Here is a 51,324-nt window from a genome sequence, read left to right as displayed (position 1 = left end):
GCGGGGGTGGGGGGGCCGGCGGGGGGGGCCGCGCTCGTTACCCCGCGGGGCGCGGGGGGGGGGGGCGGGCGGCCCCCCCCCCCCCCCCCCGTGGGGGGGCCCCCGACGGCGCCTTCGAAGTCGTCACCAGCGAGGTTCAGCCGGGCGTCGAGATCGTCGTTGCCCGCACCGCCGACCAGGAGGTCGTCGCCGAGCCCGCCGACGAGGTCGTCGTTGCCGGTGCCGCCGAAGATCAGGTCGTTGAGGCCGCCGCCAGTGATCTCGTCGTCGACGCCCTGCTCGCCCACCACGAAGTTGGCCTGAGTGTTGGTCACCGCATTCAGCGACATGTCGACGTCGCCGCCTGCCCGGTCGGCCGGATCGGAGCGGCTGATGAAGTAATCCTCCGCGCCGAGCGCATAGCCGGCGAAAGTCGCGCCGTTGAAGTTGATGCGTTCGACGCCGGTCTGCGCGTTGTTGCCGGTGAAGTGGCCTGCCACCGTGATGGACTGGGCGACGGAGCCCGTAGGCCCGGTCGGTAGGCTGTAATTGATGACCAGGTCGCCGGTCTGGGTCGCGGTGCTGCTGTCGAAGGCGTCCAACGCGGTGATCGTCGGTACCGGAAGCAGGGTCACCGGGTCGATGATGGGCTGACCGGACGCATCGACCGCGTTCGGAGCCTGGATCGAGATGCGGTCGGCGGTGCCGCCGCTGGCGGCATTGACAGCTTCGTTGATGAGGTCGTTGCCGTCGCCGAGCCCGAACGCGTAGGTGTCGTTGCCGAGACCGCCGTTGAGGGTGTCAACGCCGCCGTTGATGCCGGCTCTGACGATCGTGATCGTCAGGTTATCGACGTAGAAATTGTCACCGTTGTCCCAGTTGTTGCCGTCGCCGGTTGTCCGGAAGCGGATTCCCGAGTTCGCGCCGATCTGGGCAGCGGTCAGCGTCGCGCTGAAATTGCCGTTGCCTGTCGCGGTGGTGCTGCCGAGCGTGCCGAGAACTTCCCAGGTGCCGCTGCCGCTGTTGCGGGCCTCGACGATGACACTCTGGCCCACGCCGAGATTGTCATCCTCGTAGCTGAAGGACAGCGTTGCGGCCGTAGCCCCCGCCAGGTTCATCGAGCGTTCGATGGTTTCGCCGCCATCGACGGTCTCGTTGAAACGAAGGCGATTGCCATCGATTTCGATGTCGCCGCTCGTGGCGCTGTTGTTGTCGTTTTCCGTCCAGTTTCCGGCGAAGTTTGCAGCATTACCATCGTTGCCGGAATAGCCGCCCGAATTGAAGTTGTCGGCAATCGTTCCCGTCGCAGAACCCGGACCGCCGACCAGGATGTCGTTGCCGCCGAGACCGTTGAGCACGTCGGCTCCGGCAAGGCCGACGATGATGTCGTCGGTCGCCGAACCGTTCAGCACGGGACGGTTGTCGGACGGCGGGCCCTGCGGGGCGAGGCCATTGTCGCTGAACGGGGTGCCTACGACGATACCGAGAGTGCCGTCGGAAAACTGCAACCTCTCCATGTTGCGCAGCAGGTCGGTGCCATCGAGCGGATCGAGGCCGCCGGTGTTGGAGACCACGAGGGTGCCGTCGGCGCGCGCCGAGAACGAATAGTTGGCGCGGACGTCGGAGTAGACTGCGGTGTCGATGTCCGATGCCGCCGCGCCGTCGGAGACGATGTCGCGGACGATCTTGAGCTGGCCAGGATTGATCTGACCCGAGAACACTTTCTGGACCAGAGTCGTCATGCTGTCGTGGAACTCGAGCACGGTGTTGCCGACCGGGCCGTTCTCGTCGAAGTCGGACATCACCGCGATGCGCACCCGCAGCCATCGGTCGCCGTCGAGGATATCGTCGCCGCCGCGGCCTTCGATGAGGTCGCTGCCGGCACCGCCGAGCAGGATGTTGCCGCCGACGAAGCTGCCGTTGGCATCGAACGAGGCCGGTCCCGCGCCGGCGAGAAGCGCCTGCAGGCCCGTGATGAGGGCGATGCCCTCGGCATCCAGGGCACTGCCGCGGAAGCCTTCGGTCGGCACGAGGTCGGCGGTGACGTCGGAACCGCGGATGACGTCATTGTGGGCCGATCCGGACGCGCCTTCGACCTGGGTGAAACTGTCGAGCGCCGCGTTGCCCGGAAGCACCGGCAGACCGGGCAGGATCACCCGGTTGAGGTCGACGTCGACCGCCAGATTCATGTTGGCGTAGGTCGTCCAGTCGTAGCCGGACATGCCGTCGAACTTGCCGCGACCAAGGCTGCCGAACCAGATATCGTCGCCGCCTTCGCCAATGAATTCGTCGAAGCCGCCGTCCCCGTGGAACACGTCGTGGCCCTTGACGGCATCGAGCTGGAACTGGTCGTCGAAATTGTCGCCGACCGCGCCGGTCCAGGCGCCGATCTCGATCCAGTCGTCACCTTCGCCGCCAAGCGTCTGCTCGGTGGTCTTGCTGCCGAGAACGAAGTCGTTGCCGACCCCGCCGAAGGCCTCATCGAGACTGTCGGCGCCGAGCACGATGAAGTCATTGCCCTCGTCGGCGACGATCAGGTCGACGCCCTGGCCGGCGTTGACCGCGTCGTGGCCGCGGCCGGTGCGCATGATGTCGTCGCCGAACTGGTCGGTGATGATGTCGTCACCGTCGCCGCCGATGTACTGGTCGTTGCCGGCGCCGCCCTCCATGCGGTCGTTGCCGGCGTCGCCATAGAGGGTATCGTCACCCTCGCTGGCGATCAGCGTGTCGGCCTGGTCGGTACCGCCCAACAGGACGTGGTCGGCGCCGGTATAGCGCAGGTAGTTCGCTTCGGCTCCATCGGTCGCCGGGTTGTCGCGCAGGACCAGCGGGGTCAGGATCGTGCCACCGGTCGGATCGGCCGAATTGAGCCCCGGATTCCACTGCCGGGTCTGGTCGACTTCGAGGATGAGGCCGGGCGTGGAGAACACGTCCGAAGGCAGATGGCCGGCGTCGGCATTGAGGCCGATTACCTTGGCGAAGGTGTTGTTCTCCATCTCTGACAACAGATGCAGCCCGTCGAGCCGCTGCAGGTAGTAGAAGCGGTCGCCGTCCTGCAGCTTTTCGAGCTGAACCTCGAACACGAAGTTGAAGGTAGAGCCCAGCATGCCGCCGAACGGCATGACCTTCTCGGCGAGACCGCCGATCCAGAGATCGACGTTCTCGAGGCCGCCCAGCGAGCCGCCGGCGTAGATGCCGGTCGCGTTGAGGAAGGCTATGCGGTCGGCATTGAATGCCGCGAGCTCGGCCGGGTCGGTCGGAACGACGACGTCGCCGAAGCTGGTGCCGAAGATCAGCGCCATGGCCGCGTCGCGCTTGCCTTCGACCGTCGTCTCGCCGGTGATCAGCGTGTGCGTTCCGTAGGCGGCGACGAAGTTGATAATCGAAGCCTCGTTCTTGAGGTGGCTCGCGAAGTCGACCCAGCTCGCGTAGGGCCGCAGCTCTTCGGCGTGGCTGCTTGCCTCAAAGAAGTCGCGGCGCGCAGCGTTCAATGACGGCACGCCGGCATCGCGGCCGCGGGCCAGGTTGATGGTAGCCAGATCGAGCGGCAACCCGAGCAGATTGTTGCGCAGCGCGCTGGTGACGAACTCGTCGATCTCGTTGCCGACCTGCCGCGTCATGCCGCGGATGATGTTGCCGGCGGCGACGCTGTCCGCGACGGTGTGGCCCGAGTCGAATTCGATCGGGTTGAGGAAGGCCTCGATGAGCCCGATCTGGTCGTTAGTGAAGGTCGGGTCGAGCCGGTCGATCGTCTCGGTCAGCATTGAGTGGCCGAAGCGGTAGACCACGTGCGCGAATTCGGCGACAATGCTCGGATTGATGTCGGCGTGGTATCCGTCCGGCACGACGAAGAAGTCGATGTTGGGCTGCACCTTGCGGGCGAAGTCCTCGAAGACGAGATGTTGGTATTGCATCTCGGTGCCGAACTTGGCGGCCTGGAACAGGCGTTCGCCATCCCAGACGAGGGCGGCGATCTGAGCGGGCGTCGTCGGCAGTGCGGCGAGGTCGACGGCCAGCCATTCGTTGAGGAAGGCCAGGTCGTTCGAGGCCAGGACGATCTCTTTGGTGTGCTCGACCAGCCGGTTGTGCTCGGAGTGGAAGATGTGGTGGACCGCGGTCAGGCCGATGTTCTCGTTGGCGCGGCCGTCGCCGGCGATGAAGTGGGCGTCCAGCAGTTCGTTGTCGTAGACCGCCGGGTTGTTGCCGGGGTTGAGCAGCCCGATTTCAATGTCGCCGTCGGCGATGCCGTTCGGCACGGCGTCGTGCGCGATGTCGGCAAGGAAGGCGGCGTTGATACGGATCGCGGTGGCGACGCTGACCGGCGCCGTCGAGGTGCCGGAGATGACGATGTCGTCCGCAGTGTTCGGAATGCCGTCGGCGCCGACGCCGGTGATCACCTGGGCGAAGCCCGCGGCATTCGGAATGAAGTTGCCGTACGGGTCGGTGCGAAGCAGCGGCACCGCGCCGACGTCCTGGTCGGTCAGGAGGATGCCAAGCATCTTGGCCTGTTCCTTGACCTCGCCCCAGGTGGCCATGCCGCCCGGCTGGTCTCCGCCGCCCTCGATCAGCTGGCCGGTAGCGTGCGGGACGCCGTTGGCGTCGAGCGCGTACTGGCGCAGGAAAACCTGGTGGGAGGCATGCGACGTATAGGTCTGGTTCTGGTCGACAAACGGCGTCGTGGTGTTGACGGGACGCACGTCGTCGGCCGTCCCCATGACGCCGTCGGCGCCCGGGCTGACGGTGGCGCGGGTCAGGACCATGAAGTTGGTCGGGCTACCCGGCACGTACAGCGGATCGTCCGGCTGGAGCGGAACGAACACGGTGCCGCTGCCGCCCTTGTTGACGAGATCCAGACCGTGATCGAAGAACTGGCCGAACAGAGTGAACCAGGAGTTGAACGGGGCCGACAGGCCGACGTCCGGAGAGACGTTGACGACCTGGACGTTGTCGCCGTCCATTGTGATCCCGAACGGCTCGAGGCCCGCATCGCGGACCGCGCGCGCCACCGCCAGATCGTTGAGCATGTCGTTGTGCACCGCCGTGGCCGCCGCGAAGGCGTCGATCGCCGCCTGTTCGGCCGCGCCGGGAACGGTGGACTCGTCGCCGTCGCTCAGCTGGTTCGCCGCCGCCTTGGCGTTCTGCATCACCACGCGGGCCTGATACTCGGCGTCGAGCGCGGGTTTGAAGGCGTTGTAGATATCTTGCACGAGAGCGACGTTAGCCAGCGTGGCCTCGACGATCCCGCCGGACTGCAGGCCCTTCATGATCGCCGCCGGGTTCGCGAGCGTCTGATCGACGATCAGGTTAGAGATGGTGCGCAGGCTCGAATCGAACACCATCGAACCCGGGTTGTTGGACGGCGCGTAAGACGTCGGCACGGCGGGCGCGCCCGGCGGCAGGAAATTGCCCGGTACGTTTTCCGCGGGCCTGAAGGTCGGATCCAGCAGTTCGGGGAACGGCATGTCCGCGGCGCCCCACTTCTCCTGGCCGGGCAGCAGGTTGTTGTTCTGTCCGTCGACGGTACGAAGACCGATGCTGAGGTTGTAGGATGGGACCGAGCCGACCTGGCCGGCCAGACCGGCTCCGTAGAGCGGCGCGGCGTTCGGGTCGAGCGGATTGACGATATAGGCGGCGTGCTTCTCCGCGACCTTGATCTGCGCGAGAATGAAATCCAGATCGCTCCTGATGTACGCAACCATGGCGGCCTCACCTGTTGTGGCGCACGGTCCGCCGCGGCGGCCGAGCCGTTGAAATTTTTGCGAGCCGTCCGCGTCGGATGGCTCCTATGGGCTCAGGTTAGATTTTTCTGTGAACAACGGGACAGGGTACAAGGTCCAACGAACTCGTGGGACCGAGGTCTGGCGCTTCGGCCGACCATGGTCGTAGGACCTTGGTCCGATCGGCGGACGACCATCCTCGCTTCGCCAGCGCCTCGGCGCGGCGGGTGAAGCGGTGTTTTCCGGATGTTTTCGGGAGACTTGGCCGCGCCCGATCGGAGAAGCCGTCACATCGATCGGGCATCATGGCGTGCGGAACATGCAATGCTGGGCCGAGGACTGCCGGAGCACCGCATCGCAAGCGTCAAGAGCGCTCCAGGCCGGCGACGTCTTCGCGTCGTGTCAATCGTGAGGACCCGGAAGTTCGCTGATCCTAACATCGGCCCTTCTAACCCGCAGATCGGTGCTGATCCGCCAACAGGGCATCGATGTATATGGGAGTTTCCGGCTCCTGAAGGCGATGACTCTGTCCCAGCCCGACGCGTACGGGCATGACGGAAGACATGATGGATGACAAGAAGCTGCTGGCGAAGTTCGCCGAGCGGATCCCGTTAGGCCGCGTGTGCGAACCCGAGGAAGTCGCCGCGGTAATCGCGTTCTCTGGCGACGTCGTTCACCTTTCGGTGAAGCGGTACTGTCGCCCATCGTGTTGCGCGCATGCTGACCTCAATGCCGTTTGCCGAGCACGAGGACGAAAGGGACGACGAAGAGCCCAACGCCCTGGTCGTCGCTGACATGCAGCACCCAGTGACGCCAATCCTCGAGGCTGCGCTCGTTGGTGAAGGATCGCACGAGCGGGGTCGCATGAACGCGCACCTCAGCGAGATCGTTCACCACGGCGCCGTGGTGATCGAGGAACACTTTCTTCGCGTTGGAGCGGGACGCGTGAAAGAAACGTGGTGCGAGCTCGAACTGCATGATCAGGCCAGAACCAGCACGGACTCCGCCTACCACTTTAATAGGCCGGCGAATCCGAGATCGGTCAGCTCAATCGTTGCGCGACGCCGTGTCGGACCGAACGCGCGTCACGTCCTTTGCGTCGATCGGGGCAGTCGCCGCCCCCCAACTGTTTCTGATATAGCTGAGGACCGCCGCGATCTCGCGGTCATCGAGCTGCCATCCGTAGGAGGGCATCCCGGGCGCCGTCGGCTCGGCCATCGTACCTACACTTCGCGCACCGCGGAGCACGATTCGGATTGCCGTTGTGGGATCATTCGAGCGCACCATCGTGGACTCTGCGAGGGCGGGAAATAGGTGGGGAACGCCCTTGCCTTCGATCCCGTGGCAGGCGGAGCATTGGTCCCGGTAGATCGCGCCTCCGGCCGCCATCACGTTCGCACCCACCGGGGCAAGCCTCGCCTCATCCTTGTTGCCCGGCAATGATTTCAGATACGTCGCAATAGCCTTCGTATCCTCATCCTTCATCCTGGACGTCGACAGCTCGACGGCCTCCGCCATCGGCCCTGTCGCAGCGGTAGCGCGATTGTGCCCCGTCTTGAGGTAGAGCGCGACATCGTCTGCCGTCCAACTGCCCAGTCCTGTCCGCCGGTTGTTGGTGATGTCAGGCGCCGACCAGCCCTGGAGATTTGCTCCCTGCAGATATTGATCGGTTCGATCGCCTCCGAGCAGCGTCTTCGGCGTGTGACAGGCTCCGCAATGCGCCGGCCCGTCGACGATGAACTTGCCGCGATTCCATTCGGCGGATTTGGTCGGTTCCGGCTTGTATTCACCTGCCGTGAAGTAGAGCGCGTTCCACACGATCATCGTTGAGCGGATATTGAATGGAAACGGAAGCGTATCCGCGTTGCGCGAATTTCGGACCGGCTCCAGCGAAGTCAGATAGGCCCGGATTGCCATCACATCGTCACGCGACATCCGGGTGTACGCATTGTAAGGCATGGCCGGATAGAGATGCGCGCCGGTTCGTCCGATACCCTTTCTCACCGCGGCATCGAATTGATCGTCGCTCCAGGCTCCAATGCCCGTTTCCAGATCGGGCGTGACATTGGGCGATATGATCTTGCCGAACGGCGTTTCGATCGGCCGCCCACCCGAAAACGGCTTGCCGCCGGGAACGGTATGGCAGCCGGCACAGTCCGACAGGATCGACAGATAGCGCCCGCGTTCGATCTGGGTGAACTCTTGCATGTTTGCGGAGCCGGCATGCGCGCGGCCAGCCAGCGACGCCGAAACGAGCACCGCGCAAACGAGCGTGCATACGCGAGGAATCCTACGCATCGACCAGCCTTCCGGGATTCTTGAGGTACTGGTTCCGGATCGCGGCCGCCGACCAATAAGCGAGCGCGCCGACCGTGAGCGTCGGGTTGTAGCCGGCGTTCTGCGGAAAGGCGCTTGCCCCCATCACGAACAGATTCGGGACATCCCAGCTCTGCAGATATTTGTTGAGGACGCTTGTCTTGGGATCGGCCCCCATGATCGCACCGCCGTTGAGATGCGTCGTCTGGTAGGTCGTTATGTCGTATGGCGCGGTTCGATACTGCACGGCGAGCTTTTCAGCGCCCATCGCCTTGATGATCTCGGCGAACTTGTCGGTGAGAAACTTGTTTTGCTTGATCTCGTTCTCCTTGAGATCCATCGTGATCCGCATCAGCGGACGCCCGAACCGGTCCTTATAGGTGGGGTCGAGATCCAGGTAGATGTCGCGGTAGGCGTAGAAGCTGCCATGCACACCGGTGCCGGGCTTGACCGTGCTGAGATAATTGTCCTTCACCGCCTTCTTCCAGTCGGCGCCCCATGCCGGCGTTCCCGGCGGCACCAGGGTGCTTTCGATCGGACGAGCACCTGTCTGCACCTGGCCGACATAGCCGCCGCCGACGAAACCATGCGGCCCGTGATCGAAATTGTCGCCGTTGAACTCGTCGATACACATCCCGATCGAACCCGATGCGATGAACGGGTTGAAGTTGAACTTCTTGTTGTCGAAGAAGCCATTGACCGACGAGATCGTCTGGTGGGTGTAGTTTCGGCCGACGACCCCAGTGTTGGTGACGGGGTCGTAGGGCTGCCCGATTTGCGAATGCAGAAGAAGCTGCACGTTGAACATCGTGTAAGCCGACAGGATCACGAGGTCGGCCTGCTGCTCCCATTCTTCGCCGCTCGAGTCCACGAATGTCACGCCGGTAGCGCGCTTGCCTGAACGATCGACATTGATCCTAACAACCTCTGAATTGTCGCGGAGGCTGAAGTTCGATTTTCGAATGAGATGCGGCAGGATGGTTGTTTGCGGGCTGGCCTTGGAATAATTGCCGCAGCCAAACCACTCGCAGAAGCCACAATAGGTGCAGGGGCCAAGGCGCATGCCCAGCGGGTTCGTATAGGCTTGCGAGAGATTGCCCGAAGGCTGCGGGAACGGCTTGTAGCCGAGCTCGCGCGCGGCTTTCCCGAACAGCGTATGGCTGAACGGCTGGGCCTGCGCCGGGGTCGGATAAGGACGGGACCGCGGCCCTTCGAACGGATTGCCGCCGTCCATGATCTTGCCGCTCAGATTTCCGGCCGTCCCCGACGTGCCGCACAGATATTCAAAGCGATCGTAATGCGGCTCGAGCTCGTCATAGGTCACGCCCCAATCCTGGATCGTCATATCCGGGGGCAGGAACGCCGCGCCATAGCGTTCGGTCAGATGTGTCTTCAGCACGAAATCCGACGGGAGAAACCGCCACATTTCGGCATTCCAGTGCACGCCCCCGCCGCCGACGCCGTTCGGCGGCATGAACGCGCCCCAGCTCCGGATCGGCAGCGCCGTCTGGTCCATCTTATTGCGGAACGTGAACGTCAGCTGGTCCGGACGCAGGAACAGCTCGTGCCGGATGCGATAACGAAGTTCGTCCTGCATGTAGCCCGGCGGAAAATCCGTCGGCGCGTCGCGCCATGGACCGCGCTCGAAAGCGATGACCTCGAGCCCCTCGTCGGTCAGCTCATTAGCCATGATCGCGCCGGTCCAGCCGAAACCGACGATGACGACGTCTTTCCTGGGAAGCCTTCGGGACATGCTACGACCTCGTCCATTGCGCGTTGCCGGTCATGCCAACCGGCGGCAGCGGAAAGCGCTCGTTGTGGCGGTTCACCCAATCGAGATAGTTGTAGCGCGCGCCCGGATAGCCGATCATCTTCCACGCGACCATGTCGCGGTTCCCGCCATAGATCGGGTCCGCGAAAAATCCCATCTGCGCGTCCTTGACGAGTTGCGTGAAGAACGCCTTGCCGTCGACGCCGTCGAGCTTGAGCTCGCCCTTCTCGACCGCCTTCAGAAGCGCGATCCTGTCGTCGCCGGAGAGCTCGGCGAAGGGCTTTCCACCACTGTGCTGCTTGCACGCACGATCGAATGCAGCGAGACCGTCCCGATAATCCTGTGCCGGACCGTTCGCCGACTGATGGCCCTGATTCTTCAGGCCGGGCTGAAACGGTGGGCGCACATACAATCCCTCCTGCCGGCCGTAAGGCCCAGCCAGCTGCCGGTCGATGAACACGGCGGAGCCGGCATCCTTGCCGCCCGGCGTCTCCGGATCCGGCGGGATGATGCAATCAACGAGTGCCTCCATGGCTCTGCCTTCTTCGCCGTTGAAGAACTCCCACGGCCCAAGCTTGATTGGCGGCGGCGGATTTCCTGCATTGGGAACCCAGGGCAACCTCCCCGCGATCGTGGCCGCTTTGACGGTCGTCGCGCTGAACAGCAGCATGGCCGTTCCGGCAAGGAACTCCCTGCGCCGCAGGGCGATTGTTGCGGGCTTCGCCTGTCTCATTTGTTCTTCCTTATCGGTCGACTACGCTGTCAATGACAGTTCGGAGACGGCCAATCGCCCGCGAACACCATTTTGCGCGAGCAACGCAACCGTCATTCGGCCAAAACCCGAACGGAAGTGAAACGCCGTATGTCGCTTATGACCCGCATCCATCGCTCATGATCGACAGCAATTATCCGTGAATACCCGCGATCTCACGAGCGGTGCTCCCGAATTCTACAGTGGTCCATCGATCGCGTATTCCACGAAGCGCATGATATTCCGAAAAGACACGATGCCCGACCGCAGAGGGTACAGAGGTTACCGCAAACCAATCCCGAAAATGACTGCCCTGCCCGGCTCGCTTGCGCGTCGGCCACACCAATGCATGAAGGCGTGTCGCTGGAAGTTGTCGCCTCCGGTATGCGCACAGAAAACGACGTTGAAGTCGGATGGTTCGATGTCCGTCTTGGGCCACTAGCGAAGGGCGCAAGCGCTTCGAATTTGCACGAACTGATAGATCGCAAATCGCTGATTGACCCACATCTCGGTGATGGTGCGCTCAATGCGCGCGTTATAGGCGGCGGAGGTTCATGATAGACCACGCTCATACGCCCTCGTAGACCAACTTGGTGAAGTAGCCTCCATCGACGACGAAGTTGCCGAATCTGTCATCAAAGGCCGCGGTCGGCCTCGCGGCAACGGTCTCGTCGCGAGATAATCCTCGCTCTTTTAGAGTTGCAACGCTATCTCTAACAACTACGAGCATCTCGCGGAACTCCTTCAACTCGGATCGATTGCCGATAGGCTTTCCGTGGCCGGGGACGATGATCGTTGCGTCTGTGGTTGCTGTCAGGTTGGCATCAGATGCAGCAATCATTCCGTCGATGCTGCCTCCCGTCGAGTAGTCGATGAACGGATAGACTCCGTTCCAGAACGTGTCGCCGACATGAACAATATCCGCCTCGGCAAACGTAACGGCGATATCACTGTCAGTGTGTGCGGAAGCGTACCGCCATAAGTGGAGATTTGATGCGTTGAATTGAAGATCGTACTCTTCCGTGAAGACTTCGCTGGGCATTCCATCCAGAGATGGGGGCAGAAAATTGTAGTCCCAGTCTTCCACTCGCTGCACCTTTGAGAGATATTCTCGGGTCTTTTCATGCGCGATGATCTTCGCACCGGTCGAATGCAACCAGGTATTTCCATCGGAATGATCAAAATGCCAATGCGTGTTTATGACATGTGTGACGGCTCCGGGACCCAACTCTTCAAGAGCCCTGGCAAGGCGCGGTCGCGAGATTCCAATACCAGCGTCAACGAGCACCTTGCCGTCTGCCCCCGCGAGAACCGCAATGTTCCCTCCCGAACCTTCAAGCACGCTGATATTGTTACGCAACTTGTGGGTAACGATCGGTGAGACCGCGGCGGCATCTTTGATAGCGCTTACGAGTCCGCGTGCTTCGGCAAATGCCTCACTCGGCGAAAGCCAACGACTAGCGGTCGAAAGCGCCGCGCCCGCGACACAGCAGGAGCAAAAACGTCGCCTGGAGAACACTTGCGATGGAGTGATTGTCATGATTTGCCTCCAATGCTCCACATGGAGCCCATAAACGGCCGAACCGTCCGTGCGGCTCAACGGATTGGAGCGACCCTAATCCCTCACTGACACCAGATCATTTGAGCTCACGTCGGTGTCTGAAGTAGGCACACCGTCTCAAGCGGAAGATCAAGGATAGCTTCAGCACCAGCCTCGCCAAGATTGAAGGCAAATGTCGCACCGAGGGCCTCCGCAAGTCCGCTAATAATTCGCATGCCGCCTCCATTCCTTGGCTGCGCCATCGAACCAGATCCATTGTCCAACACTCGACACACCACGGACTCTTGTGACACCAGACAATCAACCCGAATCACGCCACCTCGCTGATCAAACGCGTGGCGAGCGGAGTTCGTAATGAGCTCTGAAATTATCAATCCCATCAACCACGCGCGTTCGGCAGACAATCGGAATGGCTGATCGACAAGAATTAGCTCAATGCCCGCATTTACGAGCTTGGAGCAAGTTATCGAGAGGCACAGCTCGCGCAGATATTTCGAGGCATCGACAAGATCGCTTTGCGTTGGCATCTGCAGCGCGTGATGAACCCGCGCGTAGGCGTGCAATTGTTCCAGTACATTTGCCAGTGCAGTCTTCACATCGTCGTTTGACGATCTAGCCGCGGTCGAGGATACGACCTGAATCGCCGACGCAAACTCGTTGTTAATTCTATGAGTAAACTCGTGCAGAAGCAGTTGCTCTGAGAATTGGATCTTGGGCCGCGCTATGGTGTTCAAGAGATGCTCCGCCGTCTTGTATGAGCCATATGACAAGGATTGAGACCTCGCTCCGTATTCTGCGACGCTTTCGCGGTATCATCTTTCGAATTCGGACTGTGTTTTGAGATCGAACGCAAAGTGGCATGCTCCGCGGACGGCATAGAGCCACCCGGCCACACCTTAGAGTTGCTTGGCTCGACGCTAAAGAGTTGCTTGGATCGACGCTGACCGCCCGGTCGTTACAACCGTATCGAAATGTCCTTGCACGGCTTTTCGGGCAGAGGCCTTGCCTGCGGCAATAAACTAACTTGATTTCGGACCAGCATAAATCGAGGATTGTTTCCAGCAGCCGGCTCCCCCTACAAAAAGCCTTAGGCTCTACAATGCCCGGCCTACCCATTGATCGCGGTCAACACGAAGGTCGACATGAATCGAGCGAGACGCACGATCAAGTCGTTTCGTTTGGACCGTTCCGGCTGTTCGCCGCGAGACGGTTCCTCGAACGTGACGGCACACCGGTTCGTCTGAGTAGTCGAGCCCTCGACATCCTTGTCGTTCTGGTCGCAGAAGCTGGCAAGGTAGTCAGCAAGAGTGACCTGATCGCGCGAGCCTGGCCTGGGATCACCGTCGACGAGGCCAATATTCGCGTCCAGGTCGCCGCGCTTCGGAAGGCACTCGGCGACGGAGCCACGAGTGCGAGCTATATCAGTACAATTCCCGGGACGGGTTATTGCTTCGTCGCGCCGATTTTTCGCGCGGGGGTCCCAGCATCGACCAATCAGGCGTTTGATCCGGACTACAATCTTCCGCCTAAGGTTACGCGGATTTTCGGACGTGATCAAACGGTCGGGGAAATCGTTATCCGGTTGAAGACCGAGCGCTTTCTCACGATCGTGGGACCGGGCGGCATTGGGAAGACCACGGTGGCTGTCTCAGTCGGTCACGAGCTGAACAACGAGTTTGGCGGCGCCGTATATCTTTTCGATCTTGGACTGCTGAGTGATCCGCTTCTCATACCTGGCACTATTGCCGTGACGCTTGGTATTCCGCTTCAGTCCGCGGATCTCACTACTGCCTTGATTAACCATCTCCGGGACAAACGAACGCTTTTGATCTTTGACAGCTGTGAGCACGTAATAGAAACCGTGGCGACGCTAGCTGAGCGAATATTCGCGAACGCACCGCAAGTGCACATATTGGCGACCAGCAGGGAATCCTTGCGGGTCGAAGGCGAACATATTCATCGGCTACCGCCGCTCGCCAGTCCACCCGATAACGTACGCCTCACCGCTACGCAGGTACTCGATTTCCCCGCCGTGCAGCTATTTATGGAACGCGCTATCGCTGGCGGACGACGACAACTCACGCTGACCGATACTGATGTTCCCATAATCGGGGAAATTTGCCGTCGGCTAGACGGAATCGCCCTCGCCATTCAACTCGCCGCTGCCCGTGCCAACGCCTATGGGATGGAGGGCACCTTGTCACTCTTGAAGGATCGGTTCGAGCTAACATGGGAGGGACGGCGTACGGCGCGCCCACGTCATCACACACTGAGAGCAACGCTCGACTGGAGTTATGATTTACTGCCGCAGGAAGAACGCTTGGTTCTTCGCAGGCTTTCCGTTTTTGTCGGCACCTTCACACTTGAGGCAGCGTGCGCAGTTGCAGCAGATGAAGATCTTGATGACATACGTGTCGCGGCGGCCACCGCCGCTCTGGTTGGAAAATCCCTTGTTGAGGTCGACAAAGGGGGGACAAAACGGCGGTACCGACTACTTGATACCACCCGCACCTATGCTGCAATCAAATTGGGAGAAAGCGGGGAGCTCGACCCGACGAAGCAGCGTCACGCGATCCATTATCGAGAAGTCCTTGAACGCCACGATTCCAGCTCGCTCACAATGTCTCGAGACTTGAGCCTGCGATCAGAAGTGCTCGGTAACGCGCGCGGCGCACTCGATTGGAGCCTATCGTCCGCGAACCACACCGAAGTCGGAGTTTCTCTGGCGGCCTTAGTCGCACCTTTCCTGTCTGAGCTTTCGTTATTGGCCGAATGTCATCGCCTAACGAGGCGAGCGCTGGGAGTAATCGGCGAACCTGATCGCGCCACGCGACGAGAGATGGAATTGCAGGCGTCGCTGGGATCATCGTTGATGCTTACGGAAGGCTACCGCGAGGATGCGCGGATCGCTCTGATGAGAGCACTGGATTTGGCCGAGGTCCTTGGCGATCCGTACTTCCAAATGCGGATGCTTCGCTCCCTTCACAACTTCCACATTGCAATTGGGGATTTCCGCAAGTCATTTGAACTTGCGCAACGCAATGAGGAGGTCGCCCGAAAAACGAACGATCCAGCCCCCATTGCTGTAGCGAATTGGATGCTCGGGCTTTCGAACTATTTCGCCGGCAACCAGCTTTCTGCCGAGAGAAGTTGCGAGAGCCTTCTCGCCGATCCCAGCGTTCCTCGCAACCAGTCGAGTAATTTTGGCTTCGATAGTCATACGGAGACGCGCGTTCGGTGTGCGTTGGCCGCAATTCGGTGGTTTAGGGGATTCCCCGACCAGGCCGTCAAGATGGCGCTGGAGACAATCCACGATCGCACGGATATAGAGCATCCCGTCACATTGAGCACCGGCCTGGTCTTTTCTGGTTTCATGTTCGTTCGCATCGGAAATGTCCCCGTGGCGCGCGGCGTGATCGAGCGACTTATCGCTCATTGCGAAAGGCATTCACTCGGTCCCCACCGTGCAGTTGGTATCGGCTTGAAAGGTGTGTTGGATATTCACCATGGCGACGCAGAGGAAGGCGTCGAGATGTTGGGTGGCGCAATCAGCGCACTGCAAGCTGACCGGTACGAACTGCATCATCCGGCATTACTTGGCAGCTTGGCCGAAGGCCTCGCTAAGCTCGGGCGGAGTGACGACGCATCAGCGACCATCGACGATGCAATCGCCCGAGTTGAAGACAACGGCCAAGCATTCATATTGCCAGAGCTGCTGCGTATCAAAGGCGTCATTTTAGCGTCGGCAGATCAAGAGGATTTAGCGGGCGCGGAACGGCTATTTCAGAGATCGTTGAAATTGGCCGACGTGCAACATGCTCTTTCTTGGGAATTGCGAACCGCGATGAGCTTTGCCGAACTGTGGATACACCAAGGTCGTCAATCAGACGGCTGCAGTCTATTGGCTGCTGTGTTCAACCGATTCACGGAAGGATTCGATAGCTCCGATCTCAAGGCCGCAAAGGCGTTGCTCGGCAAGTTAAGGGCGACTCCGGGCCTTTGATCGACAAAGGTGAATTCAATCGAACGTACCTGAAAGGCGCCCGATGGCATTGGCCGTGGGGCGGGTCTGGGGAGGAAATGCCCACCGGCGGGCCTCGGGACGGCGCGAGCGCCGAATATCAGTCATAAACGCAAGCCGATGGTTGAGAGGTTGATCTTTCAAGGCCTCCCGAAACGACTAAGAGTTTGAAAGGATACGTAGCCATTCGAGCGAACCAGCCACAGCGTGGCAATTTGCAAACGTGAGACACTTGATTCATCCACCGGTGCCCCGGGCGCGGGAAGTCACCTACCCGCTGGCCGAAAAATTTCGCCCGCGGCTCTCGAGGCAATGCCTCTCCATAAGATCGCCGCATCGTTCCTGATGACGCTTGAACGTCCGGGTGGGCCTCGCCGCTGATCAGAGTTCGACCGCTCAGTTCGGTGCCACTCTGGCTGTGGTGGCTGTGGAAGCCACTGCGTCAAGCGCGATCAACATAGCGTGGATGGCCGCCTTCGATTTGGTCTCTGCCTTGTGTCGCTTGGCGAGCCAAATCAGATCATTGTATGAGATCCAGGTCGCCCCCGCTTCGTCCTGCCAGATAAGAGCCTTGAGCGGCAAGTCTATGCCGATAGTCTGCACCGTTTGCATTAGGGGCGTCCCCCCCTTGGCGCTGCCAAAGATCAAAAGGTTTGTCGGGCGCAACTTCATGCCGGCAGCGGCAGCCGCAGCCGCATGGTCAATTCGGGCAAACACCGTCATGCCCGTGGCTTTGATCGCGGCCTCGAGCCGCTCCATCGTTTCCTCTGGGCCGTAGTTGCTCTTGATCGAAATCAATCCCTCTATAGACATCGCCTTTACTCCTTCAAATCCGAACAAGCAGATGGCAACGACCACACCAATAATCGAACCTCGGCTCGACGCATGCGCATCGGAGGCAGTCGTTGTCGCTTCCTTCATGACGTCCAGCTCAGTTATGGTGGCTCTGCGGGTAGTCGAATTCCGGTACCGGAACAAATCCGTTGCGATTCGGCATTTGAACTTTAGGCAGGCTCTGCTTGTCCAACTTCCCATCCATGGGTAATATCCCGTTCAGGCTAAGCAGGTAGGCAGCGACGGCATAGGTGTCGTCGACACCTAGCGAACCGGGTGCCTGGTAAGGCATGGCCCGGTGAATGTAATCAAACAACGTTGTGGCATAGGGCCAGAAGCTGCCGACGGTCTTGATGGGATTTTCGGAAGCGAGCGTGCCCTGACCACCAACCAAGCGATCCTTGATGCCATCTTGGCCGCGCGTGCCGTGACAGCCTGAGCAGTTGTCTTCGAATATCGCTTTACCCTGCGCCACCGTGCCACTGCCTTCTGGCAGGCCCTTGCCGTCCGGCCTCACGTCGATGTCCCATAGTTCGATCTCATCAGGCCTAGCAGGACGCCCGAATTCTTCGGCCAGCACCGGTGTCACCAAGCAGCTGGCAAGGGCAATTCGCAAGAAGAGCTTATGCAAGAACATTGCGGACTCTCCCTGCTGCGTCGATGCTCCAGGTCTGCTGCGCATTGTAGTGAAAGAGCGCGTTTGTTCCCATGAGTGCGATAAGTGCAGCGCGATCTGGTTGAACGTTGCCCTTATCGTCGGTAGAACGACTTACGATCTTTGTGCTTCGGCCATCCCAGATCCAGCTCATCTGAAATCGGGTCTGGGTTTTTGGAAGTACTGGATGACTCAACTCGGCTTGCTTCCAGCTCTTCGCGCCGTCGGTGCTGATCTCGACCTTCTCGACCTTGCCATGACCGCTCCAGGCCAAGCCTGTGATGCGATTGTATCCAGGCTCTATCACCATCGTTCCGGATGGCGAGGTGATAACAGAGTTGGTCTCCATCCTGAGCTGGAACTGGGCCGCCTTTCCGTCTGCCAGAAGCTGCGTATAGCGAGCGGTTTCCCAGCGGGTCATCCAGGGTTGATCGCCGAACTTCAGACGCCGAAGCCATTTGATGTTTAGATTTCCCTCGAACCCGGGCATGATAAGTCTGATCGGGAAACCGTGAGCAGGCCTGAGCGGCTCGCCATTCTGACCGTAGGCAACGAAAGCCTCGTCCATGATCTCGTCCGTGAGTGGAATGCTACGCGCAACGCCCGCGGCATCGCCACCCTCGGCAAGCATCCACGTGGCCCCGGAGTTCTTGCCGACCAATTGGATCAGGAACTTTAATGGCACTCCGGTCCATTCATTCGTACTGACGAGGCCATGGGTATTCTGCACGGTGAGGTTCTCGTCCGCGTTTTTCCAGTTCTCCCACCCGTTACCGGTGCATTCGATAAAGGCCATCCGCGAAATCGACGGCATCGCCTTGAGATCGTTCAATGTTAAAACCAGTTGCTTCTGCGTCATGCCATGCAGCAGAAGACGGTGTTTGGCGGGGTCGAGTTCGGGTACACCCGCATGGCTGCGCTCGTAGTGAAGGTCCGACGGCGTGATCGCGCCGACCAGTTTGTCCAGGGGCGTTTTCGAATTGATCGCGTCGCCGGGGTCGACGTGGCGTCGTCCTGGCCCCGCCTCGGGAATCCGCTCGATATGAACGTACTTTGATCGCTCGCTGTGGCCGCTGAGATCGGAGCCAACTTCCCGCGGCGGCACATCGGCCAACGAGTCAGCCATTGCTCTCCCTGCGACGACACTCCCCGCGATCCCAGCGGAAGCGCCTGTCAAGAATCTTCGACGCGACACTGCGTCTTCGGCGGCCTCACTTGGGAAGTTCTCAAATGCCGGCCTCATGCCGATTTCTCCTATCTGCAAAAACTGACTGATTGAGATTTCGACTGCTTTATCCACGCGGCGAATTCGACGATGCTTCTCCAAGTTCGGCCAATCTCGATTCGGAGTTGGTGGATGGCAGCGTCTGCACGGTTGGCGGAGATTGTCGGGGCAGCACGCCTGACCCGGCCAAGCAAAGCAAGATCAGGCCGGCAAGAACCACCTCTGAACGAAATAGCCCAAAGGACATCAGGGCGATTAGCAATTCGATCATCGCGAATGCAGCAAATGCGACCGTAAAGCCGTACTGCATGAGTGCGCCGAAGATCAGGCTCCCGAGCCCGAAGCCGACAAAAAGCATAAATACGCTTAGGCCCATGGCCTGGCCGGCTCGGCCTTCCCCGAGAGACGTGACGATTCCACCAAAAAGTGGTTGGGTCATATCGTACCCCAAGGACAGTATGATTGCGACGATCGGGATGAACATCACCGGTGTGCCAAGCGCCAACGCCATCGCCGCCAACGAGCTCAAGATTAGACCAATTGGAATCAGCCTCGCACGGCCCCAGCGATCTGCCGCTCTGCCGATCAACGGCCCTAGAAGAAATCCCGGTATGCCGTAGCCGAGCAGCGCGAGGCCGATCGTTGCGGGACCAAGATGATAGCGACGCTCGAGATAGACACCTAACCAGGTGAACACGCCCGAGTGAAACATTGAGTTGAGAAAGACGTAGCCATAGGTCCGCTGGCCACGCGGCGTTCCCAAGAGACGCCTATAGCCATCGAAAACCTGGTAAACTGTGCCCTTCAACGGAGGCACCGTAGTTTCGATAACGGTGAGATAGCGCAAGAGAAGGAGCAGCAGCGACAGGCCGAACCAGCCGACAACGATAAACAACCCGCTCCAGTTCGCGACGGGAATGATCAGCGCTCCCAACGGAGATCCGAACGCCATCCCGCCGGCCATAGCGCCGAAAAGCCAGCCAAGGGGGCGACCGCGCTGCCCATAGGGGTACAGCCGCCCCACAAGCGCTAACCCAAGGGGAACGATCCCGCTCGCGCCAACTCCCGTAATGGCGCGCCACAGGAGCAGTTGCTCGTATGTTCGTGCGGTCGCAGTCAGCATCGTAAGTGCCGAGAAGGCCAGCAGCGACGTGAACATGACACGGGCAATACCAATACGGTCAGCCAACGCTCCGTATACCAATGTCGAAACGCCATATGGGATCAAGTAAGCCGGTACGACGAGGCCAATCTTCTCGTCCGATACCCCAAAGGCATTGGAGAGAACGGGAATAATCGGAGCCACCATGTACGCTTGAAAGAAGACGACGAATGTTGCCAGCGCGATAACTCTGACCAAACGTTCGCGCCGGCGATGGAGGATCGGATCAATGTATTGTCGCATGTTGCTGAATCGCCTTTCACGCGCCAAGGAGACCCCAGCTCAGACCGAAAGCGGCTCCTGATCAGGATTCAGTCCGGCCATTCATTGTTCATGACCACCTCGACGAAGTCTTTTCGCCTGAAGCCGGGAGAAAAATGCTCGAGGACGTCGGCTGTAATGGTGCCGAAAGCTGTGTCTGGTCGATCTCTAGAACCTTCGGTGAAGGCCTTGAATGCCTGACGCTTGAAGTCGATGCGTGGATGCTCCGCAAGGATCTCTTTGACCGTGGCAGCATCGAGCAGTTTCAAATCTCTTCCATCGATATCGGTCTCCACTCCGGCAGCTACGAGAGCTATCTCTGGCTCCATAAATTCCGGAATACCGTGCGTGGTGTGGAGGGCGATCGACGACCAGACCCGGCGGATGGCATCCTCAGGGACGTCATGAGACCTGAGAAACTCGCGAGCCGCATCGGCGCCGTCGACTTCAAATCGCCGATCCATGTGTCGGTGTCCCTCGACTAGACCTAGATCATGAAACATCGTCGCTACGTAGAGCAGCTCCGGATCCGCCTTCAGACCGCGTCGCTCACCGTGAAGCATGCCGAACAGGAACGTCCGCCTGGAGTGATGGTAAAGCAGCGGCGATTCTGAATCGCGGATGAATTCCGTGGTATGATGCGCCAGCTTGGAGTCCGGAATCTTGATTCCAGCGATGATGGATGCACTCACGCTCTTTCTCCTTGATTGTCCGAGATTGGCCTGCATTACCCCCGTCGGCATCACCAGCGTACGTGAGGAGCTCCCACTCTTCTTTCGAGCTCTGGCTGCTTTTGGGAATTGCACGTGATCAATAATCGGCTCTCGACCCACATTCGGATACGCCTGGCGAGAGGTGATCCAACGATATGCAGCCAATCGCGGCCGGCACGGAGACAGGCCATCCGAAGCCGATGACACCCACGGGGATCGGCCTCCTAGCGCAACGCTAGCGTTCGTGAGATTGCCGGGATCTAACACTCCCCGCGTGTCGCAATCAGGCTTGCAACGCACCCTGTGCTGGCGGAGACACGTCGTCTCATACAAACCGGCCGACACTAGCCGTTAATCGCCAGTACTCCGGCTAATTATTGAGACTCATGGTGGCCTGTCACCTGCTCCGTACTCTCCGTTGGCAGGTTCGCGCTCTCCGCGCGCTCGCTCTCGTCCATTAACACCGGCGGCTCATCGTAGCCTTTACGACTGCTATAAAACAGCAACGCCATCAGGCCAAAGCCGACGCCAAGCGAGAACACGATTCCGAGCGCCATCGCGATATACGTCGACAGCGGCAAGCCCGCGCCATTCCCAAGCCTCGAGCTATGGTAGATGGGGACCGCCGCCGCCAACAAGAATAGCAGAAGCACGATTATAACCACCCAAGAGCCAACTCCCATCCGGCTGGCTTTGGCTTGTGCGCTTCTGTTCGTAACTGCCTTCACGGAACACGTCTCCACCGCATCCTCGTTGATACTCTCAAATGCTGAGAGCGCCAGGCGCGCCGGGCGTTCTCCCAATCAGCCGCGCAAAAGGCTTCGATCGAGGAACCCGCGGATCAGCGGCACCATCTCACTAAACTTGTCCTCCAGCGGAAAATGTCCACTGTCTATGAGATAAAACTCAGCCTGGGGGAGATCGCGCTTGAAGGGATACGCACCGGATGCGGGGAAAATCTTGTCGTTCTTGCCCCAAACAATCAGCGTAGGCGGCTTATGTTTGCGGAAGTACGATTGCACGGCGGGATATAGCGGCGGATTCGTCCGGTAATCGTAGAACAGATCCATCTGTATATCACTGTTTCCAGGCCGATCGAGAAGTGCCTGATCACACACCCAATTATCGGGGGCAATTCGGCTAAGGTCCGACACTCCATCGGTATACTGAAACCTTGTCGTCTCCACCGTCACAAGCTTCATGAGTGCTTGTCGGTGCGCGTCAGAACCATCGACCCAGTATGCCTTGATCGGATCCCAAAATTCCTGCAGCCCCTCTTCATAGGCGTTGCCGTTTTGAACAATCAGAGCTGCCACCTGCTCGGGATGTTTCAATGCCAGGCGCCAGCCAACTGGAGCGCCATAGTCCATGACGTACATCGCATAGCGGTCGACGCCAAGTTGAACGAGCAGATTATCTACTAGCTCACTAAAATGATCGAACGTGTAAGCGAAGTTGGCGCGGTTCGGCATATCGCTCTGGCCGTAACCGGGATAGTCCGGCGCTATCACGTGATAGCGGTCTGCAAGCGCAGGAATGAGGTTGCGAAACATGTGCGACGAGGTCGGGAATCCATGGAGTAACAACACCACTGGCGCATTCTTGGGGCCGGCCTCACGGTAGAATACATTAACGCGATCGATTGTCTTTTTTCGATAGTGCGTCACTGGATAAGCCGGGAGAGCACCCGGCGAAGCGCGTTTCGCTTTTGCTCTTGCATGACTTGGCAACGCTGCAGCAACGATCGCTCCGAACATACCCAAGACCGCACGACGACGATTGACGGCTGACATACGGCGCATGAACTGGGTGACTCTCATTTCAACCTCCATGGAATTGGTTCGACACGACAGTACTTGTGACGGGTAGCGCTCGACTTACGAACCCGACTGGCCGATAAGGACGGCCTCCATGACTGGAGCATTCGCAATCGCGCCAGAGTAATCTCTTGGCCGCGACATCCCCGGTCTCAGGCATTTCATGATTGCAGACGTCCCAAGGCGACACCTCTAGGAATGCCTTTCTCGCTAGCATCAGCTATCACTATCGTCGTTTGCATAACTCTTCTTTCGGACGAAAGTGACTTTGTGGAAATGCACGCCGTCCTCGCCACGACCACTCTTCCTGCCGATAGGACGATCGCACTCAGCCACCACTGTCTCGCTGAGGGCCCGTTCGGCTGACATGCGCGACCGCCAATTGACGCGCGAGCGAACCCATCTCGTCTGATTTTCAAACTTTTATTCGCGTTTAACATCGGCCTGGAGCAAGGTTCATGATGGACGACACAGGACGCCGGAAGGCCGATAAATGGACGTTCAGCGGCCCCGCGTCCCCCACAACTTCTTTTCAGCAATTGCGGACGACATGCGGCACCGAAGCACCAAAGCAGCATCTACCTCGGGAGGCGTGCCTGGATTTGCGCAACAGGCGCCCTGCGAACAATGTTCCAGACGCTCTGGCTCGATTTATGAAGAGCGAGATTGGCATCGCCCTATCGACGATTCCGGGGATCAACTCATCAAAGGGGACATTCTGATCTCACGCTGGACCGATCTCGAAAATGGGTTTCGCCGGGAAGCCGCGGCGTCTCCATACGATCGACATATCATTCGGATCGCATTAAGGGACTCGCGGTTGAAGCTCGTTCGAGGGCAGCGCCTGATCTTCGATGGCGCAATGTCTGAAGGAACTTTGCATATTACATCTCCCGACCAGCGTATGACCGCTGAGTTTCGCGACCCGTTCGACTTTTTGCACCTATATGTGTCGGACGGCTACTTTCGAGCGCTCCAAGGAGCCCCACTCCGTGGAAAACGCCCCTTAGTGCCGGATCTCGGCGATGTCGTCGTCTCCGATCCGCTGGCAAGGCTCCTTGGGCGTGAATTAATTAGTTGCCACGCAGACGACCCGCGGTACGCCGAGAGCGTCGGCCGCAGTCTAGTCACGCATATCGCAACTTTGGAGCGACCATGTCCACCAGATGTACCTCTTCTGCCCTCGCGCTTGGAACGCGTACAAGAGTACGTCGACGCGCACCTCGACGATCCGCCAACGCTAGCCACATTGGCCGGTGTGGCGGGATTGTCGCAAAGCCATTTCGCTGCGCAGTTTCGAAGAGCGACGGGCAACGGGCTACACGACTACCTTCTCCACAGGCGCATCGAACGCGCGAAGGTGATTCTATCGAGCACCGATATGCCAATCGTGGAGCTCGCTCTCTTCGTCGGCTTCCAGGGGCAGGCGCACTTCTCGACTGTCTTCAAAGCACGCGTGGGTGACACTCCGGCACGCTGGCGACGCAATGCTGCGAACAAGCGATATGAGCCTTCGAAGGTAAGCCACGCGTGAAGTTGGTCGTGAGCACCTGGCCCACTCGAATGCTTGATTTAGGCGATAGGCAGTACGCACAGCCAACCTGCCTCCTCGCTTTCCTGCGAGCGCGACCGGCGCCCCGTTGAGGCCCTGCGGTCCTGTATCGTCGCTGCTCAAAGTCCCCAAACCGGGCGGCTCAGCACCTCAACACCTGGTCCACTTTCGGCGCCGGCTGGTCAACCCGCGTCGCCAACGTCAAGCAGATCGGCCAGGTCTGGCGACCGGCGTGGTCGGGCCGAAGCCGATCGATGCGTACCTCCACCAGGACGAAGCCAAGGCTTACGCTAGCGACGTCGCGCAGCCCGCAGTGGACCCCGGCAATGCCGTCAAGGGCGGCTTCGGCTCGGGCACCGTCGGCACCATGCAGCAATGCGTGAAGCATCAGGTCGAGCCGATACCAGCTTGATTCCAAAACTAGCCTGCTGACGTAGCAGGAGCACCTGACGAAGATTGCAGAAGGAATCGCCCTCGGATTTTTGCTGGCAACGTCGTCGCTAATTGCCTGACAGTTCGGACGGCCGCGAATTATACGAGCGCCCCTTCTTGATGACGCGGGCTGACCAGGGGCCTTTGACGGCTCCGGTCAGATATCGCAGCCATGGCAGTTCTCCTCCAGCGCGCTGGAGTTTCATCCGTGAAACGCTTGAAAACAGTTGAGAAATGCGATTGCTCTTGAAAGCCCACGGCTAGGGCCACTTCAACGAGCGGCAGATTGGTGCCCGAGAGAAGCTCTTTGGCATGGTCAATTCGCCGGTGAAGCACATAATGATGCGGTGGGTAGCCGGTAGCCACCCGAAACTGTGCCGCGAAATACATCCGCGATAGGCCAGCCGCCTCGGCGAGATCGGCGAGGCCGATGGATTCCGCGAGATGCTCATCGACGTATTCGCGGACACGCTTGAGGCGCCAGTTAGGTAGAGCATTTTCAGCTTTTCGCGCGTTCCCTAACCGCGCAATGTGCATTGTCAATGTCTGGCAAAAACAATCCGCATAAGCGCCATCACTTGCCGCGGCATTCGCGATCAGCGTTTGGCCAAGCAATTCCGCTAGTGGATCGCGAATGACGAGGTCGTTCAATACCCCCAATGTCCGACCGAGACCAGCCTGCTCCCGGCATTTACGAAGATAACCGGACGATACATGCAAATGCAGAAAATCGCAGGGATCTCGAAATTCAGCAACCAAGGCCTTGCCCGGTCCTGCGATGTGTATCGTCCCCGCTAGCATTGGTCCGTCGAACACTGTCAACGAATCTCTCGTAATTTTGACATGTGTTGGCTTGAGGGCGACCGAGATCACATGCCGGAGAGATAACGGCGCCCGCACCTGTCGGCATACCGCGCGAATATCGGTCCAGCGCGAGACGACAATATCGGCATCGATCCGGGGGTCGCTTTCAACGTCAGGAAGACAACGCCAACTTCTCTCAGCGCGGAGGCGAAAGCGGTCTTTCCGGTAGAGCAATAGTTCCGTGGCGGACGGAACTGCAGTCGGCAGGCTGTAGCTGTCTTTGAATGCGCACGCGTGCATTGATGTCTCCCATCAGACAAGGTCGCTTTTGGCAGTTGCCATAGCACGCAGCATAGGATTTGCTTCGCAAAGAGGCCCGTAATTGCTCGTTAACCTCCGAAAAAACTTGTTGCTTGCATCTTCCGGCTCGGCGGCAAGCCGTGTCCTCCTTCCCACGCCCACACAATATTTGGTTCGGCGACGAAGCGGCCATACGCTCGACCCGATCGGTCACGTCCGAGCGTATTGCTACAGTTCCAACTCGTGCCGCCGAAGTGCCGTGGCCGAGCGCAGACTCGATCGCACTGAAACGCGCACAACGCGGCCCATTCTTGCCAGTAGCTTGATTTTATGAACGTTCAGCGGCAGCTGGTCCCAGACTGGGATATGCCGGCAGATTGGTCGGTGGATCGACGCGATCGAGACGCGCTTACCGATCGTCTAGTGTGTCACCGAAGCCAATCCAGCTCTTTCCGTTGAAGCGACGCAGCTGCGATTGTTGGAACGGCAAGTAATCCTCATGGCTGGTCGTTACCGTTATTCCGGGTAACAGTAGCGGCAGCGCAATCTCACGAAGTGATGCGGCCTGGCGCATGATGTTTTCACGACTGAGATCCTTCCCGCACGCTTGCAGAACTCTCGTCAAAAGTCCCGCATAATGATAGCCCGCGGAATAGTTGGAATTGTTTAGGTCTGCCCCGGGCAGGTATTTCTTCATGAATTCCAGGAAGTCCTTCACACCGGCGTCACCGGCCCATTGAGGATCGATCGTGTCCTTCTGATTGCTCGACGAAATCAACCCAATCGCATTTTCGAGACCCGCTGGCTCGAGAAACGAGATCGAGGAGGCCGACGCCGGAACAAAGAAGGCGTCCGGCTTCCAGCCGAGTTCGGCCACTCCTTTGATGAGCTGCGACGTGAATTTTCCGATCGTGACGCCGAACAACACATTAGCGCCAGATGCCTTCAACGTCGCCAATTGAGAGCTAATCGTTGGCGCGCTCGTCTCGTATTTTTCTTCGGCGACGATTGCGGCTTTTGCTTCGTTTCCCAGGCCCCGTTTGAAACCCGTCACATAGTCGCGGCCAAAATCGTCGTTCTGTGACAGTATTGCGATCTTGGCGTGAGGTATGTTCTGCAGGATGTGCTTGGCGTATATGGCCCCCTCGGTTTCGTAGGCGAGCATTCCTGGCATGGTCCATGGAGAATTTCTTGGGTCAGCCCATTTCGTGGCCCCACTGAGCACGAACAGCTGCGGAATGCCCTTCGCATTGAGGTAACGATGAACTGCACTGTTGGTCGCAGTTCCTAGCGAGCCGAACATCAACAACACCCCCTCCTGCTCCACCAATCTACGCGTCTGCTCGACGGTTTTGGGAGGAGAGTAGGCATCGTCCACGCTGATGAATTTTACCCTTCGGCCGTTGATGCCGCCCTCCGCGTTGATTTTGGCGAAGTAGGCTTCTTGGACCCGACCAATGATACCAAAGCTGGATAGCGGCCCACTATACGGTAGCGTTTGGCCGATGCGGATCTCGCCCATGACGCTGTCTGCTAGCCCGAGGGAGCTGCCGTAGACCAAAAATACAAAGGCCAATGCCGCTCGAAATAATGTCATTGCTGCCTCTTACTTTCCATGTGTGGCGACCTGCCCCCGGCACGCACAATTCGTTGCAGTCCACCCACGCAACTCGCCAGATCCGCTCAGACTAATCTAACCTGTCCAATACTGCCTTGCAGTCTTTCAGATCGGTCGTTTCAAAACCTTCGGTAAACCTACTATAGATCGGGGCAAGTATAGCTCGAGCATCGTCGATACGACGTTGAATAGCTCGCAATCTGGCCGCGTTTGTCGCCGCCCGCAGTTCCCAAGCCAAAGCAGACTGCCCGCCCGCAACCGCGAGTGCGCGCAGATAAAGGGCCTCGGCTTGGGACAAATCTGTTTGCCGAGCGGCCATGACGATAGTCCCCTTGATCCTCAGGAACTCCGGTAGAAAGAGCAGTTGCCCGTTTCTTTCAATGCGGGCGATGGCTTCGTCGATTTGTCTGAGCGCCTCCTCATATTGGCCCAGTATCCGCAACCCTTCTGCGGAAGCGGCGAGGAACGCAGGGTTGTGCAACTCATACCTGCCAACATGCAGGGTTTCGATAGCATCACGCACCATGCCGACCCCTTCTTTGGCCTGACCACGATTAATCAGCAGAGTCCCCCTAAGACCAATGCCGATCGCTTCGTAAGGCCCAAGAGAATGCTTTCTGGCGTGAGCGAGGAGACGGCCAATCATATCCGCCGCGTCCGCCTGATTGCCAAGTCTAAGAGATGTGAAACTCGTAAAAATCAGGCAAATGCAGAATGTTGACGGGTCCCTCAGAGTTGCGCCCTCCTTGATTATATCCCTGCCGATCCTCATGGCCTGATCCGGAAAGCCACGCACCCAGAGAACGGATCCCAAACCACATCGCGTACGCGCTTGGATGTCACGATCAAAAGCAACATTGGTCCCGTACGATCGAGAACTATCGCGTTTTGGCATTGGCGCCCCCCAATTCGTCTGTGCGCTTTTGCAGTCTCCCGCGAAGTAGTGGGAAAACCCCAGCGTCCAATTCGCTATCGCGACACTCGAGCTATCGCCAAGACTTGCGGCGACGTCCTCGCTCTGCTGCGCAAGGGCGAAGGCTTCGTGGCAGTCTCCTATCCTCTGATGGAATACATGCAGCTTTTCGAGAAGCCGCAGCTGATTCCGCAAATCTCCGAGCTCTTCGGCGAGTTTCAACCCTCTTAAAAGAGCGCCTCGTGCTTCGTCGCTGTTTCCCGTGGCAAACATTAGTGAAAGTCCAAGTGCTGATCGCAACTCCATCTCGCGAGCGCTCCCGCGATCCGATTCATCGAACGCGGTGATCGAGCGCTCGGCCCAACGACGACATTCAGTTAATAGTGACATCTCCAAGAACAACCGCACTGTCGCAGCCGCGAGTGCAATGCCAACCCGAATGTCACCGGGGTCAGAGAAACACCATTCGAGCCCTGCCCGCACATTATCGAGATGCTCGGCGTACGCTGAAAGGCCTTCGACCCCGGACGATGTGTGGTCGATTCGCTCAAAAATCCGTTTGTAATAGCTCGCGTGACGCCGTTTGATGTAGTCTAGTTCTCCGCTCCCAGCGAGCTTTCCCAAGCCATAAGCTCGGGTGGTGTCGAGCAATCGGTAGCGCGCCGCTTTGTTGTCGCCATCCGTCGCGAGGAGCGATTTTCCGATTAAGCTGGCAATTCCGGTGACGACTTGCGCGTCATCCAGGTCAATTCCAACAGCGATCGAGCGAGCCGCTTCGAGAGTAAAATTGCCCGCGAAGACCGAGAGCCTGCGAAGAATCAAGCGCTCAGATTCTGAAAGCAGGTCGTAGCTCCAGTCCAGGGTTGCGCTTAGGGTCTGATGCCTCGCGAGCGCGGTGCGCTTACCTTCGCCAAGGAGGTTAAGGCGGTCGTTCAACAGTGCCGCCGTTTCCCGAATGCCATAAGCATCGACGCGGCCGGCGGCGAGCTCAATGGCGAGGGCAATTCCGTCTAGTCGACGGCAAATATCACCAACTATCGAGGCATCGGCATCGTGCAGTTGGAAATACTGCCGCCCAACGGCGGCTCGTTCCACAAAAAGCTGCACCGCCGGAAAGGCGAGTGCCCGCGCCGCTGTGAGGTCGGCATCTCCTGGCGGGCTACCCAGAGCTGCCAGCGAATAGACATACTCGCCCTCAACCCTTAGCGATTCCCGACTTGTTGCGAGGATATGCACCTGCGGCGCGCTCGCGAAGATCTCTTCGGCTATTGCTGCGGCGGTCCCGATCACGTGCTCGCAGCTATCGAAGATCAATAGGCCCCGTTTGTCTCGAAGGAAATTCACAAGTCCCTTGCTGGGATCAGTGAAGCGAACCCCGAGTCTTAATGCCGAAGCTATCGCACTGGCCACCAGAGACGGCTCATTCAGAGGACCGAGGTCGGCAAAGCATACGGCACCTGCAAACTCTTCGAACAATCCGTGAGCCACCGAGACAGCAACAGTTGTTTTTCCTATGCCGCCCGGGCCGACCATCGTCACAAAGCGTCGCTCCGACAACTGACCTGATATCTCGTGGACCACTTCATCGCGACCAATCATTCGGGTCAAACGAGGCGGCAACTTTCGAGCGATGAATGAGGCTGGGTTGTGCGGAGCGTCGGCTTGCAGCGGCCCCAAGCGAGAGATTGGCGCCACGAAGCAATAGCCCTGGCCCGGAATTGTTGCCACATAGCGCGCTCCGGCGTCTCCTTCGCCGAGCGCCTTACGGAGCATGGCAACTTGAACACGAAGGTTTACTTCATCGATCGTGACGCCGGGCCATACTTGAGCGATCAAATCCTTCTTGCCGACCACTTTCCCAGCGTGCTCGACCAGAACGGCCAGAATTTCGAAGGCTCGGACCCCAACCTCAATCGGAACGCCCTCCTTTTCCAGAATTCTCCGCGAACCGGACAAACGGAAAGGACCAAACAAAATCTCTTGATCTGCCTTTGGATTTTTGCGGTCGATCATCTCAACACATTGCCGATCCGAACAGGTCGATCAACGTACGATCGTCAGCCTCCCAACGACACCCTGCCGCGTTCAAAACCATTACGGAGTTGATACTTCTGGGCCAACCGGCACTTTACGGCTGTTTGAGCACCCTCGTCGAGGGGCGCCGATTTCCTATTTAAAACCTCTGCCTTCGCACTTTCCGGAGATCGAATAAGGTTCTCTTGTGCGATGCACAAGATACAGCGTGGACGGAGTAAATGGCCCGTCATCGGAATGGTATGATTGCGACACGCACTCGCTCTGCGCCGAATAAAGGCGCCGCCTGCGATCCGATTGATCCAACTAGGGTGTCGGACTCGTTCAGCAACGTCAGCAAAGAGCGAGGTCCGAAAAATAACCGACTGCTTTGCGTGGGGTGATCCGATGAGTTCCAGTGCAGATCTTTCGACAATTCTAAACCGCATTCTTGATACGGCGGCGGATAATCTCAGGATCGCCAAGATTCTCGTTCAAATGGGGCTTGATCCCAACAATATCACTTACGACGCACTGTTTGATCGGCTGCTAGAAATTGTGTTGGCCAATATCACGCTCGCCAACATGTTTGCCTTGGTCGGCGCAATCTTCTTTGTCGCTACTTTGTTGATGCAGAGAATGGTGCCGCTGCGGGTCGCGAATATGGTCGGGTGTGCATTCTTCGCAACCTCTGGCGCGCTTTCCGGAAGCGTCGCCACCTTTCTGCTTTATCTGCTGTTGCTGCCGGTCAATGCCGTTCGTCTCCGCCAACTGCTCAGGCTCGTTAAGAAGGCACGTAACGCGACGCAAGGTGACATGTCGATGGAGTGGATCAAGCCGTTCATGACCGAACGCAAATATCGCCGCGGCGATACCCTATTCAAGATTCATGACACCGCCAACGAAATGTTCTTGACCGTGACGGGCAATTTTCTGGTCAAAGAGATCAACGTCGAGATCCCGCCCGGACGCCTCATGGGAGAACTTGGCTTCCTTACGCCCAATAACTGGCGAACCGGAACGGTCGAGTGCATAGAAGACGGACAAGTCCTGACTATAACTTATGAAAGGCTGCTTGAAATCTACTTTCAAAGTAATCAGCAATTCGGCTACTACATCCTCCTCCTCACCAGTCAGCGTCTGCTGGAAAACAACCAGCGCCTCCAGGAAAACATCGCGCGGCTGGAAGCAACTCTCGCACAGGAGAAGGCGGCGCGAGAGACGGCGGCCGCGCGTGGCATAGCTTAAAACCTTGGCCTTACTGCTCCACCATTGGTGGCACGACTGTCACGCAGTGCGGGTCTCGCGAGGCAGAGATGTCCGCTATGGGGTCATTAGCGGAAGTGGCGGCTTCCCTTTGCTATATCTGGTCTGCCCCCGAAAGCAGACATCCAGCGATCGGTTGAACTCGCCGTCAAAAGCGGCGGTCACCCCGCCTAAGCCGACTTCCGCCGCTGGCCCGACACGGGTTTCTTCGCCGCTACTTCCTTCACCGGCTTCTTGCCTTGGATCGTCATCAGCATCTCTTTTTGGCCCGCCGCCGCCTTGCGCGGCTTCTCGGCGGGCTTTGCTGCCTTCGCCGGCGCAGCCTCCCGACCGACGCTCTGCCGCAGCGCCTCCATCAGATCGACCACGTTTTCGCCTTTGGGCCGTTCCTTCGGGCGAATGGTCTTGCCTGCGCGCTTCTGGTTGATCAGGTCGACCAGCGCGGTCTCGTAATGATCCTCGAATTTCTCGGGGTCGAACGTGCCCGTCTTCTGGTTGACGATGTGCCTTGCGAGGTCGAGCATGTCCTTGGTGACTTTGACGTCCTGGATCTCGTCAAAGTACTCCTGCTCGGAGCGGACCTCGTAGGGGTAGCGCAGCAGCGTACCGACGAGACCCTTCTCCAACGGCTCGAGCGCGATAATGTGTTCGCGGTTGGTGAGAACCACGCGGCCGATCGCCACCTTGTCCATCTCCCGGATGGTCTCCCTGATCACCGCGAAGGCGTCGTGACCGACCTTGCCGTCGGGACGCAGGTAGTACGGACGGATCAGATAGCGCGGGTCGATGTCTGCCTTGTCGACGAACTCGTCGATCTCGATGGTCCGCGTCGACTCCAGCGCTAGCTCCTCGAGCTCCTCCTTGGTGACCTCGATGTACTGTCCTTTGTCGAGTTCGTAGCCCTTGACGATGTCCTCGTTCGCGACCTCGTCACCGGTATCGGCGTCGACCTTCACGTACTTGATCCGGTGACCGGTCGCTCGATTGAGCTGATTGAACGAGATCTTTTCGGATTCCGATGTCGCCGGGTAGAGAGCCACCGGACAGGTGACGAGCGACAGACGCAAGAAGCCTTTCCAGTTGGCTCTCGGGGCCATGTTACGCAGAACTCCAGTTCGGGACGGCTCGGATTCAAGACGAACGACAGGGCATGGTCCCGACAGCATGGACGGGCCCACCAGAGGATATTTTTCATGCCGGCTATCGACTCTTTTGTTCCTGTTATGTTCTATTGAAGCATGACGGACCGACCCGTGAGCTGGCGCATGCCGAACCCGAAGGAGATGGATAAGATGGCCGCTTTCGTCGGTAGAAACGTGCCTCGGGAGCCCGGATTGGCTCCGGAAGCTGATCTGCCGCCGGAATACTGGCAGGCGCTTCTGGACGACCCTCGCGCAGAGAGCAGGTCGGGCCCATCTGGAGGGGCGCTGCGGTTGAGCCAGATTCCTCAACATATTCTGAGGGTGGGGTGCCGGCGCTGCGCCAGGGTCGTCGAGATTCAGAAGGTCGATGCCGTCCGCCTTTATGGTCGGGAGGCGCTCTGGAAGGATGTCGGACGGCGGCTCTTGGACAATACCTGCACGCAGCGGACCGGGCGCCACGAGGAAGATGGCTGCTGGCCTGCGTTCGAGTAGTCGCCGGCGCGGCCGGAACTGGATGCTGCCATGGCACCGAAACATCACCCGACGCCCCTCAGCGGCGGCGACCGCAAGGCGCTCACCAAGGAATTGGGGAGGGCGCGCACGATGACGACGATTCTCGCGGGCCAGTCTGCCGAAGCCCGCGCCAAGGGCGAGATCCTCATCCGACAAGCCGACAAGCTGCTCTGCGAATCGTGGAATGAGAAAATATGGGCCGAAGGAGGACCGATCGACCCATCGCCGACCGTCGATCAGGCCATCAACGGCGGTTACGCCTGGCTTGAGATCGAGTGCTCGCGGTGCAAAACCCGGCGAGACGTCGACCTAGCGGCGCTGCGCCATCCACCGACCACATTCGTCCATGACTTGGCGAGCCGCCTCCGCTGCAGCAAATGTAGCAAAGCAGGTCGCCGGCCTTCAGCTACCCTTCTGCAACTCGCATCGCGCTCCCGCCTGGCCGTTCCGGAGACCTGACTGTGTGCAATCTCTATTCGATGACCAAAAACGTAGATGCGATCCGCCGCTTGTTCGGGGCGCTGAACAGCCGCGTCGGAAACCTGCCGTCGATGACGGGCATCTTTCCGGACTACCCAGCGCCGATCGTTCGCAACGGGGCCGAGGGACGCGAGCTCGTCATGGCACGTTGGGGCATGCCTTCTTCGGCGCAGGCGCTCATGGATGCGACCAGGAAACGCGCAGAGAAACTTGAAGCCAAGGGCAAGACGGTAGACTTCAAGGAGCTGCTGCGGCTGGAGCCGGACAGTGGCACGACCAACATCCGCAACACCAGCAGCAAGCATTGGAAGCGATGGCTCGGGCCAGACAATCGCTGTCTGGTGCCGTTCACCAGCTTCAGCGAATACGACACCATCGACGGCGAGAAGGCGCCAGTGTGGTTTGCTCCGGATGAGAGCCGCCCGCTGCTCGCGTTCGGAGGCATCTGGACGAACTGGACTTCAGTGCGAAAGGTCAAGGAAGGCGAGACAACCAACGACCTCGATGGATTTCTCACCACCGAGCCAAACGCCGAGGTATACGCCGCCCACCCGAAAGCGATGCCCGTTGTTTTGACCACGCCGGGTGAAGTTGAGACTTGGATGAAGGCGCCTTGGGATGAAGCCAAAGAACTTCAGCGTCCGCTTGCAGACGGCGCGTTGCGAATCGTGGCACGTGGCGTGAAAGAAGATTTGGCCGCAATATAAAACTCGTCGGGGAACGTCCCAACGCCGGACCCAAGGCCGCCGCGCGGAAGCTCCTCGAGCTCGCCGCCATAAGCTAACCTCTCGCCGGGAAACGGACCGCGCATGGGAGGGTCCGCGCAGGTCCAGAGAGGCATGGCAGAGATCCAGAAATGAGCGCGAGGCATTAGCGAGGTGACGTCGTTGCACTCTAATCGCCAAGGTCGGCGGAACTAACATGATGGGCACAGGTTATTTTCCAGTCCGCTCCGGCCATCGGCGGGCCATGTCCGCTTGCGCGAGACTCTATTCGATCGGCAGCTTCACGCTCGGCCTCTCTATGATATCGCGCTCCCCTTCCCGCATCTGGCCCCTCTACGCCGTCAACTTTTTCATGGCCGACATGCAGTCGGGCATCGGGCCGTTCGTGGGCGTATTCCTGCAGGAGCGTGGTTGGGCCACCGGATTGATCGGCACCGCGATGACGATCGGCAATGTCGCGGGCATGCTGGTAACGACACCGATCGGCGGCTTCATCGATTCTAGCCGCAACAAGCGGCTGTGGGTCGTCATCCCCGGCATCTGTGTCGTTCTGGCATCCGCAATCATCCTGATCTCACAGAATTTCTGGGCGGTGACGTTCTCGCAGGTTGCGCAATCGCTGGCGAGTGCCGCGATTGTGCCGGCAGTAACCGGCATCACGCTCGGCATCGCTAATCAAAAAGGCTTTAATGCGCTGAACGGACGCAACCAGGCATTCAACCATGCCGGCAACATGGTCGGCGCGGCGCTGTCGGGCTATCTCGGTTACAAATTCGGCTACGTGACCGTGTTCGTACTCGCCGCGATTTTTGGCGCCATCGCGGTGGCTTGCGTATTGATGATCCCGGCCAAGGCGATCGACGATCGCGCCGCGCGCGGCGGCAAGGAGGACGATCCGGATAGCCCGCCGAGTGGTCTGTCCATCCTGTTCAAGCACAAGCCGCTGCTCGTGCTTGCGCTGGCGCTCGCAATCTTCCATCTCGGCAACGCCGCGATCGTCCCGCTCTATGGCCTTGCGGCCGTCGCAGAAGCACAGGCCGACGGTCCGAGCTTCGTAGCAATCACGGTGGTGATCGCGCAGGGCGTGATGATCGCGACATCGCTAGTCGGCATGCAAGTCGCGGGCAAGCGCAACTACTGGCCAGTGCTGCTGGTCTCTTTCACGATGCTGCCTGTTCGCGGCGTGCTCGCTTTCTTCGTCATGGGATGGTGGGGTGTTGTACCAATGCAGGTGCTCGACGGCATCGGGACCGGACTGCAGACTGTCGCTGTCCCGGGCATGGTCGCGCGCTCGCTCAACGGCAGTGGCCGCATCAATCTCGGCCAGGGAGCCGTGATCACCGTGCAGGGGATCGGCGCAAGCCTCAGTCCCGCACTCGGCGGCTGGATCGCGCAATGGATCGGCTACGGCCCGACCTTCCTGCTGCTCGGCTGCTTTGGGCTGGTGTCAGTCGCGCTGTGGCTGGTGTTTAGCCCGGCCGTCAAGAATTATTAGGGATTGTCATGACGAGGAGCGCGCGACGAAGCCGTCCAGACTGCCTAAGCGAAGGGCTTCTGAGCAAGTCGTGCCTGCGCATTAAATAGGTTTCCCGGTGTGACCTAGCTGACATTGCGCTGCGACCGAGCTGCGGTAGGTTGTTGATCACCGGGGATGGCTGCATATTTCACTTAGATCATTTCACCCGATTTTTTTCGAGAATGAGGTCGCAGCAGTCCCCCTGGTGCGGCCTTCGTTCTAGCACCCCAGCCGCCACACTATTTTCATTTTTTGTCGGAATCAAAATGGTGTCGTTGCTTCATTTTTGAGGACCGCATTCATGACAAAGGAAAATTGCTTAGTCGTTCACGCGGCTGGAAAACAGTTGGATTTGCTGCGCGGAGAAGCTGCTCGCATTGCGAAGGGCACCAAATTGGGTGGTGGACCGATCGCGCAGACATCGGCACTCGCTTCTGCTTTGAGGATGCAAAGGCGAAGGAAGCCTTTGCGTTGACCTGCGACAATTTCGGCATTCGGTACCAGGACGGCTAGCTTAAAAGATGCCTGCGTCGGCCCTACTTCAACGTAATGCTATCGACCCGCTGGCATGGTCGACACAAGTAAGCGTGTACTGCGGGCAGGCTAGCAATCTTCGGAAGTGTAGCGAGATACACCATCGGTCGCCTACATTCTTGGCAGATGAGGATAGGCGGATTGTCCTTGTTGCGGCGGCCCGTCATTTCCTCGCTCACTTCAGAGCGCGGCAACATAGTTCTGGATGACGCCGAGCACACCTCCGTTGAAATACCGAAGCCTATCGAAATTCGGCAAGTTCAACGTGAGGCCCTTCGCGCAAGACGGAGGACGTTCACGAGACGTAAAGCACGCGCGCTAACATCGCGGCGGCATTGTTCACAAGTGGACCATGCGTGGGAATGGATGCAGCCTACCCTCGCTGAGCGTCGGTTGGATTCGCCTCCGTTCCGAAGCTCAAGCGGCCTCAGCTATCCCCCTTCCAAAGCTGAGGTCGCTTGCTCCGTCCGAATTGCGACACCAGAACTTCGGACGAGAGTCGATCCACGCGGGAATTTAGGCGTTACTGCGGCTTTGCCGGCTGCTGGTTCTCGGGCCGGACCGTCTTGTTGCTGTCTGGCATTTTGTCTCGACCCTGATCTCCATTGTCGTCTTTGCCGCCAGAAGTGGACGTACCACTTCCGCTACTCGAACCAGGCGACATGCCAGTGGTGCCACGCGGGTCTCTGCTCGGCGCCGTCGAGCTGGCTGCCGGGTCACCATTGACCGCCCCACGTCCGCTTGGTGAGCCGGCGGGCTGCGCCGACGCAGCAGCAATCGAGACAGCCAAGCCGGTTGCTAATAGTAGGATTAGTTTCACCGCAAACTCCCAGGGTTGTCGCGCTTAACCCGCAGGAAGTCCGATCCGTTCCAAAGACCTAAGCCGGCGCAAGCTGAAGAGGGATCAATGACCGTCTTCGTCTACGTGAACACCGCCAAACAGGTCGGCGACGTCGACCAAATCAAGGTCTTCGCCAGTGTCGATGCCGCAGAAACGGTTCGAGGAGAATGACCCCTAAGGGGTGGCATTTGAGTACGACGTGATAGGGCTGCCGGCGTCGTTCGTTCTCGCAGACGCAAACACTCCCAGCGCTTACGCACCGGAAGCGTTTTTCCAATCAACGAATTGGTTCTTGCAAAGTAGATCCGTACGCGCCACGCCACACTGCGCGAGCCCTCTCATGAACGCCGCGATGGAGAGCCTTTTCCGAGAGTCCGAGAGCATCCAAGCGCAATCGGCCTTTGGCTATCTCAGGCCAGTTGAGTTCGGGCGCACGTTGGGAATTATCTCAACCGGGTATACGTCAACCGGAAGCGGCACATTGCTGGGTCTCCAATACGACGCGGTGAGGAGCAGCAAAAAAGTCGCTCGTGCAGCCATATACTGTGCCGCTGGTCGGCTGCGCTCAGTACCCTGCAGGACGATTTTACCCGCTTCGCCAGAAACACACCAGCGCCAGCCGCGACCGCGCCGTGTGATCGAACTATCAAAGACAGGAAAATCCACATCGCTCATGAGACGCATACTCCAAAAACGACCACCTAAAATAGCCACATTACTCAAGAATTTTAAATGGGCTAACTTCTTTGTGGCTAAGGAGTTCCTCCTCGCCATGCGATTGCTTGAAGCTTAAAGTATTTTTCGTGCGTCTCGAAGTCCTTCGTTCAATTGCTGGTCTCTCGGCGAAGACCTAAATCGGCTCTCTGGAAAGCCCGCAAGTCATGTCATCCGCGTCGACTAACAAGATTGCGCTTTTCATCGATGGCGCGAATCTTTACGCGACGGCGAAAGCCCTGGGCTTCGACGTCGATTACAAACGCCTGCTGGAGGAATTTCAGAGCCGCGGGAAACTGTTTCGGGCATTCTACTACACCGCAGTCATCGAGGATCAGGAGTTTTCCTCGATCCGTCCCCTGCTCGATTGGTTGGACTACAACGGGTTCACGGTCGTCACCAAGGCGACTAAAGAGTTTGTCGATGCATCCGGCCGCCGCAAGATCAAGGGCAACATGGATATCGAGCTCGCGGTGAACGCCATGGAGCTCGCCGAACACATCGACCAGATGGTGCTGTTCTCGGGCGATGGCGACTTCCGCTCTCTGGTCGAAGCCGTGCAGCGCCGCGGCGTGCGAGTCACGGTGATTTCCACTATCGCCAGCCAGCCGCCGATGATCGCCGACGAGCTGCGCCGCCAGGCCGACGTCTTTACGGATCTCGTCGAGCTGCAGCCGAAGCTTGGCCGCGTCCCATCCGAGCGCCCTGCCCCACGTGATCGCGAACCGCGGGGACACATGCCGAAACTCTTACAAGAGCCGAAAGGAAACGACCCTCCTGGCTAGTAAGGGTCGCCCGCATCGATGAATTTGCGGCAGAACCACTTCAATAGAACAGCATTACCGACATCCAAGCAGTCAGCGACGCGCATAAACCAATTCCGAGATACGGCAATGCCTGGCGCATCCCAGACGCGAAAATATGCTGCCAGCTTCGCATTCCTGCCGGCGACCGACGCCGAATCTGCGTCTGCATCGACCGGCGCGGAACAACTAGCGCCGAAGGCCAATTGAGGACCTGCCAAGCATCGCCGCCGATGCTGGCGGAGCAGCCCCGGTCTACTTGCCCCCAAGCCCCCCAACCGGGGCCGTCTCCCCGACCTTGAGAAACGGCATGTGAGGATTTTACAAGTACGGCATGACCAAGGGCGGAATGATGAAGCCTGACGCGTCCGGCCAGGGCGGCTCTGGTCCCGGCAGCGATCAGGCCGGCCCCAAAGCAACAGGAAGTAAGCCTGGCTCCTCCGGGGATTTGCTTCCCAGCCGCGTTGTCTTACCCCGCCAACGCGGCTGTTCTTTTACGACCGGAGTCGCGCGAGTGCGCCACCTGGCGGGAAACGTCTGGATCGAGGAACCCTTACGCACGCCTGGCATTGAAGTGGCGAAGAGGAGGACTTCGCATGAATGGAATCATCTATCTCGTTGGCCTGATCGTCATCGTCATGTTCATTTTGTCTCTACTCGGTCTCAGGTAGACGCCATGGCCATTGAACCAATCTCCGGGATCGCATCCGAAACAGCCACCGCATCCAACTTAACCAGGCTCTGGGGATTGCAGTGGACACCCATCGTCGTTGGAGCCTTCGTCGCTACGAGTTTGTCCCTGATACTGATCTCCTTTGGAACAGCGCTTGGACTGGGCATGGCCTCCGCTGCGCCGACCTGGAGAGATGCTTCCGTTGCGCTATGGCTGTTGTCGGGCGTCTACCTGATCTTTCAGTCCCTCATCAGTTTTGGCTGCGGCGGCTATTTTGCCGGGCGCGTGCGGCCACCTTACGCTTCCGCGACCGATGACATCGAGACGCGCGACGGACTGTATGGCGTTGCTGCCTGGGCGCTCGCGGTCTTAATCGGAGCTGTTCTGACCGCGCTGATAGCGGGTGCTGCAAACCGCCCGTCCGCAACGACTCAACCGCCGTCTGCTACCGAACCGTCGATCCTAAGTTACGAGCTTGATCATCTCTTCCGTGCGCCCCGGCGGCCGCCGAACGTTGATCTGACGGGTGAGCGTGCTGAAGCCGCGCGAATTCTAGCCACTGCTTCGAGTCACGGCGGCGTCCTCCCCGAGGATCGCACCTATCTTGTTCAGCAGGTCACTGCATTGACCGGGCTCGCAGCGACGGACGCCGAGAGGCGAGTTGATACGACGCTGGCAAATGCGAAGAGCGCGATCTCGAGGGCTCGTGCGGCAAGTATCATCATCGCCTTCTCGGCGGCTGCAGCGTTGCTGTTCGGAGCCGCGGCGGCTTGGGCTGGTGCAGAAGCTGGAGGCCGGCATCGCGATGGCGAGCCGATTTCCGAGTGGATGGCTCATTCCAATCGATGGCACAAAAGCCGCGTCGCGGATCCCCGGCCACTACCTTAACCTCATTTTTCCGCACAGGGTGACAGGCTGGAAATCCTGTGACCTTCCGCTGCGCCGGTTGTCGGGGGTGGTGAATTCATCGCGACGCGCGAAGTACGAGATCAGTTTTTGCCGCGTCGCTCGCTTTTCCATAGCTCTCCCGCCGAACCTTTAAAACGTAGGAACGATCGCCTCTCGATCGCAGTTGTCGTGCGTCAATGTTTCTAGGAGGAGACGACGATGGAAACGGAAAGGCGTGAAACAGGTACGCTGATCGGTAGCGACAAGGTCGAAGGCACAGCGGTCTATGGGTCCGACGCCATGAAGATCGGTTCGATTGAGCGCGTCATGATCGACAAGGTCAGCGGCCAAGTGTCGTACGCGGTTCTCGGCTTCGGTGGCTTCCTCGGCATCGGGGACGATCACTACCCCCTGCCCTGGCAATCGCTGAAGTACGACACAGGTCTTGGCGGCTACCGGACCAATCTTACCGCCGACAGGCTTCAGGGCGCGCCGAAGTACGGCAACGACAATGCCTGGGACTGGAACGACCCGGGACGCGCAAGAGCGGTGAACGACTACTATTCTGGGTTCTGACGGTTACCGGCAAGCCCGCTTGCGAGAGCGGGCCTGCCGCGCCGGTCAACGCGCCTGCTGTCGGCAGAAGCGCTCCACCCGTCAGTTGAAGGAGTCGCCAGTGCGATGCTCGTCGTCGAGGACGACGCCTCATACGCGAGCTCGTCGTGGAAACTTGGCGGGAGGAAGGATACGACTACGCGGCGCATGGCGCAGAGGCATTGGCGTGGTGCGGGCGGCAGGTTGTCGACGTTCTGATCACCGACGTCAGGTTGCCCGGCGGCATCGACGGATGGAAGATCTCCGAACATTCTCGAGAACACGACCCCGATCTACCCGTGATCTATGCGACCGGTTTCTCTCCCGTCACACCCCGTCTGGTGTCCGAAAGGCTAACACCGCAGAAGCCCTATCATGCGGACGACGTCGTCAGGGCCGTCAGCCGGGTTCTGCGGATCGAGCATAGGGGCCCTTGCAGTTCCATCGATGGCTCTTGATGAAGATCAACGTTCTTGCTAGGCCGAGAACCAGGCCGTCTGACGAGGCGTGCATGTCACTGCTGAAGCCGAGCCGCAAACGAACCGCTGCGTCAGCCGCGGTCCTTGAGCAAGTATAGGCCCGAGCGTTCCGACCCCACGAGTTGCGAGGCCGTCTGAAGCAACTGTTCCTGCGTAAAGGGCTTCGTCAGCACCATCGACCGAGCGAAGCTTTCCGGCAACGCCTGACGCCCATAACCCGTCACGAACACGAATGGGACATTCCGCCGAGTGAGCGCCGCAGCAATCTCGTCTACGGGTTCTCCCCGCAAATTGGCATCAAGCAGCACTCCGTCGAACGAACCTTCCTCGACCGCCCGAAGCGCGTCCTTCACCGAACCGATGGGACCCTCGACGTTCACACCGGCGCCTTCCAGACCAGCGACGATGTCGAGCGCAATCAGGGGCTCGTCCTCGACGATCAGGAATCGCTTGCCTTTGAGCGGTTCGGCTGGTGCGGCCTGACGCATGCTGCGTGGACGACTTGACGATGTGGACCGGCCGCGCTCTTCCGGCGCAATCGATTTTTCCGCGCTGAGAGGCAGCGTGATCTCCCAGCGTAAGCCCTCCGCCTCCGCGGACACGTGAGAGCTTCCACCCTCGCTCTTCGCGGTCTGTTCGATGAGGTTGGTTCCGAAGCCGCGTTTGAGGGGCGATTTGACCGGCGGCCCACCTCGCTCGCGCCATTCCAGCCGCAGCTTGTCGTCGTTCACCGCCCAGCCCACGTACACAGTACCCTCGGGCTTCGACAGGGCGCCGTACTTGACCGAGTTGGTGCCGAGTTCGTGCAGCATCAGTGCCACGTGCAACGCGACCTGCGGCCCAAGCCGTACCGGGGGACCAGAAGCTACCACACGAGAAGCATCGTGCGCAGCAAGCTGATCGCGCAGAATGTCGAGGAGATCCGCGTGCTGCCAGCCGGACTGACTGAGGAGCCCGTGCATACTCGAAAGCGATTGAATGCGGCCGCCGAAACTCACCGCGAACTCGGCCGGGTCCTTCGCGCGCCGGAGCGTCTGCTGGGCGATCGCCTGGACGACCGCGAGCATGTTCTTCACGCGGTGGCTGAGTTCGCTGACCAGAAGGCGCTGCGTCTCGTCGTGCCGCCTTCGCTCGCTGACGTCGCGCGCGGATCCGAACCATTCGACGATCTCGCCGTCCTCGTCGAACACCGGAACGGCTCGCGAGTGCACCCAGCCCAACGTACCGTCGATCTGCTTGACCTGATGCTCGAACTCGAACGGTGTCTTGGTCCGGATCGCCTCGTCGATGGCCGACAAGACCTGCGGCTGATCGTCCGGATGAATGTACGTTTCGAGCCAGGTCTTGCTCGGGCTCTCCGTATCGCGGACGGAGTCCTTGCCCTGGAGGTTGCGCATCTCGCTCCAGTCTGGACTCATGCGATAGACAATGTCCGAGGTCGCGGTGACGAAGGCGCGGTACCGTTCTTCGCTTTGACGAAGGCTTTCCATCACCTCGCCACGCACGCTTGCGATCTTCAGATGCGCGTCTACGCGCGCCAGCAGTTCTCGCGCAGTGAACGGCTTCACAATATAGTCGTCCGCGCCGGCACGGAGGGCCTCGACCTTGGTCTGCTCGCCCGCACGCGCTGAAAGCAGGATCACTGGCAGTGACCTGGTGCGGGGGTCTGCGCGTAGCCGCGTCAGCAATTCCATCCCGCCAATCCGCGGCATCATCACGTCACTGAGCAGGAGATCGGGCAGTTTTCGGGAGATTGCTTCCAAGGCCGCCTCACCGTCCGGCACCGCGTGGACGCGGTAATGCTCGCCGAGAATGCGCGTCAGATATTCGCGCATGTCGGCGTTGTCGTCCGCCAGCAAAACGAGCGGCCGTTGCGCTTGAGGCGCAGCAGCCTGTTCCACGGGCAACGCGACCTCGATGATCTCGTTAGGCACGGCCGAGGTATCGGGAAGCCAGCGCAGCGCCTCTTCAACGAACGGCCTCGCGCTCAGGCCCGTCGAGGCTTGCGTGCGGACGCCGCCGATCTGCCGTTGTGGCAAATGAGCGGTGCCGTTGGGTATCGTCACCCGGAATGTCGAGCCTTTGCCAAGTTCGCTTTCGGCGGTGACCTCGCCGCCGTGTAGCCTCGCAAGCTCCTGCACAAGCGCAAGCCCGATGCCAGAACCTTCGTAGGTCCTGCCCCTCGCACCCTCCACGCGGTGGAAGCGCTCGAACAGCCGAGGCAGCTCAGCGGTCGAAATGCCGGTGCCGGTATCGGCGACGACGAGCTCGAACTGCTCGTCTGCCTGTCGCAGGGACACCTCGATCGTACCTTCGAATGTGAACTTGAAGGCATTGGACAGGAGATTGAGGACGATCTTCTCCCACATTTCCCGGTCGACGAAGGCGGTGTCCGAAAGCGGCGGGCAATCGACGACCAGTGTCAGACCAGCCTTCTCGATCGCCGAGCGGAATTCGCTGGCAAGATGCGCCGTCATCTCGGCGAGATCGGTCGCCTCATAGACGGCCTGCACGCGCTCCGCCTCAATCCGCGAGAAGTCGAGCAACGTGTTGACAAGTTTGAGCAGGCGCAAGCCGTTGCGGTGGACCAGGTCCATCTGATCGAAGTACGCGGCCGGAATCGTCGCTCCACCAGACTCGCGATTCATCTCTTCGAGCGACCCAAGCATCAAGGTCAACGGCGTGCGGAATTCATGGCTGATGTTGGAGAAGAACCGCGTCTTGCCGCGGTCGATCTCGGCGAGCGCCTCGGCTCGCCGGCGTTCGGCCTCCAACTCCCGCTGGTTCTGTTCGGCCCTGACCCGTTCCGTGACGTCCATGCCCGTCGGCACGACGACGACCACGCGGCCGGACGCGTCCCGCACCGGCATGCAGGCGAAGTCAACGATGTGCTCCGAACCGTCACCCCAAAAATACAGCGACTCGCCGCGGAACGGCTCGCCGGCTATAGCCTGCTCGACGGCGTGACGGACCCACGCCATCACCTCCTGCGACCGATTCCACCAACCGCACTCCCAGAACGGGCGGTCGAGGACGTCCGCACGCTGGAAGCCGCAAACCTCGAGGGCCGACCGATTGATGTCGAGGACCGTCCCGTCCAGGCGGAGGCGCGCGGCGAACAGGCCCTGGTCGTAGACTGCCTAGAACTGCTCGGTAACCTCCCGCAGTTGACAGTTGGCCTCCTGCAGCTCTTGCGCCCGCAGCATGACTTCGAGCCGCATGGTCTCGTCTGCAAGCGCGGCCACGCGGTCGCCCCGGGTGATGTCGGTGACGTCTTCGACCCGGTGCATGATGTATTGAGCCCGCCCGTCCGGTCCGATCACCGGAGAGTTCAGGGGCGACCAGTGCCGTTGCTCAAAGTCGCCGCCCGGTCCGCGGACGTCGTACCTCTGTACGGCCATCGTATCTGGTCGACCCCCGGCAAGGACTCTTTTGAGGGACGCGCGGAGGTTCGTGATTCCGGTCGCAGACGGATCTTCGGGGTTGTCCGGGAAGACTTCGAACAGAGGGCGACCTATGATCGCATCGCGTTCCGTGTGAGTGGCCCGAAGGTAGGCATCGCTGGCGTCCAGGATGGGGAAAGTCTCGTCGGCGCCGAGGACAAGGAATAGCGCGGGAGAGCTTTCGAAGATTTTGCGATAATCCACCATGACCAGCCGCGCCCCGTTTCAGAGTACCGAGCGATACCCGAAAAAAGAAACCTACCGGCGAAGCATACAATCCTACCGGTGATGCTAAAACTGAGAGATAACCGATTGTCTGGATTCAGGTTCCTTCGGGCCTGTTGGACGGGCAGCCCGATGCGGCCGTCACTGGCGCCGATCTTCGGCGCGCAAAACTCGGTTTTCGTGGCATCAAGCGGAAAAAAGACAGGCCATACCCGGCACCCGCGTGCCCCACGACTGCTGAAGATGCGCAAGGTCCGCGAAACGTGCCCACCTCCGGGCGCTGTCTCCTCCAACGGCTGTAACTTATGGCCGCGAGGCCCTCAATGTATCGGCACAAAGTGTAATAGCGAAACACTGAGGTTCTGCTTGTCTGGAGCGCGCCACGCCGATCTTTCTCAGCCCCAAGCTTCCTAGATTGGCGAGGACATGCAGGGTCCCCGTGCGGTCTTTGACCTCGCCGGGCCGGTGGTCGCGAGATAGTCCTAGACGATGGACGGAGCGGCAGACCGGCAACGGCGTTTGGAGTTGGGTCGCTGGTGAACAGAGCATGGTCCGGCGCGTGAACTTGCCACCATGGTGAGCGGCTCATTCGATGATCTCAGCCAATTCTGCCACCAGACGTATCTGATCAGTTCGTTGGTGGCTCTCGCGAAGGCGTGTGGCGCCTGGCGTGGAGCCCAGGCTTTAGCACAGGGCGAGGCAGCGAGCGTACGCCGGGTCCCGCTCTCCGATATTGGGCAGGAAACGGCCCGTTAACCCCCAAAGCCCATCATTATCCCGACTAGCGCATAGTCGATATCAACGAACTCCCACTGGAGTCGTCGCTGAACTCAACCCGGCGACGGCATTTTTGTTGGACCGATGGACTATCGAGCTTTCACAAACGACAGCATCACGATGATGTATGAAAGTGTTCGCGGCGCTCTCGCGTCGGACGATTCTCAGAAGGCTGCCGGAGAGAAACCGCGCTTCCAAGTTCGCGAAACGTCTAATTGGCGGGAGCATGCCGCCAATCTAGAGACCGAAATGCTTCGTCGGGGCATGTTCTTCGAGATTATTGATTGGTCCGAAGATCAGGGGCGATTGCCTCTCTAGTTCTGCTTTACGGAACTTTAATAGGACGTTGCCAACGTTGAGATGATTGCAAATCGTCGCGGAAAGCCTGAATGCGATTCTCCGGAAACGCGAAAGGCCATCCTCGATATCGTTTCGGACGATCATCGCAATCCGCTGGTCGAATTCGCCGCCAGGAATTCCACGGCCAAGGTCAGCCTGGAGAATAACAAGCCGCTCTACCTTCTCGGCGAGAAGATCGTGACGACCTCCAGGAGCAATCAGAAGCACACCTTGCAATGCAGCGGCGCGATTTCAGTCACGGTGGGTGATGTGAAGGCCTCGAAAGAGATCGAGTTTTCCGTGCAGAAGGCGACAGACGGCAAGCTCTCAGTATCAATCACGCCCTTTCAATTCTAGGGCGTCGCGGGTCGCGGCGACGTCCCGCCAATGTCCAAGGCCGCAAGAGTCGTTCGACCGCGGCGCCAAGCGCAAAACCGGCAACGACGTCGCTTGCCCAATGCGCAAGCAGCGAGATCCGCGTCAGCGAAAGTGCGACCGTGATAGCACGCACGGTGCGACGCCGCGCTGGCGGCAGCAGACCCGCTGCGGACGCCAGTGCACCCATGTGGACGGCATGACCGGATGGAAAGGCATCGCGTGCCCGCCCGGAGACGGGAACGCCATGCCGGTGACCGACGATTGTCAGCCGATCAGGTCTGGTCTGGTCGAACGCGGATTTGAGGATATGCGGTAGGACGGCCGTCACGAGTGAGGCCGTCAGAATGTGATTTGCGAGTCGGGCCTGCTGCGGCTTGCGGAGCTGGACATAAAGCCAGCCTGCCGCCGCCAGTGCGAGCAGCACATGCTCGTCCGCGCCCCAAGTGAGGGCCTTGGAAGCGTCCTCGACCTCGTAGTCGGTGTGAGCCGCGATCTCATCGGCGATCGCGACATCGATCCGTGTAGGTTTGACTGTTACGAGCGCCATCGGTCCAGGCAGGGGTCCAAAGCTGGCGACATGTTCTCCATGACAGTTTTGTAAAACTCAGGACCGATGATGGTTCCTGAGCTCAATCGTCTGCCTTCAGCGATTACGGCTGTCCTGATCCGCCTGCCGAGCCATAAACCTGCCCGGTCGCATAACTCGCATCCGCTGCGGCGAGCTGCACATAGATCGAGGCGAGCTCAGCGGGCTGGCCTGGGCGGCCGAGCGGCGTCATGCCGCCGAACTTCTCGAGCTTCTCCATCGTAGCGCCGCCCGAAACCTGGAGCGGCGTCCAGATCGGCCCCGGCGCAACGCCGTTGACCCGAATGCCCTTCGAGGCGAGCTGCTTCGCCAGCGACTTCACGTAGTTCATGGTCGCCGCCTTGGTCTGTGCGTAATCGTAGAGATCGGGTGAGGGATCGTAAGCCTGCTCGGACGTCGTGCCGATGATGCAAGAGCCGGGCTTCAGATGCGGCAGTGCTGCCTTGATGATCCAGAACGGTGCGTAGATGTTGGTTTTCATGGTCGCGTCGAAATCCTCCGACGAGACGTCGAGGATGGAGGTGCGCGTCTGTTGACGAGCGGCGTTGTTGACGATGATGTCGAGACCGCCGAGGCCCTGCATAGCCTGCTCGACCAGCTTCTTGCAGAAGGCTTCCTCCTTGAGGTCGCCGGGAAGCGCAAGGCCGGTACGGCCTTCCTTCTTGATCAGGGCGATGACCTCCTGTGCGTCGGGCTCTTCCGCGGGCAGATAGTTGATGGCGACATCGGCGCCTTCGCGTGCATATGCGATCGCGGCCGCGCGGCCCATGCCGGAATCGCCGCCTGTGATCAGCGCCTTGCGGCCGGCGAGCCGCCCGGAGCCCTTGTAGCTTGTCTCGCCGTGATCGGGACGCGGTTCCATCTTGCCGGCGAGGCCGGGCCAGGGCTGTGACTGCTTCTTGAATGGTGGCTTCGGATAGCGGGTGACGGGATCGACCAGGTCCTGCTCGGCCATATCAGTGTTTCCTTTCGCTGTTGAAGATGCCAGCGAAGCCGCAGCGAGCGTCGCGCTCGCCGCGCGGACGATTTGCCGGCGGGATACTGAAGTCTTGTCTCGATGTGCCATGAAGGGCTCCGCAACTTTGCAGTCTCAACCAGCGGAGCGGAGTATCGTTGCTAAACGAGGGCGCCGGATCCCATTTGAGATCCACAATCCCTCAGCTGCGCCGTCACGTAGGGAACGCCACAACCTTTGATGAGTTGCCCTTACGGTGCCCGAGCGTTTGTGGGAGCGTCTTATCTTTAGAGATGACAACATCGAACAGGACGACCTGCGAAGCCCATATTCGCCGTGGGCCAATCTACCACCCCCGAACATCAAGCCTGTGACCGAGAGTTTCCGCTGCGATGTGCTGATCGTTGGCGCCGGCATCACCGCCGCTCTGGTCGCCGAACGCCTGACCCGGCAGGGCCGGCAAGTGGTGGTGATCGATCGTGAGCTGCCGAGCCTCGGTAGCACGGTCGCAAGCACGGCGATGCTGCTGTGGGAAATCGACCGTCCGCTTCTCGAACTCACGCAGCTCTACGGTTTTGAAAAAGCAGTTCGCTGCTATCGCGCGAGCCACGGTGCAACGCGGGCATTGATGTCGCTCGTCGCGCATCATGGAATTCCCTGCGAAATGCGGCCGCGTCTTTCGCTCTATCTTGCCGTGGGCGATAGTCCAAAACTCATCAACGACGAGTATGCAGTCAGGTCCCGCGCCGATTTGCCGTCACATTTGCTCGACTATGCCGGATTACTGCAGCGTTTCACGGTCGGCCGGGCTGCCGCGATCCTGTCAAGCGATGCGGCCGACGCCGATCCCGTGCGACTGACGCGCGGCCTGCTCGGCATTTCTGTCAAGCGCGGCGCTCGTCTGCTCAAAGCCGATGCGATTGCGTTTGACAGCGCCGGATCGGGCGTAACTGTCGGTCTTGAGGGCGGACTGTCGGTTGAGGCGCGCGACGTGGTGCTTGCGACCGGTTATGTGATGCCGGACATTGTGCGACCCAGAGCCCAAAAACCAGCGTCCAGTTGGGCGATCGCAACGGTCCCGCAGCCACACAATCTCTGGCCTGAGCAAGCACTGATCTGGGAGGCGTCTCAGAACTATCATTATGCGCGTACGACAACGGACGGTCGAATCATCGTGGGTGGTGAGGATGATGACACTCTCATTCAGCCAGACGCCCGCGATGCAGCGACGCCGGACAAGGTGAAGGCGCTCAGGGCATATCTGAAAGCGCTTTGGCCGCAGGCATCCGGCGATGTGGCCTTCAAATGGTCGGGCGCCTTCGATACCACCAGTGACGGGCTACCCCTGATTGGGAGAGTTCCTGGTTACAGGAATGTCTTTGCTGCTTTCGGCTACGGCGGGAATGGCATCACATTCAGCTTTCTCGCGGCAGAGCTGATCGCCAGCCTGCTTTCGGGAGGCACTTCACTCCTACTTGATGATTTTGCGATCGACCGTGACATCGTCGGCTGAAGAATAGAGCTGGGCGTGAGGACAGGCCGGCTGCACCGCATTCACGCAAGCGATGGGCCATAAGGTGATGTAGCAGGATGGTGAGCACGAAAGAGGCCGCCAACTGAGGCGGCCTTACTCACTCTTGAATTCCGCAATCTTTCGATCTTGACACCATAGTTCTACGTCGCACCCGTCAGCTAAGGATCTGGCGCGCTTCCTGGCTTCGATTTCGTCCTCGCACATTAGATCGATGCGAAGCTCGATATGTCCGTCGAGGCCCATAATATATGCGCGGTACTCTTGTTTCTGCTGCCCGTCCAATGCTTGAAGCCCGTATTTTGAGTTACTGCGTGTTCCGTTCATGCATACACTCGCGTTTGCAAATCGTTCGATGAGTCGAATTCATTGATCTATTCCTCGGTTGGCCTGAGACGGCCTTATTCCTCCGGGGGTTGTAGGCCCGGCGACGTTAGCCACCCGTCTATATGAGAAGCGGTTTCGTGCTGCCGCAGTTTGCGTTCTAGGAGATCACGCCGCGGTCCTGGCGGCGTGTTTTCCAATTCCGCTATGATGCGGGTTCTTTCCACGTTCAGATTGTCGTCAATGTGGGATTGTGGGCGTCGTCCCATGGCACTCTCCTTTCCCTGCGTGAATTGGGCGGGAGCGCAACCGGCGTTCTCATCACCGATCAAAGCACGGTGCCAAGCGGTGAAGGAACCAGTGTGCACCCGGAACCAGAGTGACGCCAGAACAATAGTAGCCCAGCAAACGTCTGCCGGGGTCAGAAGCCGACTTCGGGCCATCGGCCGGGATACGGCTGATATGGGCCTTGGCGGATGATCCGGCCGACAAGGCACGTGGCGAGACGAGGAAGATCGGGCGGCGGCATACCTGAAGACAAGGAACGACTCTCCGAAGCTCGAATTGGCTCTTTAGGATGAACTTGGCCCGGCGGTCCTGCCCTTTGTGCCTCCTGTCCAAAGCAGGACCTGCGCTCTGGGAGATTTCGTGATGGCCCACCCAACCGAGGAGCAGATACGGAAACGCGCGTTTGAGCTGTGGGAGCAGGCGGGCAACCCCGAAGGACGCCAAGACGAGTTCTGGGACCAAGCGCAGAAGGAACTACAGGGCGCAGAAGAGCGTGGTGACCCCAACAAGGGGGCCGACATTTAATTCCGCTGTCGCCCTACTTTGGCAGCGCTCCAATCTTAGTTCACCGTGCTCTGCCGTTAGCCAAGCGGGAGCATGCTCCGACCATGCGCTGAGGTGGGTTACTCGAACGTACGCGCGTCGCATTTATTCGCCGCCACCCCCGTCTCGCGCAAATGTCCGAGTTGGGTCATAAGCCGACCTCACGCCAACGGTCCCAAAAACGTCAGCTTAGGGCCAACAGGGGAAGCAGCGCGGCTTGGCCGTTCACTGAACAAGCGCGTCCTGATAGCGTCCGGTGCGGCCAAAGCCTGGAATGTCAATCGGCCTGTAAATTTGACCCCTCATCGGCGTCCAATTTTGACCCCTTCGTGCGCCGCGGTTTGACGGTAGC

Annotated in this window: 38 protein-coding genes and 1 pseudogene; 17 read left to right on the top strand and 22 right to left on the bottom strand. The window is 59.5% G+C overall.

Annotated features, from left to right (window positions below; all coding sequences use genetic code 11):
• A partial coding sequence (locus AC0L3X_RS36250) for a peroxidase family protein (protein ID WP_473317225.1) occupies window positions 1–5,678 on the bottom strand: 5,678 nt, incomplete at its 3' end.
• Window positions 5,679–6,235: 557 nt separating this feature from the next.
• On the opposite strand from AC0L3X_RS36250, the pseudogene AC0L3X_RS36245 reads away from it, so the two are divergent.
• Window positions 6,236–6,490, top strand: a pseudogene (locus AC0L3X_RS36245) (hypothetical protein); the annotation flags it as partial.
• Here the strand turns inward: AC0L3X_RS36245 and AC0L3X_RS36240 are convergent.
• The 4 genes from AC0L3X_RS36240 to AC0L3X_RS36225 form a co-directional block, all read right to left on the bottom strand.
• Entirely contained in the window at window positions 6,423–6,674 is a 252-nt protein-coding gene (locus AC0L3X_RS36240; protein ID WP_063981731.1) for a DUF6894 family protein, read from the bottom strand. The pseudogene AC0L3X_RS36245 and the gene AC0L3X_RS36240 overlap by 68 nt on opposite strands.
• Window positions 6,675–6,743: 69 nt before the next feature.
• The gene (locus tag AC0L3X_RS36235; protein WP_063981730.1) at window positions 6,744–7,994 is read right to left on the bottom strand and encodes a c-type cytochrome; all 1,251 of its coding nucleotides are present in this window, start codon (window positions 7,992–7,994) and stop codon (window positions 6,744–6,746) included.
• A complete protein-coding gene (locus tag AC0L3X_RS36230; protein WP_063981729.1) occupies window positions 7,987–9,765 on the bottom strand; it encodes a GMC family oxidoreductase in 1,779 nt (592 codons plus the stop codon). Before AC0L3X_RS36230 ends, AC0L3X_RS36235 begins: the two co-directional genes overlap by 8 nt.
• A gap of 1 nt (window position 9,766) precedes the next feature.
• Window positions 9,767–10,516, bottom strand: coding sequence for a gluconate 2-dehydrogenase subunit 3 family protein (locus AC0L3X_RS36225; RefSeq protein ID WP_063981728.1), 750 nt, complete (start codon window positions 10,514–10,516; stop codon window positions 9,767–9,769).
• Between the two features lie 363 nt (window positions 10,517–10,879).
• On the opposite strand from AC0L3X_RS36225, the gene AC0L3X_RS36220 reads away from it, so the two are divergent.
• The gene (locus AC0L3X_RS36220) at window positions 10,880–11,092 is read left to right on the top strand and encodes a hypothetical protein (protein ID WP_473317224.1); all 213 of its coding nucleotides are present in this window, start codon (window positions 10,880–10,882) and stop codon (window positions 11,090–11,092) included.
• A 10-nt stretch (window positions 11,093–11,102) separates the two neighbouring features.
• On the opposite strand, the gene AC0L3X_RS36215 is transcribed toward AC0L3X_RS36220, so the two are convergent.
• The gene (locus AC0L3X_RS36215) at window positions 11,103–12,074 is read right to left on the bottom strand and encodes an MBL fold metallo-hydrolase (protein WP_063986167.1); all 972 of its coding nucleotides are present in this window, start codon (window positions 12,072–12,074) and stop codon (window positions 11,103–11,105) included.
• Between the two features lie 107 nt (window positions 12,075–12,181).
• Entirely contained in the window at window positions 12,182–12,829 is a 648-nt protein-coding gene (locus tag AC0L3X_RS36210; RefSeq protein ID WP_063981727.1) for a sensor histidine kinase, read from the bottom strand.
• A 290-nt stretch (window positions 12,830–13,119) separates the two neighbouring features.
• Between AC0L3X_RS36210 and AC0L3X_RS36205 the strand changes: the two genes are divergently transcribed.
• Window positions 13,120–16,098, top strand: a complete 2,979-nt coding sequence (locus AC0L3X_RS36205; RefSeq protein WP_187387968.1) for an ATP-binding protein — start codon at window positions 13,120–13,122, stop codon at window positions 16,096–16,098.
• Window positions 16,099–16,512: 414 nt separating this feature from the next.
• Here AC0L3X_RS36205 and AC0L3X_RS36200 read toward each other — a convergent pair whose 3' ends face one another.
• The 7 genes from AC0L3X_RS36200 to AC0L3X_RS36170 form a co-directional block, all read right to left on the bottom strand.
• Complete coding sequence (locus AC0L3X_RS36200) at window positions 16,513–17,037, bottom strand: DUF302 domain-containing protein (protein WP_063981725.1); 525 nt, start codon at window positions 17,035–17,037, stop codon at window positions 16,513–16,515.
• Window positions 17,038–17,047: 10 nt separating this feature from the next.
• A complete protein-coding gene (locus tag AC0L3X_RS36195) occupies window positions 17,048–17,587 on the bottom strand; it encodes a c-type cytochrome (protein WP_084795009.1) in 540 nt (179 codons plus the stop codon).
• Entirely contained in the window at window positions 17,574–18,848 is a 1,275-nt protein-coding gene (gene soxC, locus AC0L3X_RS36190) for a sulfite dehydrogenase (RefSeq protein ID WP_063986166.1), read from the bottom strand. The genes AC0L3X_RS36195 and soxC overlap by 14 nt, the downstream gene beginning before the upstream one ends.
• 49 nt (window positions 18,849–18,897) lie before the next feature.
• A complete protein-coding gene (locus AC0L3X_RS36185; protein ID WP_441256224.1) occupies window positions 18,898–20,235 on the bottom strand; it encodes an MFS transporter in 1,338 nt (445 codons plus the stop codon).
• A 68-nt stretch (window positions 20,236–20,303) separates the two neighbouring features.
• Window positions 20,304–20,945 carry an HD domain-containing protein gene (locus tag AC0L3X_RS36180; RefSeq protein WP_441256223.1) on the bottom strand — a complete coding sequence of 214 codons (642 nt, stop codon included), beginning with the start codon at window positions 20,943–20,945 and terminating at the stop codon, window positions 20,304–20,306.
• 395 nt (window positions 20,946–21,340) lie between these two features.
• Complete coding sequence (locus AC0L3X_RS36175; RefSeq protein WP_245328572.1) at window positions 21,341–21,547, bottom strand: hypothetical protein; 207 nt, start codon at window positions 21,545–21,547, stop codon at window positions 21,341–21,343.
• A gap of 222 nt (window positions 21,548–21,769) precedes the next feature.
• Window positions 21,770–22,786, bottom strand: a complete 1,017-nt coding sequence (locus AC0L3X_RS36170; RefSeq protein ID WP_063986163.1) for an alpha/beta fold hydrolase — start codon at window positions 22,784–22,786, stop codon at window positions 21,770–21,772.
• Between the two features lie 490 nt (window positions 22,787–23,276).
• On the opposite strand from AC0L3X_RS36170, the gene AC0L3X_RS36165 reads away from it, so the two are divergent.
• Complete coding sequence (locus AC0L3X_RS36165) at window positions 23,277–24,317, top strand: AraC family transcriptional regulator (RefSeq protein WP_084795007.1); 1,041 nt, start codon at window positions 23,277–23,279, stop codon at window positions 24,315–24,317.
• Between the two features lie 250 nt (window positions 24,318–24,567).
• The gene (locus AC0L3X_RS36160; RefSeq protein ID WP_063981723.1) at window positions 24,568–24,747 is read left to right on the top strand and encodes a hypothetical protein; all 180 of its coding nucleotides are present in this window, start codon (window positions 24,568–24,570) and stop codon (window positions 24,745–24,747) included.
• 119 nt (window positions 24,748–24,866) lie between these two features.
• Here the strand turns inward: AC0L3X_RS36160 and AC0L3X_RS36155 are convergent, their stop codons facing one another.
• The 3 genes from AC0L3X_RS36155 to AC0L3X_RS36145 all read right to left on the bottom strand — a co-directional run bounded on the left by AC0L3X_RS36155 (window position 24,867) and on the right by AC0L3X_RS36145 (window position 30,415).
• Window positions 24,867–25,871 (bottom strand): helix-turn-helix domain-containing protein, encoded by a 1,005-nt coding sequence (locus AC0L3X_RS36155; RefSeq protein ID WP_245328571.1) that lies wholly within the window; start codon window positions 25,869–25,871, stop codon window positions 24,867–24,869.
• 409 nt (window positions 25,872–26,280) lie between these two features.
• A complete protein-coding gene (locus AC0L3X_RS36150; RefSeq protein WP_063981721.1) occupies window positions 26,281–27,468 on the bottom strand; it encodes an ABC transporter substrate-binding protein in 1,188 nt (395 codons plus the stop codon).
• Between the two features lie 91 nt (window positions 27,469–27,559).
• A complete protein-coding gene (locus tag AC0L3X_RS36145) occupies window positions 27,560–30,415 on the bottom strand; it encodes an ATP-binding protein (protein ID WP_063981720.1) in 2,856 nt (951 codons plus the stop codon).
• Window positions 30,416–30,823: 408 nt separating this feature from the next.
• On the opposite strand from AC0L3X_RS36145, the gene AC0L3X_RS36140 reads away from it, so the two are divergent.
• On the top strand, window positions 30,824–31,663 hold the full coding sequence (locus tag AC0L3X_RS36140; RefSeq protein ID WP_063981719.1) for a Crp/Fnr family transcriptional regulator: 840 nt from the start codon (window positions 30,824–30,826) through the stop codon (window positions 31,661–31,663).
• A gap of 188 nt (window positions 31,664–31,851) precedes the next feature.
• Here the strand turns inward: AC0L3X_RS36140 and ku are convergent, their stop codons facing one another.
• On the bottom strand, window positions 31,852–32,778 hold the full coding sequence (gene ku, locus AC0L3X_RS36135; protein WP_063981718.1) for a non-homologous end joining protein Ku: 927 nt from the start codon (window positions 32,776–32,778) through the stop codon (window positions 31,852–31,854).
• A 141-nt stretch (window positions 32,779–32,919) separates the two neighbouring features.
• Here ku and AC0L3X_RS36130 point away from each other — a divergent pair, with 141 nt between their 5' ends.
• From AC0L3X_RS36130 to AC0L3X_RS36095, 8 genes are all read left to right on the top strand, one after another.
• Entirely contained in the window at window positions 32,920–33,315 is a 396-nt protein-coding gene (locus AC0L3X_RS36130) for a hypothetical protein (RefSeq protein WP_063981717.1), read from the top strand.
• Between the two features lie 30 nt (window positions 33,316–33,345).
• Complete coding sequence (locus AC0L3X_RS36125) at window positions 33,346–33,795, top strand: hypothetical protein (RefSeq protein ID WP_063981716.1); 450 nt, start codon at window positions 33,346–33,348, stop codon at window positions 33,793–33,795.
• Between the two features lie 2 nt (window positions 33,796–33,797).
• Window positions 33,798–34,523, top strand: coding sequence for an SOS response-associated peptidase (locus AC0L3X_RS36120; protein WP_063981715.1), 726 nt, complete (start codon window positions 33,798–33,800; stop codon window positions 34,521–34,523).
• A 316-nt stretch (window positions 34,524–34,839) separates the two neighbouring features.
• The gene (locus AC0L3X_RS36115) at window positions 34,840–36,036 is read left to right on the top strand and encodes an MFS transporter (RefSeq protein WP_063986161.1); all 1,197 of its coding nucleotides are present in this window, start codon (window positions 34,840–34,842) and stop codon (window positions 36,034–36,036) included.
• Between the two features lie 2,277 nt (window positions 36,037–38,313).
• Complete coding sequence (locus tag AC0L3X_RS36110) at window positions 38,314–38,931, top strand: LabA-like NYN domain-containing protein (protein WP_028160060.1); 618 nt, start codon at window positions 38,314–38,316, stop codon at window positions 38,929–38,931.
• A gap of 694 nt (window positions 38,932–39,625) precedes the next feature.
• The gene (locus AC0L3X_RS36105) at window positions 39,626–40,510 is read left to right on the top strand and encodes a hypothetical protein (protein ID WP_084795006.1); all 885 of its coding nucleotides are present in this window, start codon (window positions 39,626–39,628) and stop codon (window positions 40,508–40,510) included.
• 219 nt (window positions 40,511–40,729) lie between these two features.
• Entirely contained in the window at window positions 40,730–41,086 is a 357-nt protein-coding gene (locus tag AC0L3X_RS36100) for a PRC-barrel domain-containing protein (protein WP_063981714.1), read from the top strand.
• A 146-nt stretch (window positions 41,087–41,232) separates the two neighbouring features.
• Window positions 41,233–41,562 (top strand): response regulator, encoded by a 330-nt coding sequence (locus tag AC0L3X_RS36095; protein WP_245328568.1) that lies wholly within the window; start codon window positions 41,233–41,235, stop codon window positions 41,560–41,562.
• A gap of 92 nt (window positions 41,563–41,654) precedes the next feature.
• Here the strand turns inward: AC0L3X_RS36095 and AC0L3X_RS36090 are convergent, their stop codons facing one another.
• Entirely contained in the window at window positions 41,655–44,684 is a 3,030-nt protein-coding gene (locus AC0L3X_RS36090; RefSeq protein WP_256376498.1) for a response regulator, read from the bottom strand.
• 39 nt (window positions 44,685–44,723) lie between these two features.
• Window positions 44,724–45,233: a PAS domain-containing protein gene (locus AC0L3X_RS36085; protein WP_473317223.1), complete on the bottom strand. Its 510-nt coding sequence runs from the start codon at window positions 45,231–45,233 to the stop codon at window positions 44,724–44,726.
• 1,155 nt (window positions 45,234–46,388) lie between these two features.
• Here AC0L3X_RS36085 and AC0L3X_RS36080 point away from each other — a divergent pair.
• Window positions 46,389–46,724 carry a hypothetical protein gene (locus AC0L3X_RS36080; protein ID WP_028160056.1) on the top strand — a complete coding sequence of 112 codons (336 nt, stop codon included), beginning with the start codon at window positions 46,389–46,391 and terminating at the stop codon, window positions 46,722–46,724.
• On the opposite strand, the gene AC0L3X_RS36075 is transcribed toward AC0L3X_RS36080, so the two are convergent.
• Together AC0L3X_RS36075 and AC0L3X_RS36070 are read right to left on the bottom strand one after the other, a co-directional pair.
• Window positions 46,705–47,292, bottom strand: coding sequence for a phosphatase PAP2 family protein (locus AC0L3X_RS36075; RefSeq protein WP_063981710.1), 588 nt, complete (start codon window positions 47,290–47,292; stop codon window positions 46,705–46,707). The two genes, AC0L3X_RS36080 and AC0L3X_RS36075, sit on opposite strands and share 20 nt — an antisense overlap.
• Before the next feature lie 103 nt (window positions 47,293–47,395).
• Window positions 47,396–48,286 carry an SDR family oxidoreductase gene (locus AC0L3X_RS36070; RefSeq protein ID WP_187387967.1) on the bottom strand — a complete coding sequence of 297 codons (891 nt, stop codon included), beginning with the start codon at window positions 48,284–48,286 and terminating at the stop codon, window positions 47,396–47,398.
• 394 nt (window positions 48,287–48,680) lie between these two features.
• Here AC0L3X_RS36070 and AC0L3X_RS36065 point away from each other — a divergent pair, with 394 nt between their 5' ends.
• Together AC0L3X_RS36065 and AC0L3X_RS36060 are read left to right on the top strand one after the other, a co-directional pair.
• The gene (locus tag AC0L3X_RS36065) at window positions 48,681–49,799 is read left to right on the top strand and encodes an NAD(P)/FAD-dependent oxidoreductase (protein WP_084795340.1); all 1,119 of its coding nucleotides are present in this window, start codon (window positions 48,681–48,683) and stop codon (window positions 49,797–49,799) included.
• A gap of 993 nt (window positions 49,800–50,792) precedes the next feature.
• Window positions 50,793–50,954: a DUF2934 domain-containing protein gene (locus AC0L3X_RS36060; RefSeq protein WP_084795003.1), complete on the top strand. Its 162-nt coding sequence runs from the start codon at window positions 50,793–50,795 to the stop codon at window positions 50,952–50,954.
• Window positions 50,955–51,324 lie beyond the last annotated feature (370 nt).

Source organism: Bradyrhizobium sp. MI1.7 (genome assembly GCF_055811795.1).
Note: the sequence above shows the minus strand (reverse complement) of the source record. Positions and strands in the feature narration are given on the sequence as shown.

What these genes read in the sequence shown, in the direction of transcription:
- AC0L3X_RS36240 (WP_063981731.1), bottom strand. Translation starts at nt 6,674, where the DNA reads ATGCAGTTCGAGCTCGCACCACGTTTCTTTCACGCGTCCCGCTCCAAC.
- AC0L3X_RS36235 (WP_063981730.1), bottom strand. Translation starts at nt 7,994, where the DNA reads ATGCGTAGGATTCCTCGCGTATGCACGCTCGTTTGCGCGGTGCTCGTT.
- AC0L3X_RS36230 (WP_063981729.1), bottom strand. Translation starts at nt 9,765, where the DNA reads ATGTCCCGAAGGCTTCCCAGGAAAGACGTCGTCATCGTCGGTTTCGGC.
- AC0L3X_RS36225 (WP_063981728.1), bottom strand. Translation starts at nt 10,516, where the DNA reads ATGAGACAGGCGAAGCCCGCAACAATCGCCCTGCGGCGCAGGGAGTTC.
- AC0L3X_RS36220 (WP_473317224.1), top strand. Translation starts at nt 10,880, where the DNA reads ATGCATGAAGGCGTGTCGCTGGAAGTTGTCGCCTCCGGTATGCGCACA.
- AC0L3X_RS36215 (WP_063986167.1), bottom strand. Translation starts at nt 12,074, where the DNA reads ATGACAATCACTCCATCGCAAGTGTTCTCCAGGCGACGTTTTTGCTCC.
- AC0L3X_RS36200 (WP_063981725.1), bottom strand. Translation starts at nt 17,037, where the DNA reads ATGAAGGAAGCGACAACGACTGCCTCCGATGCGCATGCGTCGAGCCGA.
- AC0L3X_RS36195 (WP_084795009.1), bottom strand. Translation starts at nt 17,587, where the DNA reads ATGTTCTTGCATAAGCTCTTCTTGCGAATTGCCCTTGCCAGCTGCTTG.
- soxC (WP_063986166.1), bottom strand. Translation starts at nt 18,848, where the DNA reads ATGAGGCCGGCATTTGAGAACTTCCCAAGTGAGGCCGCCGAAGACGCA.
- AC0L3X_RS36185 (WP_441256224.1), bottom strand. Translation starts at nt 20,235, where the DNA reads ATGCGACAATACATTGATCCGATCCTCCATCGCCGGCGCGAACGTTTG.
- AC0L3X_RS36170 (WP_063986163.1), bottom strand. Translation starts at nt 22,786, where the DNA reads ATGAGAGTCACCCAGTTCATGCGCCGTATGTCAGCCGTCAATCGTCGT.
- AC0L3X_RS36165 (WP_084795007.1), top strand. Translation starts at nt 23,277, where the DNA reads ATGGACGTTCAGCGGCCCCGCGTCCCCCACAACTTCTTTTCAGCAATT.
- AC0L3X_RS36155 (WP_245328571.1), bottom strand. Translation starts at nt 25,871, where the DNA reads ATGCACGCGTGCGCATTCAAAGACAGCTACAGCCTGCCGACTGCAGTT.
- AC0L3X_RS36150 (WP_063981721.1), bottom strand. Translation starts at nt 27,468, where the DNA reads ATGACATTATTTCGAGCGGCATTGGCCTTTGTATTTTTGGTCTACGGC.
- AC0L3X_RS36145 (WP_063981720.1), bottom strand. Translation starts at nt 30,415, where the DNA reads ATGATCGACCGCAAAAATCCAAAGGCAGATCAAGAGATTTTGTTTGGT.
- AC0L3X_RS36140 (WP_063981719.1), top strand. Translation starts at nt 30,824, where the DNA reads ATGAGTTCCAGTGCAGATCTTTCGACAATTCTAAACCGCATTCTTGAT.
- ku (WP_063981718.1), bottom strand. Translation starts at nt 32,778, where the DNA reads ATGGCCCCGAGAGCCAACTGGAAAGGCTTCTTGCGTCTGTCGCTCGTC.
- AC0L3X_RS36130 (WP_063981717.1), top strand. Translation starts at nt 32,920, where the DNA reads ATGACGGACCGACCCGTGAGCTGGCGCATGCCGAACCCGAAGGAGATG.
- AC0L3X_RS36125 (WP_063981716.1), top strand. Translation starts at nt 33,346, where the DNA reads ATGGCACCGAAACATCACCCGACGCCCCTCAGCGGCGGCGACCGCAAG.
- AC0L3X_RS36115 (WP_063986161.1), top strand. Translation starts at nt 34,840, where the DNA reads ATGATATCGCGCTCCCCTTCCCGCATCTGGCCCCTCTACGCCGTCAAC.
- AC0L3X_RS36110 (WP_028160060.1), top strand. Translation starts at nt 38,314, where the DNA reads ATGTCATCCGCGTCGACTAACAAGATTGCGCTTTTCATCGATGGCGCG.
- AC0L3X_RS36105 (WP_084795006.1), top strand. Translation starts at nt 39,626, where the DNA reads ATGGCCATTGAACCAATCTCCGGGATCGCATCCGAAACAGCCACCGCA.
- AC0L3X_RS36100 (WP_063981714.1), top strand. Translation starts at nt 40,730, where the DNA reads ATGGAAACGGAAAGGCGTGAAACAGGTACGCTGATCGGTAGCGACAAG.
- AC0L3X_RS36085 (WP_473317223.1), bottom strand. Translation starts at nt 45,233, where the DNA reads ATGGTGGATTATCGCAAAATCTTCGAAAGCTCTCCCGCGCTATTCCTT.
- AC0L3X_RS36080 (WP_028160056.1), top strand. Translation starts at nt 46,389, where the DNA reads ATGATTGCAAATCGTCGCGGAAAGCCTGAATGCGATTCTCCGGAAACG.
- AC0L3X_RS36075 (WP_063981710.1), bottom strand. Translation starts at nt 47,292, where the DNA reads ATGGCGCTCGTAACAGTCAAACCTACACGGATCGATGTCGCGATCGCC.
- AC0L3X_RS36070 (WP_187387967.1), bottom strand. Translation starts at nt 48,286, where the DNA reads ATGGCCGAGCAGGACCTGGTCGATCCCGTCACCCGCTATCCGAAGCCA.
- AC0L3X_RS36060 (WP_084795003.1), top strand. Translation starts at nt 50,793, where the DNA reads ATGGCCCACCCAACCGAGGAGCAGATACGGAAACGCGCGTTTGAGCTG.